The sequence below is a fragment of the Pseudoalteromonas sp. P1-30 genome, assembly GCF_001400005.1.
Lineage (GTDB): Bacteria > Pseudomonadota > Gammaproteobacteria > Enterobacterales > Alteromonadaceae > Pseudoalteromonas > Pseudoalteromonas atlantica.
In genome coordinates this window covers 1-57,671 of sequence record NZ_LKBC01000018.1, presented here as the reverse complement: position 1 = coordinate 57,671, position 57,671 = coordinate 1, and the positions used below count along the sequence as shown (strand labels likewise).

Here is a 57,671-nt window from a genome sequence, read left to right as displayed (position 1 = left end):
CGCATTATAGGGAGAACAGATTTTTACGCAAGCACTTTTTTAAAGAAAAACCAAAAAAAAGCACTGTTCGGTCAATATGTGAACTAAACCCTCTATAACTGGTAGTTTTATAATCAAAACAGGCCTTTTCTGGCCTATATTTAAGTGTTGCTGTTACACTCAAGCGACTATAACTGGTATTTAAAAGGTATATATATGGCTATCCGTTCTTATAAAGATGTGACTCCCTCTTTTAATTCGTCTGTTTATGTTGATGAGTCGTCTGTTTTGGTAGGAGATATTACGATTGGTGACCACTGTAGCGTATGGCCTTTAGTGGCAGCGCGAGGAGATGTTAACTATATACGTATTGGTGAACGTACAAATATACAAGACGGTAGTGTTCTTCATTTATCACGCGCGACTAAAAGTAACCCAGATGGTTACCCACTTATTATTGGTGATGATGTGACAGTAGGACACAAGGTGATGCTGCATGGATGTACGCTTGGAAATCGTATACTTGTCGGTATGGGCGCTATTGTAATGGATAATGTAATAGTAGAGGACGACGTTATTATTGGTGGGGGGTCATTAGTACCGCCAAATAAACGATTGGAGTCTGGTTATTTATATGTTGGTAGTCCAGTAAAGCAAGCCCGCCCATTAACAGAGCAAGAGCTTGCCTTTTTAAAAGTATCGGCAGATAACTATGTGCAATTAAAAGACGAGTATTTAGCAGAGATCAACTAGATTCACTTCTATCTGCCCTGCCGAGTTATAACTTTCATCTTCTATAAGTTGCTCGGCACATTCTTCGTAATCAAATCGGTATTTATCAAAATGCTGCGTTGCATGGCTTTCATCTTGAAGCCCTAGCTTTCGTAAATCTATAATACACTCCACCAGCATCCCTGTTACTTGTGCGAAAAAGACTAGTTGGTGGGAAGGTTCTCTAAACTCGAGTCTATCTATAAACTGTATGGCTTGATTCATTTAAGCATGCCTTGTTTTAGTGCTTTAACAACAGGAAGTATGGCGGGCATTTTATTACGCCATACATAATATGACTGTGCGGCTTGGCCTACTAACATACCACTGCCATCTAACAGCTTAGCGTGGTTATTATGCTCTGCAACCCAGTTCATAAATACGGTATTTTGCTGGGAGTAAAACATATCGTATGCCACTGCGCACTGACTTAGGTGTTTTTCGTCAAGTGCTGGTAACTCGTTGTTCATACTGCTAGAGGTAGAATTTACGATAAGTGAGTAATTGCTTACTGGTAATGTATCAAACCCATAGCCTGTTACCTTGCCATATTCAGCAAATAGTTGCGCTAAGTCTTGCGCTTTTTTTGCCGTGCGATTAACAATCGTTATTTCAGCTGGATTATGCTCAAGTAGCGGTAGTATCACCCCTCTTGCTGCACCACCAGCACCAATAATTAAAATACGCTTATTGGTAATTGTCACTTCATTGGCAAGTAAATCATTAACAAAGCCCACGCCATCGGTGTTATCGCCTAACAAAGTGCCATCATCGCGTTTTTTAAGTGTATTAACTGCACCAACAATTTTAGCAAGTGGGGTGAGCTCATCAGCCATGGCATACGCTTGCTCCTTAAATGGCATAGTAACATTGGCACCTATTCCGCCTTGCTCAAAAAAGGTGGTTACTGTTTTTTCAAAGTGATCGATAGGTGCTAATATTGCGCGGTAGTCGATTTGCTCACCCAAAGATACAGCAAATTGTTTATGTATCGCGGGGGATTTTGAATGTTTGATTGGATTTCCAAAAACCGCATATTTGTCCATTTTAAAGCAACCTCTTTGCAGCTATACACTGCCTATTAACGATGATAAGTAATATGATTAAACGACTTTTTTCAAAATCTAAACCAGCTCCTGAGCAACCAGCGCCCACTCCTGAGAAAACACCCTATGAAATTATTGGTGGAGAAGCGGGTACCCGTGCTATTGCTAATAGATTCTACGACATAATGGCCAGCGATGAATACGCCAAACCATTATATGATATGCATCCTCTGCCATTAGATAGAATTCGCCAAGTGTTTTTTGAATTTTTATCAGGTTGGTTAGGCGGCCCTAACCTATTTACTGAAAAACATGGCCAACCTATGCTGCGCAAACGCCATATGCCTTTTACTATAAATAAAGACCTGCGCGATCAGTGGATGTATTGCATGAATAAAACGCTCGATATAGAAGTAGACAACCCCCTACTGCGCGAAGGGTTAAAGCAGTCTTTTGGACAACTTGCCACCCATATGATTAATGAGCACTAATTGTAACTACTTAGCAAAAAGGCGCTGTTAAGCGCCTTTTGTTAGGGTTTGTTGAGCTTTGCGGATTAAACAGCCCCTATCTTAATTTAATATTTATAACTGCCACTCTCTGGCTATCAAATCAGTAGGTTTAGTGCTTAGCCACTCTTGTGGACGTAAATAGTATTGATACAAATTAGCCTCTGCGCTGTCGGGCGCGGGCTTATAATTGTATTCCCAACGCGCCAGTGGCGGCATCGACATTAATATAGACTCTGTGCGCCCACCGCTTTGTAAGCCAAATAGAGTACCTCTATCCCACACAAGGTTAAATTCTACGTAACGACCGCGGCGATACAATTGAAAGTCGCGCTGCTGTTGCGTGTATTCGTCATTTTTACGACGCTCAATAATAGGTAAGTACGCATCTAAAAAGCCATTACCAACCGATTGCATAAATGCAAAGCTCTGCTCAAACCCTAGCTCGTTTAAGTCATCAAAAAATAAGCCGCCTACACCGCGTGTTTCGTCGCGATGTTTTAGGTAAAAATATTCATCACACCACGTTTTGTATTTTGGATACACTTGTTCACCAAATGGTGCACAAATGTCGTGTGCGACTTGGTGCCAATGCTGTACATCTTCAAAAACGGGGTAAAAAGGCGTTAAGTCAAACCCTCCGCCAAACCACCAAATAGGCTCTTCGCCTTCTTTTTCGGCTATAAAAAAGCGTACATTGGCATGACTTGTAGGAACATGTGGGTTTTTTGGATGAATAACTAATGAAACGCCACATGCATGAAAGCTTCGCCCCGCAAGCTCAGGCCTATGAGCGGTCGCAGAGCCCGGCATAGATGCACCAAACACATGCGAGTAGTTAACGCCGCCTTGCTCTATTACATTACCGTTAGTGGTAACACGTGTACGCCCGCCACCGCCTTCGGCACGTTGCCAGCTATCTTCTACAAATTTCGCACTGCCATCGGCCTGCTCTAAACCTTGGCAAATGGTGTCTTGCAAAGCCATAAAATACGCTTTTACTTGTTCTAATAATTCGCTTTGCATATTAACCTCTAAATACTTTGCCGGTCATGGCATCTTTAATTGTGCTTGGCTGCGTGTTGCCCCCTAAGGGCTCATCAATGTAACAGCCTACCTTATCTGCAAATTGCTGCTTGGCTTGTTCAATACTTGTTACGGTTGGCTGTCCGGTTAAATTAGCACTAGTAGAGACAAGAGGCTTACCTAATTGCTGGCATAAGCGCTTAACACTTGGATGATCAGTAACCCGTACGGCAATCGTATCAAACTGCCCTGTTAACCATTTAGGCGTATTTTTAGCTGCAGGCATTACCCAGGTAATAGCACCGGGCCAACTAGAAAAAATATCAGCGCGTTTGTCCATTGGCAGCTTTACATCGTCAACATACTTTAATAACTGGCCGTAGTTATCGGCGATTAAAATAAGGCCCTTTTCAACAGGACGCTGTTTTATTTTTAGCAACTTCTCAACAGCTTGCTGATTATCTGGATCACACCCTAAACCATAGACAGCTTCAGTAGGATATAAAATAACTTCACCTTGCTCTAAGCAAGATATAGCCGTAGGCAATGTAGAAAGGTCTGACAAAATATGCTCCAGAAATTTATATTAATCAGTAGTGGTAAGTTTATGCAGGCAACTTTTTTGTGGGCACTGTAGCACAGTACCATTGGCCATTTTTTTCTCAATAACAAGCGGCCAATCGCACTTAGGGCATGGCTTGGCTATGGGTTTGTTATTTAGAGTATATTTACAGCTTGGGTAACAATCGCATGAGTAAAACGTTTTACCAAATTTATTGCTGCGTGCAACTAGCTGCCCTTTTTTGCATTTAGGACACCCAGGTAATTCATCATCGTTATTATTAGGTTCGTCATCGTGGGCGATATAATGACACTCAGGGTATCCTGTACAGCCAATAAACATGCCATAACGGCCGTTTTTAACCACCAGCGGTTTTGTGCACTGTGGGCAGGCTGAATCTTCAAGAACCTTTATTTCGTTGCTGTCGTGATGCGCTAATGGACGAATAAAGTCGCACTTAGGGTAACTAGCACAACCCAAAAACGGACCTGTTTTAGAGTTACGGATCACTAATTCAGAACCACATTGCGGGCAGACTTCGTATTCTTTTTCTAAGGCGTGTTTTTCCGCCGAGAAAAGCGAATGGTCGATTTTACTCATGAGGTTCCTAATGGGTTGCTGAATTTTCGCCTAATATACCCAAACCAGTTAAAGATACAAGCTGTGCATATATGTTTAAGTGGTTTGGCCTACAATTTTAATGTAGAAGTTCGGTGGGTTCGTCAAATATAAGGTCTTCCATTTGCTCGTAAGCCTCTTCTGAGCCAGGTACGTTAAATAACACCATAAGCACCACCCACTTTAAGTCATCGAGCGAAATATAAGGTTTATCTAATGCGGCAAGGCGGTCCATAACCATTTCACGGGTTACACTGTTAACCACCCTTATTTGCTCTAAAAACATCAAAAAGCCACGGCATTCAACGTTTAACATTTTGCATTCGCTATCGGTAAAAATGCGCATTGCTTGGTGAGGCTTTGTAATTAAGTAAGGCGACTCGTCGCTGCGTTGTAAATCGGCCAATTGTTCAAGCCAGTTTAATGCTTTAAAAATTTCGGTCTTATTAAAGCCCGCGCGAAGTAATTCATCGGTAAGCTCGTTTTCTTCAATATAAATATCGGCTTCACTGTGAATGTAGTTTTCAAAAAGATACATGAGAATATCAAACATATTACCTTCCTGTGCTTAGCTTTATATACCCGTCTAACACTCGCTCTATTTCGTCGTCTAACTCTAAGTCGAGCAACCTTGCCAGCACTTTATCAATTGGCCACTTGGCGCGACGTACAATTTCATCAACACTGGTTACCTCATACCCTATACTATTTAACACCTCACACTGTGACTGTTTGTTTACAGGCTCCTCTTTATTATATAGACCGCTTTGATAAGAAAAGCTCACCTCATCTAAAATATCTGTTACATTTTCGACTAACTTAGCGCCCTGCTTTATTAAAAAGTGACTCGCTTGCGATAATGGGTTTTTAATAGAGCCTGGTACTGCAAACACTTCTTTATTTTGTTCAATAGCGTAACGTACCGTGATCAATGAACCGCTTTTAATTTCAGCCTCTACAATAACCACGCCTAAAGACAGCCCAGATATAATACGGTTTCTGCGTGGAAAGTTATGCGCATTAGCAGCGGTACCCGGTAAAAACTCGCTTATTAATAAGCCATGCTCTAATACTTGGTCTGTTAATAATTTATGGCGTTTGGGGTAGTAAATATCAACCCCAGTCCCTAATACACCAATTGTTTTGCCATTATTGGCCAATGCGCCTTTGTGCGCGGCACCATCAATACCCCGCGCCATGCCTGAGGTAACAGTAATACCGGCTAAAGTAAGCTGATAAGCAAGCTCTGAGGCTATTTCGAGCCCCGTAGGGGTCGCGTTTCTACTACCAACAATGGCCACTTGCGGGCTAGATAACAGCGATATATCGCCTTTACAAAATAACAGTAAAGGGGCACTGGCTATGTGTTTTAGCTCGTTTGGGTATAACGCATCAAAAATACACACCACTGTAATATTAAGCTGCTGTATTTGTTGCTCGTAATGGTTTACTTGCTGCCAATTGGTATTGAGTAAGTTGCAGGCTTGGTTTTGGGTAAGGCCAAGCTGTTGTAATTCACTTTGGTTTAAATCAAATAATGATTCGAGGGGGTGAGTATGTGATAAGGCTAACAGTGTTTTAATACCTAAGCCTTTACACATATAAAAGGCAAGCCAGTGGGCTAGCTTGCCAGATGACTGATCCATGCTCTCTCCTAGAGCACCGACTCGCTACAACTTAATGAATTACTACACTATCTCCAACGCGAATTGGGTGCTGATTTTTTGTTATTAATGCATAACTCACTTTGTCATACACTTTAAATACAATTAACTCACCCACTTTTTCGTGTGGCATTGTCCATGTTGTGGTGTCTTCATCTGGCTCGCTGCCAAATAATTCACCAGCATCAGATAAAAGCTTTTCAAATTTGCTCGAATCCTCTGGATAACGCGGTCCTCGTGGGCCATCAATAACGGTGGGTGATTGGCGTTCTAAATCGAGGATATGACCAACTTCAATTTGTTGATCAGCACCTAAGTTTAGCACCACTACATCCATTGTGCTGAATTCTCTTACTTGGCGCGGCGAGTCAATAACACTGCCTGATACACTTTGCTTTGGACGATGCATATTAAAGTACGCTGGTAACATTTGCCCTTGCATAGCAGGGAGTAAAAAATCGCCTTGTTGTATTTCTTGTTTAACTGACTCAACCCGTAAAGACGATGGTACGCCATTGCGTTCATCGCCCGTTCTAAATGCACGAGCCATACCGACATAAGTAGCGCGAGTAGCTAGCTCTTCACCGGTTTGTGTATCTATGTAAGGTTCGCCTTTGTGATAAATAGCATACGCTTTATGTACTTTTAAATCGCCCTTAACGTATAAAATATGCCCGAGAGTTTGCGTTTTAGTATTTTCGTTTGCCCCTAAAATATACGGCTTATCATCTATGTCATCGCTGTTAATTGCTTGCTCATAACTTAAATAAGGTTTAATTATTTCAAGTGGCAAAGTGGTGATGGCGTTATTACCTTTTGGTGTAATACGCCCTTGCGGCGATAACTTTCTGTACGCTTTATTAATCACCAAACGCGGGTTACCGTCGGCATCGTACACTAACGCGAGTGCATCGCCTGGGTAAATTAGATGCGGGTTATCTATTTGCGGGTTCATTTGCCACAACTCTGGCCACAGCCATGGTTCTTCTAAATAAATGCCGGAAATATCCCAAAGGGTATCGCCTTTTTTTACAACATATTGTTTTGGAGCATCTTTTTTTATTTGTAAAACATCAGCGACTGCAGGAAAAGCAGTACTTAGTGCAAACATAATTGCAGCCAATTGAGATTTCATTGGGCTTCCTTGTATTGTTTTTTCATTATTATTGACCAAAACCTGTTAAAGGGGAACGCGAATGGCTAAAATAAGAGCATACAATACCCTAAATTAAGCACAAGTGTAAAAAGGTAACTATGGCTAGGTTAGAAGTTTTAAGATTTCCAGATGAGCGTTTACGTACGGTAGCAAAAGAAGTTGCACAGGTTGATGACAACGTTCGCCAAATTGTAAAAGACATGCTAGAGACAATGTACGATGAAAACGGCATTGGGCTAGCTGCTACACAGGTTGATATTCATCAACGTATAGTGGTGATCGACGTATCAGAAGAACGCGACGAACCACTGGTTTTAATTAACCCACAAATTATTAAAAAAGATGGTGCAACAATTAGCGAAGAAGGCTGTTTATCAGTGCCTAACTCTTACGCAAAAGTAGACCGTGCTGAAACCGTAACCGTTGCTGCTCTTAACGAAAATGGTGAAGAATTTGTACTAGATGCAGATGAGCTATTAGCTATTTGTATTCAACACGAACTAGATCACTTACAAGGTAAACTATTTATTGATTACCTATCACCATTAAAGCGTCAACGTATTCGCAAAAAGCTTGAAAAAGAAGCTAAATTTGCCGCGAAGTAATAAGCACCTTAGGAAAACTCAGTGACAAAACCACTACGCATTATATTTGCCGGTACGCCGGACTTTGCCGCTCGTCACCTACAAGCGTTAATTCAAAGCGAACACCAAATTGTTGGAGTTTACAGCCAACCAGATCGCCCTGCTGGGCGTGGTAAAAAGTTAAAAGCCAGTGAAGTAAAAGCGCTTGCGCTTGAACATGAGCTACCTGTTTTTCAGCCACAATCATTAAAAAATGAAGACGCACTCACTGAGCTTAAAAGCTTAAATGCCGATATCATGATAGTGGTGGCTTATGGCTTAATTTTACCAAAAGCCATTTTAGAGGCGCCACGCTTAGGGTGCTTAAATGTGCATGGCTCTATTTTACCGCGCTGGCGCGGTGCTGCGCCTATACAGCGCGCAATTTGGGCTGGCGATGAAGATACCGGCGTAACCATAATGCAAATGGATGAAGGGCTTGATACCGGCGACATGCTGCACATTAGCCGCTGCCCTATTGCTGCGGATGAAACCAGTGCCAGTTTATACACCAAACTGGCTGAACTTGGTCCCGGAGCACTTGTTCAAACCATTCATAAGTTAGCCAATGGCGAGCTTATAGCAGAGCCGCAAAACGACGAGCTGGCAAATTACGCTAAAAAGCTTTCAAAAGAGGAAGCAAATATTGATTGGACGATGGATGCTGTACAAATTGAGCGTAATATTCGTGCATTTAATCCATGGCCAGTGTGTTTTACTCAAATGGGTGAGCACAGCGTAAAAATTTACCAAGCCTCAGTCGTTGAGCAAACAGGCCCTGCGGGCGTTGTTTTATCAAGCGATAAAAACGGCATTGTAGTGGCGTGTGGCAAGCAAGCATTAAGTATTACACAGCTGCAACCCCAAGGTAAAAAACCAATGGCAATTAGCGACTTTTTAAACGGTCGCAGTGACTGGGTAACTCCTGGCACCGTATTAGGCGAAAACAATGAGTAATGTTCAAAACGTACGTGCGCTTGCCGCTGAAACTTTATATAACGTGGTTGATAAAGGCGCTTCGCTAAATCAAGAGCTACCATTTGCCAGCCAAGGGCTGCCCCCTAAAGACAAAGCGCTATTACAGCAAATTTGTTACGGCGTGTTGCGCTACCTACCTAGCCTTGAAAACTACTGCCAACATTTAGTAGAACAGCCACTTAAAGGTAAGCGTCGTATTTTTCAGTTTTTGTTGTATGTCGGTATCTATCAGCTGCAGCATATGCGCGTGCCACCGCATGCCGCCATTTCTGAAACCGTTAATGCCCTTGGCCAAATGCGTGCATTAGGCTTAAAAGGCTTAATTAATGCTATTTTGCGTAGTTTTCAGCGCCAACAAAGCGAGCTTGAAGAAAAAGCCAAGCAAATACCAGTGTGTTTATATAACCATCCAAATTGGTTTATTAAACAAGTGCAAGCTGCCTACCCAGACAACTGGGAAGCGCTTCTTGAAGAAAACCAACAACAAGCCCCTATGTGGTTACGTGTCAATCAAGCCCAATACAGCACGCAACAATACAGCGAAATTTTAACGGCTAACGATATAGAGCACACGTTAAATCCTGAGTTTGTTGATGGTATTAAACTAGCTAAGCCGCGTGATGTATTTTCGTTGCCAGAATTTGATGTGGGCGCCTGCTCAGTTCAAGACGCCGCAGCGCAATTAGCCGCACGCTTTTTAGCACCTCAAGCTGATGAATACATTTTAGATGCCTGTGCAGCACCTGGCGGTAAAACATGTCATATATTAGAGCTTGCTGATGCAGAAGTATTAGCACTTGATAGTGACGCCACTCGCCTAGAACGTGTTAAACAAAATTTAACCCGTATCGGCTTAGGCGCAGACCTACAATGTGCAGACGCTTCGCAGCCACACACCTGGTGGGATGAGCAACAGTTTGACCGCATTTTATTAGATGTCCCTTGTTCGGCAACCGGTGTTATACGCCGCCACCCAGATATAAAATGGCTTCGCCGCGCATCAGACATTGAAGATTTAGCCACACTACAAAGCGATATACTCAATAGCATTTGGCCGCTACTTAAACCAGGCGGCACAATGATATACGCAACCTGTTCGGTACTACCGCAAGAGAACCAACAGCAGGTCGCTAAATTTTTAGCTAATAATAGTGACGTTGAGCATATACCACTGCACGACAACGACACAGTTACCAACCCTGGTTTACAATTACTACCAGGTGAAAGCGACGGATTTTATTACGCTAAGCTAGTTAAAAAAGCCTAATAGCCGTACACTCAATAGCCATTTATTAAACAGTAAATGGCTATTTTTTTAATTAAACAGTAATTCGGGTAAATAATGAAAATAATCATACTCGGTGCCGGACAAGTCGGTGGTACGCTTGCTGAAAACTTAGTTGGCGAACAAAACGAAATAACCGTTGTTGATATAGACGGCAACCGCTTACGAGAGCTACAAGATAAGTACGACTTACAAGGGGTCACGGGGCACAGTGCTCACCCAGATGTGCTCAGACGTGCAGGTGCTGAAGACGCCGACATGATTATTGCGGTAACCAGCTCAGATGAAGTTAATATGGTGGCGTGCCAAGTCGCGTATAGTATTTTTAATACGCCAACTAAAATAGCCCGTATCCGATCAGAGCAATATTTAAAATACCGCGAAAAGCTATTTCATAACGATGACCTCCCGGTTGATCACTATATTGCCCCCGAAGCACTTGTTACCAAATATATTCGCCGTTTAATAGATTACCCAGGCGCGTTGCAAGTGCTGCAATTTGCCGATGGCATGCTCTCTCTTGTGGCTGTAAAAGCTTACTACGGTGGCTTATTAGTGGGATATGCGCTTTCTGCTTTAAAAGAACATATTCCGAATGTAGAAACCCGTGTAGCAGCAATTTATCGTCAAGGTAAAGCTATAAAGCCGCTGGGCACCACGGTAATAGAAGCGGACGATGAAGTATTTTTCATTGCTGCCACTAAGCATATTCGTGCGGTTATGAACGAGCTACAAAAGCTTGAGCGTTCTTATAAAAAAATTATGATAGCCGGTGGTGGTAACATTGGTGCAGGCCTTGCTCGCTCACTGGAAAAAAACCACAGCGTTAAGTTACTAGAGCGCAGTAAAGAGCGTGCTGAGCAACTCTCTGAAATGCTAGATAACACCGTCGTGTTTTGTGGAGACGCCTCAGACCAAGAACTACTATCTGAAGAGCACATAGAACAAGTTGATGTGTTTATTGCTGTAACCAACGACGATGAAGCAAATATAATGTCGGCCATGCTTGCAAAACGCATGGGCGCACAAAAAACCATGGTGCTTATTCAGCGTGGTGCGTATGTAGATTTAGTGCAAGGGGGTGAAATAGATATTGCTATATCACCACAACAAGCAACTATTTCGGCGCTACTTACACACGTACGCCGTGGCGATATTGTTAATGTGTACTCGTTACGTAAAGGAGCGGCAGAGGCCATTGAAGCCGTTGCCCACGGCGATGAAAACACATCAAAAGTAGTTGGCCGTGCGATTGCCGATATCAAGCTACCTGCAGGTACAACGATTGGCGCTATTGTACGTAATGACGACGTACTGATTGCCCACGACGACACCGTTATTATGTCTGGTGATCACGTTATTATGTTTTTAATCGATAAAAAGCATATCAACGTAGTAGAAAAGCTATTCCAAGTTAGCGCTATATTTTTATAGTTAAACACAAAAAAGCCGCTGACTAAGGCGGCTTTAGTGGAGTATGTTTTTTTAATGCTAGGCAACCCTGCTTAGCAGCTTACTAATTACTGTACTTTTGAAAACTCTTGCTCAGAAATTTCACCATTACCATCAGTATCTAGCTGGTCAAAAATCTTCACTAGCTGTGAATTTACCTGCGCTTCTTGCTTTGAAATTGCACCATCACCATCGGCATCAAACGAGGCAAAGTTGACTGCAGCATACGCCGCTGATGAAGAAGCTAATACGATAACGGCAAGTGCTGTATTTAATGTTTTCATAGTTGTGTCCTAATTAAGAGGAAATCCTTTTCTAAGATCCATGGGTTTAAAAATTAACTAAAAAGTGCTTTTGCCAATGTGCATTATTAAGTTTTAATGCACATTGGATTAGAGCAAATGACTCTTTGCTAAGTGAACATGCGCTGCCCTGCGCTCAATTGGCAAAGATCATCACACCCTAGTATTTAGAGAACTCTTGCTTTGAAAGCTCGCCATTTCCATCGGTATCAAGCTCAACAAACTCAGCCATTAAATCCGCATCCACCGATGCTTCCGCTTGGCTAATGGCGCCATTGCCATCTACATCTAGCGTGTCAAAATCAGTCCCTGCAAAGGCAGCAGAAGAAGAGGCAATAGCCATAAATGCGAGTGCTTTATTTAAATGCTTCATAATTTAATCCTTCAATATAAACAAATTAGTTAAGTTCACTACGTGATGTACGCAATCCTTGTAATCCTTTTTCGTAAGCTCCCTTGCCTACTTAGGTTGTCATTGGCAACTCAGGATTGTTACCACACTTTAAGCTTCTGAAAATTCTTCTTTTGATAGCTCACCATCTTGGTCAGTATCTAATTCTGAGAACATGCTCATCAGTTTTGCATCAATTGATGCCTCTGATTTGCTAATCGTGCCGCTGCCATCTACATCTAACGTATCAAAATCGGTTGCTGCAAATGCCGCTGATGATGAAGCAAGGGCGATAAGTGCTAAAGTTTTATTAATGCTTTTCATAATATAATTCCTTCAAGTATATGTGTGCGATTAAGTGTTTTACTTTAAATCACGTTATTGTTCAGTACAGCCAGACTATTACAACTTGAATGCCAAGTTTTAAAAGTTCATTAATTTCAATCAGTTAAATGAGAGCTTGGCTATTTTTGATAAATTTGCGGGGGTTTTATGTTGCAAACTAGCAACAAAGGGTAAAGCTAAGTTTTTAAATGCAATAGAAACAGCTAGTTACATAAGAGAAAAAAGCTACAATTTTCGGTGTAAATTGTAAGAATGAAGTTTTATCGAAAAAAGAGACTAAATTTTAGCCGTGAGGGGAGCTAACGTATTAAAATAACTCACTCGTAAAACTAATCTATACTGCTGATTTTTATAGAAAATAAAAAATATTTTGTGAAGTTTTAAAAAATATGACTGCCACTCAAGTAAAAAATGGCCATTTGTTGCTATTAAGCGAAAGTGCCTATTCTAATGGCAACTCAAGCATCGCGGGATCGATAAAATGCTCTTTCATAAACGCCTTCATTTCATCTTCACTGGCTAGAAGTTTAATACCACAATTAACTCCTGCGGCGTGTTCTTTTACACTGCATATTTCGCCAGTAAATGCTTTATTGTTGGTATCAACCGTCACCGTGCATTGCATATCTTTAATATTTTCATCGTTTTGATCGCCGCGTACATCAAACATCACCCCGGTAAGCGAGATGTCTTTAATCACCCCTTCAAGTACTCTATCGTCACTGAGAGTTAATTTTGCAGGTAATAAGGTAGGTATGCGTGTTTGCGCGCGCAATGCAAATAACTGCACTTGCGTAGGGTAATTAATAAAAATGAGCCTAGCAGGGTGTGAGGCAACCGACATAAGCTGCTGCCTAAATGCTATTACTTGTCCGCCACTGCCTTCTATAACCGCTCTTACCACCACCATTACACCGTCTCGTAGGTAATCACTTGCAGCAGCTAAACGCTTTGAACTTGGGTAATTTAAAATAATAAATTTATTTTCTAGCAAGCCAATAAACTCTGTTTTCACGCGTTTACTACTGGTAGGCGTAACAATTTCCAAGTCGACCAATCGTCCTGTTGTTAACTGGTGTAATTTATCTAAATTAGAATGTGGCATGCCTGTTCCTAAGCATCATTTGTATATTATTACCCACGCCAAAAGGTCGGCGTAAATAGCACGAGTAAGGTGAATATTTCTAAGCGACCAAATACCATGGCAATGGTTAATAGCCATTTGGCACCATCGCTCACCGCCCCATAATGCGAGGCAACATCACCTAAGCCTGGGCCTAAATTATTTAAACACGCCGCCGTAGCAGAGAACGCGGTAATGTTGTCCATGCCAGTTCCCATTAGCGCCAACATTATAATAATAAACACCAATGCGTACGCTGAGAAAAACCCCCAAACCGCTTCAACTACTTTATCGGGCAGGGCTTTACGACCAAGCTTAATAGAGTATATAGCACGTGGGTGCACTAAGCGGTTAAGCTCACGTATGCCTTGTAGGTAAAGTAAAAACACGCGTACAACTTTCATACCGCCACCGGTTGAACCTGCACAGCCACCTATAAAGCTCGAAAAAATAAGCAATATAGGTAAAAACAGCGGCCAAGTAGAAAAGTTATCGGTGGCAAAACCGGCTGTGGTGCTCATAGACACCGCCTGAAATAAGGCCTGATCGAGGGTTTCATCACCATCGGCAAATATTTCGTTAGATGAGAGCACCGTAAAACAAATCACCACCAGCGCTAACTGTATCAGTAAAAAAACTTTAAATTCAGGGTCGCGAATGTATACCTGAATATTACGACTCGCTACCGCCGCGTAATGCAGTGAAAAGTTAACCGCAGCAATAATTAAAAAGAAAACACATATAAAGTTAATGACAGGGCTATCAAAGTGCCCTATTGAGGCATCGTAAGTAGAAAAACCGCCAATCGCCACTGTAGAAAACGCATGGCATATAGCATCAAACCACTCCATACCTGCCGCCCAATACGCCAACATACAGGTTACCGTTAACGACACATAAATGTACCAAAGGTGCTTTGCGGTATCGGCAATACGGGGGGTCATTTTTGAATCTTTTACTGGGCCTGGGATCTCAGCTCGGTATAACTGCATGCCACCGACCCCAAGCATGGGCAGTATAGCAACAGCAAGTACAATGATACCCATACCGCCAAACCACTGTAATTGCTGGCGATAAAACAAAACAGACTTAGGCAGGTATTCAATTCCGGTAAGTACCGTGGCCCCAGTGGTTGTAAGGCCAGAAAAGGCCTCAAACACCGCATCGGCCATAGACAAATTAGGTTCTTGTAAAAAAATCAGCGGTAACGATGCAAACGCCCCTAGTACCAGCCAAAACAGTACAACAATTAAAAAGCCTTCGCGTGCTTTTAAGTCGCCGTTTTCATGCCTGTTTGGGTAATAAGCTGTTAAACCAATAACCACACTAAATATAAACGCTAATACAAAAGGAACACCACCACCATCTTTATAAAATAAAGACACCACCGCAGGCGGCACCATGGTAATACTAAACAGCGCAACAAGTTGGCCAAGGATTTTTATGATGGTACGAAATTGCATGTAGCTTATCGCTTTTATTATTAGTAAATATAAGTGTGTAAGTTATTGTCTTACTCTTTGATAGTTAACTCAACTGCGCCATGGCTTAAATCAAAAATATCTTTAATGGCCTGTTTTGCTTGGCGGCTATCAATAGTAATAACCCATTCAATATTAGCAGTAAATTGTTTTTCTATATTAAGTACTTGATAATTGGTTTTTAACAATTGCTCTATTGCGCCCTGCATGCTGTATTCACTTTGGCCTACAATCTCGATACTCGGTACTTTAGTCACCGTTTTTAGCTGCGAAAGTGCATTATTAAGCGACCCACCATAGGCACGCACTAACCCACCGGTGCCCAGCTTTATACCGCCAAAATAACGGGTGACAACCGCAGTAATTTCGCCAAGTCCAGAACCCACCAGCACATTAAGCATCGGCTTTCCTGCGGTACCATTTGGCTCGCCATCATCAGAAAAACCATAAACATGGCTTCCGCCTGGGTTACCCGCTACGTGCGCCCAACAATTATGACGAGCATCTGGGTACTTTTCTTCAATGCTTTTAATAAATGCTTTAGCAGCCTGTAGGTCTGGCGTATGCGCGATATGAACTATAAAGGTGCTTTTTTTAATTTCTTCTTGATGAAACACATCATCGGCGGGGTATTTATATTCAGACATAATTAAAGCTCAATTAAAAATGGGGCCAAAAGGCCCCTTTGCATTCGCGTATTTTAGCGCGTATTGGCGAGCTCGTCTTTATTAGCTTAGTCGAGCGCTAAATCACGAGTCATATTTTCTAGGCTGTCTTCGTGAACAATAATATTGTCTTCAATACGAATACCGCCGTATGGTTTTAACGACTCGATTTTTTCCCAGTTAATAAACTGCTTACTGTCGGTTTGCGCTAAATCACCTAGTAATGAGTCTATAAAGTAAAGCCCTGGCTCAATAGTAAACACTTGGTTTTTCTCTATTTTACGAGTACAACGCAAGAATGGGTGCCCTTCTGGCGATGGCTGGTGGGTGCCTTTATCATCACGCATAAAGCCGCCCATATCGTGCACTTGTAAACCAAGGTGGTGGCCCAAGCCATGAGGGAAAAATGTTGAGGTAATTTTACGTTCCACAATTTCTGTTGCAGGTAAGTTTACAATATTGAAGTCGCTAAGAATTTGCGCAATACGGTTATGGCAATCAACGTGTAAATCGCCATATAACATGCCAGGCTTTAATGCGTTGCCTAGCTCAATTTGTATTGCCGTCATAGTTTGTACTAGCTCAGCAAACTCGCCCTGCTTTTTAAAATCGTACGTACGGGTTATATCTGCGGCATACCCATTAAAGTTTGCGCCAGCATCGATTAAAAACGAATTATGAGTAAGCGGTGCTTTTGGCTCAAAATGCGTGTAATGCAAAATAGCGCAGTTTTCGTTAAGCGCTACTATGTTGCCATACGGCATTTCGTTTTCGCTTTGGCGTGTAGCCATAAGGTACGCTTGCTGAATATCAAATTCGCTACCACCATTATAAAACGTATCGCGTGCTGCTTTATGTCCATCTACCGCGATGCGGTTGGCTTGGCGTAAACATTCAAGCTCGTACTGCGTTTTATAAGCGCGGTTATAATGAAAATAGTTAAGTACTGGCTCAGGGTTCATAATACTAAAGCCAAGCGCTTGCGCTACCTCTAGGTATTCGCCCATGTAAGCGTATTTAGCTTTATCGTAAGGTAATAGTTTTTCAACTTGATCAGGCTGTAGCAATAATTCTATATCAAAGTACTCAGCCCAAAAATCACGCGGCTCATCTGGCACTTTGTGCCAAAAATCAACTGGGCGGTAAAAAATAAGCTTAGGTTTATCGCTACCATTTACCACAATCCAACAATGTGGATTATCAATAACAGGAAGCCATGCTTTAAAGTGTGGATTAACTTTAAATGGGTAATACATGTCGTCTAAAAACTGGCGCTTAGCTTGGCCTGAGTGAATAACTAAACCCTCGAGCCCTTCACGGTCACAAATTGTACGCGTACGTTGTTGTAATGTGGCAATATGCTCTGCATATAAAACGGCTAATTTATCCATTGTTAATCCATCTGTTAAATTTAACTTGCTTTGAGTCTACCACTTAAACGTAAAGCGCTCAAAAAAGGGGGATATTTAACATGTAAATATCCCCCTAATACTTATACCCATCGTGTTACGTTATTAGCCCTTTATTTAGCACGCTAGAATGGCTAAATATTTTAGGCAATTAGTATTACATAATTTACCCGCCCATTTTCATGTTGAGTAACGGCGCGAGCACGTTTCCTTCTCGGCCCATCCGGGTGTGATAAACCTGGCGATAAGCAAACACATTTTTTACGTAATCTCGCGTTTCTCTATACGGGATCAGCTCAACCCATAGCTCTGCTGGTATGGCTTCGTCAGGTAACCAACGTTTAATACGATGATAGCCTGCGTTATAAGATGCCGTAGCAAGTATTTCATTCCCTTTGTTTTTCTTTTTTAAGTACTGCAAGTAACTAGTACCTAAGCGTATATTGGTTTTAGGTTGGTACAAACGCGTACTCGATACCCTTGCTTTATTAACGTATTCTGCCGTACTAGGGAGCAATTGCATTAAACCACGCGCATTTGCATGCGAACGCGCATCTGGTGCAAACGAGCTTTCGCGCCGTGCAATTGCAATACTCCACGCGGGGTCTATTTTGCTGCGTTTACTGTAGCGCTCAAATATATCTTGAAATGCAAACGGAAAACGCAGTTCAACATAATCCCATGCTTTAATTTTAGCTAACGTGAAAATAACGTTATCGTGCCAATTGTTTTGCGCTGCAACCTTTGAAGCAGCTAGTTTTTCTTCATCTGTAGAGGTGTTCGTTAAGTAATTCCATTCTCGGCGTGCAGAGGTAAAACGCTCGAGTTCGTAAAGTGCTTTTGCACGTTTAAAGCCCGGCGCATTCTTCACCTTCTCTACTAATTTTTGATCAACCTGCAAAGGCTGATTATTTAAATCAACTGGCAGCCCTAATCGTGCCGCCGCTAAAAAACCATAGTAATCGCGGTTAGCGGCCACTTTAGTCCAAATTTCGTCTGCTTTTTGTTGCTCGCCTCGCTTAGCATAGCTATAAGCAAGCCAATATTGCTGACCTAAACTTAAATCGTCTTTACCTGTAAAAAAAGCCGCTATGCCTTCCCAGTCTTGGGTTTTAAGCATATTACCAAGTTGCCACTGAATTAACTTTCTGTCTTGTCGCGCTTTTGGCACCTTATTAAGCCAAAAACTGGCCTGTTTATGCCCACTTGAAGCAAGTGATAAAGCAAACGTGTAATATAAATCTGCTTTTTCTTCATCGCTGTAGGTAAACATTTTTTCTAGCTTTTGCCAGGCTCTTAAAGCCAGCGCTTTATCGCGCCAAATTAAACGCTTAACACCATAAATGGCTATTTGCGCTTCTTTTGCCGACTTAGTTTTATAACGATACAAGCCTGCTGCCGCACTAGGGTCGCGGCGTACTTTTAAATATAAATCGGCTAAGTAACGCTCGTTTTTAGGTAACAACGTTTTTAAATAAGGGAGTAAACTTTGCGTACCGCCCTGCGCTGCAAGGGTTATGCGCTTCCATACAAGCTCATTATTTAAATAGCCTTTTTTGCGCCAAAGCGAAAATAGCGGGTCGCATTCATTCGGTTGCGACTTACCCACCGTCCATAAATCGGTAACCTGATTAAAAATGGCTTTTTCTGGCGCCCCTAAATCAAGCTGAAAATCTAAAAACGTGCATGTTAGCGCTGCGTTAGACGTTTCTCGGTAGTTTTTTATATAAGCTGCTTTTTTATTGTTTTTTTCAAGATACTCTAACCACGCTTTGCGTACCGGCCACTCAAGCGGGGTATGTTCATAAATGGTTAGGTAATCTTCTATTTCGCTTTGGTATTTAAAATTGGGATGGCGTTGCCAATATGTTTTTTCGACATACGGCTTTAGCGGGTGGTCTAACCCGTTTATTGCTTCTTTAAAGTCTTGGTAGCTTCCATAGCGCACTTTTTTTTCAGCATCTAAAAACGCGTCATTATCGATACTCGCTTGGGCAGAACTAAAAGGAAGAATAAAGGCAGCTGCCACAGCGCTTAATAAAATTTTTTTCATAATATCCTTTAGGTTTAACGACCTGTCAGGGTTAATAATTTCCAGTTTGAGACACTAAAACAATAATGAGAGTGCCTTTAATAAAGTATGAACAACATTTAATTTACGCACTCATAATAATTAATGAGTACCTTTAGCATATTCCAGTACACCTTAGCACCAAACCAGCTATATTTTAACCAACCGTTTGTAACCGAGTTAAATTTTTCGTTGCATTTTAATTTTAAAGCAAGCACACTGGTCGAAATGCAAACTCATCGTACCAGTCTTAGTTCGTCAACTAGGGAGAATAATAATGTTATATAAAAGCGATTCCTTTGAAGTTAGCTTCCTAAAGGAAAACATCGCCGAGTTTAAGTTTTGTGTTGCAGGTTCTGTAAACACACTATCTCAGCAAACTCTTTCAGATTGTGCAGCAGCATTAAAAGAATTAGCGTCTAATTCTGATATCAAAGGCATGATTTTTACCAGTGATAAAGATCACTTTATTATTGGTGCAGATATCTTCGAATTTTTACCAACATTTACTAAACCAGAAGAAGAATTAGTAACGTGGATCAAAAACGCAACCGACGTTTTTGACGCAATCGAAGACTTACCATTCCCAACTCTTAGCGCTATAAATGGCTTGGCACTTGGCGGCGGCTGTGAGTGGGCACTTGCTACCGATTATCGCGTTGCAAGCGAAACCGCTAAAATGGGCTTACCAGAAGTTAAACTAGGTATAATGCCTGGTTTTGGTGGCACAGTGCGCTTACCACGCATTATTGGCGCAGATAACGCCATGCTTTGGATCACCTCAGGCAAAGAAAACCGTGCCGCTGACGCCCTAAAAGTAGGTGCGTTTGACGCGGTAGTTAGTGCTGACAAACTTTTAGAGTCAAGCCTAGCAACACTTGAATTAGCAATTGCCGGCAAGCTAGATTGGCAGGCAAAGCGCGATGTTAAACTTCAGCCACTTAAATTAAACCGTGTTGAGCAAGGCATGAGCTTTGCAATGGCAGAAGGTATGGTAATGGGTAAAACCAAAGGCCACTATCCTGCTCCGGTTATGGCAGTTCGCACTATTAAAGCAGCGGCCAACTGTACTCGCGATGAAGCAATGGCAATCGAAAATGCTAACTTTGCAAAACTTGCGCGTACTAATGAAGCTGCAGCGCAAACCGGTATTTTCTTAAATGACCAGTTTATTAAAGGTAAAGCACGTAAGCTTGCTAAGCACAGCGATGTAGAAATTAAACAAGCGGCTGTATTAGGCGCTGGTATTATGGGCGGCGGTATTGCATACCAGTCAGCTTATAAAGGTACCCCAATTGTAATGAAAGACATCCAACAGGACGCGCTTGATTTAGGTATGGGTGAAGCATCTAAACTACTGGGTGCAAAAGTTAAACGCGGCCACATGCCTATGGAAAAAATGCTGGCAACGCTTAGCAAAATTAAGCCAACGCTTAACGATGCAGACCTACAAAACGCCAACATTATTGTTGAAGCGGTTGTAGAAAATCCTAAAGTTAAGCAAGCGGTATTAGCTGACCTTGAAAAGAACATGCCTGAAGGCACGGTACTTACATCAAACACATCGACTATTTGTATCGACTTACTTGCAGAAGCGTTAGAAAAGCCAGAAAACTTCTGTGGTATGCACTTTTTCAACCCAGTGCCAAAAATGCCATTAGTAGAAATTATCCGTGGTGCAAAAACCTCCGATAAAACAATTAATGCAGTTGTTGATTACGCTCTTAAACTTGGCAAGTCTCCAATTGTTGTAAACGATTGCCCAGGCTTTTTTGTAAACCGTGTTTTATTCCCTTACTTTGCAGGCTTTAGCAAATTAGTTGTTGAAGGCGCTAACTTTGCAAAAGTAGATAAAGTAATGGAAAACGTATTTGGCTGGCCAATGGGCCCGGCTTACCTGCTTGATGTTGTAGGTATTGATACGGCGTATCACTGTACTGGCGTAATGGCTGACGGATTCCCTGAGCGTATGGCACGCGCAGAAAAAGATCCGGTGACTGTTTTTGCTAACGAAAAACGTTTTGGTCAAAAGAACAAAGCAGGTTTTTACAAGTACGAAATAGACCGTCGTGGTCGTCTTAAAAAATCAAGCGATGCAACAGCAGTTGAGCTACTAGCGCCAATTACTGATGCACCTAAAGAATTTGATAAACAAGAAATTATCGACCGTTGTATGATCCCAATGATCAACGAAGTACTACTTTGTTTACAAGAAGGCATTGTTGCTTCTCCTCAAGAAGCTGATATGGCCCTTGTATACGGCGTTGGTTTCCCTCCATTTAGAGGCGGCGCGTTCCGTTACTTAGATCAAACAGGTTTAGCTAACTTTGTTGCAGCAGCAGACAAATATGCTCACCTAGGTGCGATTTACCAAGTATCAGAGCAAACTCGCAAATGGGCCGAAGAAGGTCGTGTTTTCTATAAGGTGGAAGGTTAATATCATGAATAATCCAGTAATTGTAGATTGTATCCGCACACCAATGGGTCGCTCAAAAGGCGGCGTATTTAAAAACAAGCGTGCGGAAGATTTAAGTGCTCACCTTATGAAAGGGTTATTAGAGCGCAACCCAGCAGTTGACCCTGCATCAATTGACGATATTTATTGGGGCTGTGTACAGCAAACATTAGAGCAAGGCTTTAACGTTGCACGTAACGCATCACTGCTTGCGGGTATTCCACATTCAGTACCAGCTACAACCGTTAACCGTTTATGTGGCTCGTCAATGCAAGCATTGCATGACGCAGCACGCGCTATTATGACAGGCGCTGGCGACACTTACCTTATTGGTGGTGTTGAGCACATGGGTCACGTACCTATGACTCACGGTAACGACTTTCACCCAGGCTTAGCAACTTCAATTGCGCAAGCATCTGGCTCTATGGGTTTAACTGCAGAATACCTTGCTACTATTCACGGAATTAGCCGCCAGCAGCAAGACGAATTTGCATACCGCTCACATCAACGTGCACATGCTGCAACAGTTGAAGGCCGTTTCCGCCGCGAAATTTTAGCAATGGAAGGTCACGCAGCTGATGGCTCTTTAATTTTAGTTGAAGATGATGAAGTAATTCGCCCTGAAACAACGGTTGAAGGTTTATCTCAGCTTCGCCCAGTATTTAACCCTGCCTCTGGCTCGGTTACTGCAGGTACATCTTCTGCACTTTCTGATGGCGCATCAGCCATGTTAGTAATGAGCGAAGAGAAAGCAAAAGAGCTTGGCTTACCAATTCGTGCACGCGTTAAAGCAATGGCTGTTGCCGGTTGCGATCCATCAATCATGGGTTACGGCCCAGTACCAGCAAGTAAAAAAGCACTTGCACAAGCTGGTATTACTATTGATGACATTGACGTAGCAGAGCTTAACGAAGCATTTGCAGCACAATCACTGCCTGTACTTAAAGACTTAGGTTTAGCAGACGTGGTTGATGAAAAAGTGAATTTAAACGGCGGCGCAATCGCACTTGGCCACCCACTAGGTTGTTCAGGTTCGCGTATTAGCACCTCGCTTATTCACTTAATGGAAGACAAAAATGCAAAATATGGTCTAGCAACTATGTGTATTGGTTTAGGCCAAGGCATTGCGACTGTATTTGAACGTGTTCAAGACTAATCATTAGCTTAAACATGTAAACCATCTTGGTGATTAAAAAGGCGAACTAGCGCAAGTTAGTTCGCCTTTTTTTATGCCACCAGCTTATTGCTGATATGAATAATGTGTTCGGGTGTATTAAATTTAAACCAGATTATTTTTTACTGTATTACGCTTACCCGTTATATGCAAAACAGTTAACCAAACAGATTAATTGCGCTAAACTACCCGACCAAACCAAGCCGCGACTATTTTTACAGGTAACTTTTTATGAGCTTTGATAATCCCGATCACCAATTAGACGCCATGGGCCTACGCTGCCCAGAACCTGTAATGATGTTACGCGCTGCAATTCGTAAGATGAACGACGGTGAAACGTTATTAATTACCGCTGATGACCCATCAACCACTCGCGATATTCCAAGTTTTTGTACATTTATGGATCACACGCTGGTGGCTACAGACGCCGATGAAGCACCTTATAGGTATGTGGTGAAGAAAGGGTTATAGGTTTGAAAGTTGGTTTAGTAAGTTGGGTTATTTTTGAATATTTAACGCATCGTTAAGAACTTAAACCAGATGTAGGTTGGGTTGAGTTTTACGAAACCCAACGTATTTGATAACCAGCAGCACAGTTTTATTCGCAGCATATGTTGGGTTTCGTTTCACTCTACCCAACCTACTTAAAATCTACTTACCTATTATCGCGCTTTTGGTTTACGACTGTAATTAATACTAACTAAGCTCATTAATTTGATTGTATATTTATAGCAATCAATAAAAATTATTATTGATGTAGGTTGGGTTGAGTTTTACGAAACCCAACGTATTTGATAACCACCAGCACAGTTCTATTCGCAGCGTATGTTGGGTTTCGTTTCACTCTACCTACAACATCCTTGTCATAAATCTATAAGCCCACTCGGGCAGCTAAAAGCTGACAGCTCCCAACTAACAGCTATCTCTTAGTAATCGTCACTTTCGGCTCATCATAATCACTGTAATCAATACTTACTATGTATGTGCCTTTTATTGCAGGTGAGTAACTGAAGTAATTATAAATAGTATTACAGTCTGCAAGTACGGGTTGGCCGAGCGTTAGTTTTTGCCCTGCTGGTTGGGCATCGCTGTAGCCGCAGTTGTAGCCTTCACTAAAATCGGCATCGGCTATTTTAAATTCGTACACTTTACCTGGCGTACTAAATTTAACTTCTGCTTGGTAAAGCGCGCCGCCTACTGGCATAAACTGGTACTGAGGCTCTGCATCCCAAAGCGTAAAATCGCCTCTTAGGTAAATTGTTTTATCCAGCTCTTGCTGCGGCAGTACGTCGTTAATAGACACTTGGCTAGTACACGCTGTGAGTAAGCCGGCAATGGCAAGCGTTAAAATTCGTTTCATTGGCATCATTAATGGGTTTCCTTCGTTCTGTTAAAACTAAAAAGCCAGCAATACGCTGGCTTTTTATTGGCTTAAGCGGTGTTATTTTTGTAGTACAGATATATCTGCAATATCTAAAAATAAGCGGCTTAACTGGCTTAATAGTGCGAGGCGATTTTGCTTTACAGCTTCATCGTCGGCCATAACCATGACGTTGTCAAAAAAGTTATCAACACTTTGGCGAATACCTGCCAATTGGCTTAATGCCTCTTGGTAGTTTCCATCAGCGTAAAGTGGTGCAAGCTCAGTCGCAAATTTTGCTACTTGTGATGCTAATACTTTTTCAGCGTCGTCGCTTAATAGGCTCTCATCAACATCACCTTCGGTGGTAATGTTATTTTTAGCTAGTATGTTACCTACACGCTTATTCGCTGCTGCAAGCGCTTCTGCGGCGTCTAACGTACGGAAGTGGCTTACTGCTTTAACACGGCGGTCAAAGTCAGTAGGTTTAGTAGGACGACGTGCCAGTACTGCCTGAATAACATCTACTTCAATGCCTTCGTCTTGATACCATGCGCGGAAGCGCCCTAGCATAAAGTCAAATACGTCGGTTGATACATTTAGGTTAGTAAGCTTTTCGCCAAACAGTGTTTGTGCTTTTGCTACTAGGTCTAAAATATCAAGCGGTAGCTCTTTTTCTACCATGATACGCAGTGCACCAATGGCAGCACGACGAAGTGCAAATGGGTCTTTGTCACCTTTTGGTGCTTGGCCTATACCAAAAATACCCACCAGCGTATCAAACTTATCTGCAATTGCTACTGCACAGCTGATTAGGTTTGTAGGTAAATTGTCGCCCGCAAAACGCGGCATGTATTGCTCGTTTTGTGCAATAGCTACATCTTCTGCTTCGCCATCAAAGCGTGCATAGTGCATACCCATTACACCTTGCACGTCGGTAAATTCCATTACCATTTCGGTCATTAAGTCTGTTTTACTTAATAGGCCAGCACGTTTTGCAAGGTCTTTGTCGGCACCTAGTTGCTCTGCAATGTAGCCGGCAAGTTCGCTAATACGTACAGATTTATCTTTAAGCGTACCTAACTGCTTTTGGAATAAAACAGTATCAAGTGATTCTAGGCGGCTTTCTAGGGTTTTCTTTTTATCTGTTTCAAAGAAGAACTGCGCATCGGCTAAACGTGGGCGCACTACTTTTTCGTTACCAGATATAACCACACTTGGATCTTTACTTTCGATGTTAGATACAAACAAAAACTTATTTAAAAGCTTGCCGTTTTGATCTAATAGCGGGAAGTATTTTTGATCGTCCTTCATGGTGTAAATTAGTGCTTCGGCAGGTACATCTAAAAATGCTTCTTCAAATGTTGCCGTTAACGTTACTGGCCACTCTACTAATGAAGTAACTTCTTCTAATAAGTCTTCATCCATTGCAACAACCGCATTCACTGCGCTTGCCGCTTCTTCTATTTGTGCACGGATTTGCGCTTTACGTTGTTCGTAATCAGCAATAACGTAGGCTGATTTTAATACGTCGAACACGTCATCTGCATGGTTAATGGTGATTTTTTCTGGATGATGAAAACGGTGGCCTTGTAACTGATTAGTTACTTGCTTACCTAAAATTTCGCCTTCAATAAGTTCATCACCAAATAAAATAGTTACGGTATGAACTGGGCGAATAAATTGTGTTTTATTCGCGCCCCAACGCATTGGCTTAGGTATTGGCAGCTTTGCTAACGCCTTTGCAATGGCATCGCTCATCAGCGTTTTGGTTTCTTGTCCTGCTACTTTAGCAATATGTAAAAGCCAAGCGCCTTTATCGGTCTCAAGAGTTTGTGCTTCACTTACGTCAATACCACAACCACGTGCCCAACCCATTGCTGCTTTAGTTGGGTTACCTTCGCTATCGAACGCTGCTTTAGTTGCAGGGCCACGCTTTTCTACTTCTTTATCTTGCTGCTTTGCTTCAAGCGCTTTTACTTGTAAACCTAAACGACGAGGCGATGCATACCAGCTTACGCCTTCATGCCCAAGCTCTAGTGTTTCAAGCTCTGCAGTTAAGTTTGCGGCAAAGGCTTCTGCTAATTTGCGCAGTGCTTTTGGTGGCAGCTCTTCGGTGCCAATTTCTACTAATAAATTTTGTGCTGACATGCTTACTTATCCTTACACAGCGGGAAACCAAGCGCTTCACGTGCATCGTAATAACTTTGTGCACACGCTTTTGATAACGCTCGAACGCGTAAAATATAACGCTGACGTTCGGTTACTGAGATTGCATGGCGCGCATCGAGTAAGTTAAACGCGTGCGATGCTTTCATTACTTGCTCGTAAGCAGGCAGTGGTAAATTTGCTTCAATTAGCTTTTGGCTCTCAGCTTCACACTTATCAAACTGTGCGAATAAGTCATCTACGTTTGCGTGTTCAAAGTTGTAAGTAGATTGTTCTACTTCATTTTGATGGAATACATCGCCGTAAGTTACACGCCCTAATGGACCGTCTGCCCATACTAGATCGTAAATACTGTCTACGCCTTGAATGTACATTGCTAAACGCTCTAGGCCGTAAGTAATTTCACCGGTTACAGGAGAGCACTCTAAGCCCCCTACTTGCTGAAAGTAAGTAAACTGCGTTACTTCCATACCGTTTAGCCAAATCTCCCAACCTAAGCCCCATGCGCCTAGTGTTGGTGATTCCCAGTTATCTTCTACAAAGCGTACTTCGTGCGTTAGGGTATCAATTCCCATCGCTTCTAGTGAGCCTAGGTAAAGCTCTTGAATGTTATCTGGTGATGGCTTTAAAACTACCTGAAATTGGTAGTAATGCTGTAAGCGGTTTGGGTTTTCGCCGTAGCGGCCATCGGTAGGACGGCGACACGGTTGTACGTATGCGCTCGACATTGGCTCAGGGCCAATAGATTTTAAGAATGTTTGCGGGTGAAATGTCCCTGCGCCCACTTCCATATCAAGTGGTTGAATAATGACACAGCCTTGCTGCGCCCAATAATCCTGTAAAGCCAGGATCAAACCTTGAAAGGTTTTAACGTCATATTTTTGCATATTTGGCTTTTTACTATCTGAAAGTAGCGTGAAAATTACCCTCAGTATACCTTGTGCACACGCAGGTTTTAAGCAGTTTGTGCGGTTGTTAAAATAAAAAAGGAGCCATTAGGCTCCTTTTAAGATGTAAGTATAATTTTTTACACGTCTAAGTTAACTACGCGAAGTGCGTTGGTTTCTATAAACTCACGACGAGGCTCAACTTGATCGCCCATTAATGTTGCAAACAATTGATCTGCCGCTACAGCATCTTCAATTGTTACTTGTAACATACGACGAGCTGAAGGATCCATTGTGGTTTCCCACAGTTGGCTAGGGTTCATTTCGCCTAATCCTTTATAGCGCTGAATGTAGATCCCGCGCTTAGATTCTGCGATCAACCATTCCAAAGCATCCACAAAGTTATCAACAGGTTTTGTTTTCTCACCACGTTGAACATATGCGCCTTCTTTTAAGATGTTTGCGATCTTCGTGCCAGTAACAGCAATGCGTTGGTAGTCACGTGAGGCAATAAAGTCGTAATGTAATACGTGTGCTTTATCCACACCATGCTGACGAATATTCACAACCGGGAAGTACAAGTTGCGCTCCGCATCATGCTCTGTTCCAGCGTGGAAAATTGTCGCATCTTCATCACGTTCAACTAAGTCGTCAACTAGCTCTTTCGTCCACTCAATTACTTTAGCTTCGTTAGATAAGTCTTCTACTTTTAACTCGCTTTGGTAAATCAAACGTTCCATTACCGTGTTAGGGTATTTACGTTTTAAGCGCTCAATGACTTTAACTGTGTTTTGGTAATCTTGTACTATTTGCTCAAGCGCTTCACCTTCAATTGCACTTGCATCTTCGCTTGTGTAAAGCGCTGCATTATTTAGTGCAAGTGATGTTAGGTAATCTACTAGTGCAGGATCGTCTTTAATATAACGCTCTTGCTTACCTTTTTTCACTTTATAAAGTGGCGGTTGTGCAATGTAAATATAACCACGCTCAACAATTTCTGGCATTTGGCGATAGAAGAATGTTAGTAGCAATGTACGAATGTGAGAACCATCCACGTCCGCATCGGTCATGATAATGATGCTGTGGTAACGTAGTTTTTCTGGGTCATATTCATCACGGCCAATACCACAACCTAGGGCTGTTATTAGCGTCGCTACTTCTTGTGAAGAAAGCATCTTATCAAAGCGTGCTTTCTCTACGTTCAAGATTTTACCTTTAAGTGGTAAAATTGCTTGGTTTTTACGATTACGACCCTGCTTGGCTGAACCGCCAGCTGAGTCACCCTCCACTATGTATAGTTCAGATAATGATGGGTCTTTTTCTTGGCAGTCAGCTAATTTACCAGGTAAACCTGCTAAATCCATAGCGCCTTTACGACGAGTCATTTCACGGGCTTTACGCGCCGCTTCACGTGCTCGTGCTGCATCAATAATTTTACCAACAACAATTTTGGCATCCATTGGGTTTTCTAATAAGAAATCAGAAAACTTTTCAGCCATTGCTTGCTCAACCGCAGATTTAACTTCGCTTGATACTAGCTTGTCTTTAGTTTGTGATGAGAACTTAGGATCAGGTACTTTAACACTTACAACCGCTGTTAAGCCTTCACGCGCATCATCGCCCGTTGCATTACTGGTTGTTTTAGCTTTTTTGTTAAAGCCTTCTTTTTCCATGTAGTTATTAAGTGTACGTGTTAGCGCAGATCTAAAGCCGGCTAAGTGAGTACCACCATCACGTTGTGGAATGTTATTAGTAAAACAGTAAATGTTTTCTTGGAAGCCATCGTTCCACTGCATTGAAACTTCAACGCTAATCCCATCTTCTTCACGCTCGTGAGTAAAATGGAATACACCTTTATGTACAGGTGTTTTATTGCGGTTTAAGTATTCAACAAACGCTTGAATACCGCCATCATATTTAAAGTGGTCGGTTTTATTTTCTTCGCGTTCATCAGATAAGATGATGCTTACACCAGAGTTCAAAAACGATAGCTCGCGTAAACGCTTAGCTAAAATATCATAATGAAAATCAAGGTTTGTAAATGTTTCGCCACTTGGCCAAAAACGCAGTTCAGTACCCGTAGTGTCAGCATCGCCAATAACAGTTAATGGAGCGTTAGGTACGCCCATGCTGTAAGTTTGCTCGTGCAATTTGCCTTCACGACGAATAGTAAGAGTTAGTTTTTCTGATAATGCATTTACTACCGATACACCAACACCGTGTAAGCCACCTGATACTTTATAAGAGTTATCATCAAACTTACCACCGGCATGAAGTACCGTCATGATAACCTCGGCAGCAGACACACCTTCTTCTTCATGGATAGAAGTTGGGATACCACGACCGTTATCTCTTACAGAGACTGAACCGTCTAAGTGAATCGTTACATAAATATCATCACAATGACCTGCTAAGGCTTCATCGATAGAGTTATCAACGACCTCAAACACCATGTGGTGTAAGCCTGTGCCATCATCGGTGTCCCCTATATACATTCCAGGACGCTTTCTTACTGCGTCTAATCCTTTAAGTACTTTAATACTCGACGAATCATAATTCTCAGACATGGTTAATCCCACTTATCTTGTTATTAGGTTGCCATGTTTCACGTGGAACATTTGTAGTTCTCGTTGCATGGGTTCCACCACAGCAGAAATACTTTCAGACAAAATTGAAGAAATAAAAATTTGAGAACTGCAATGAGCCAATAATTGTCCCACTTTCTCTTTTGTATCTTCGCCTAACTCTGAAGGTAGATCATCTATTAGCAATATAGATTGCTTATCTGTCTCTGACTCAATTAAACTATTTTGCGTTACTTTTAACGCATAAAGCAATAACTTCAATTGACCGCGTGAAAACGTATTCTCTACGCTGTTGCCAGCGACACTAAAACTAAAATCGGCCTTATGAGGGCCTTTACTTGTAAAACCTTGGCGAGCGTCTCGCTCAAAGTTTTGCTCTAATGCATCACTTAAAGACTCACTGCCTTTCCAGCCTGCATTAAAGTTGATTTCTAAATCGCGTATAAGCGTTAATTCTGCACACATTTTATCAAAAAACTGCTGCTTAAACCTACTTATATACGCCATTCTTAATTTATTTATTTGTTCTGCCAGTCTAACAAATTCTTTGTCCCAAAACCTAATTTGGTCAAAATAATTCTTTGGCTTACTTTTTAATAATGCATTGCGTTGTTTAAGCACTTTATTAAACGATTGCCATAAATAAAAAAACTCATGTTCCACGTGGAACAAACCCAAATCTAAAAACTTACGTCGCTCTTTTGGGCCACCAAAAAACAATGAATAGCTTTCGGGTGTAATAATTTGCACAGGCATTAACTGTGCAAGTTCAGAGATTTTTCTACTGGCTTTGCCTTGTATTTTTAAATTAGTTTCACCACTTTGGGTTTTACTAATCCCAATAGGAATAGACAAGTCGTGTAGCGCTTTGCGGCCGTGTATTACAAACTGATCTTGCTGATGTTGAATAATACTTTTATGTTTAGGTGTTCGAAAAGATTTGCCGTGAGAAAGGTAATAAATAGCCTCTAAAAGGCTGGTTTTTCCGCTGCCGTTTTCACCATAAATTATATTAACGCCGTTGACTGGTTCTAGCGTCAGTGCCTCAATATTACGAAAATACTTGAGGCTCAAGTGACTTAAACTCATTTATAATGGGTATCTTATAATCGCATAGGCATAACCACGTACGTTGCTTCTTCATCGCCCGCACCTTCAATAAGTGCGCTGCTGTTTGAATCTGCTAATGTAAATAGTACATCTTCTGTTTTTAATGTATTTAGTACATCTAATACATACGATACATTAAAACCAATTTCTAGCTCATCACCCTCATACATTACTTCTACTATTTCCTCAGCCTCTTCTTGCTCAGGGTTATTAGCCGTAATTTTAAGTAAGCCATTGGCAAGGTTTAAACGCACACCTCTAAATTTTTCGTTAGATAAAATAGACACACGTTGAAACGCATTACGTAACCATTCACGGTTAGCGGTAATTACTTTATCTCCACCACGTGGTAATACGCGGCGGTAATCAGGGAAGCGGCCATCCACTAACTTACTAGTAAAAGTAAATTCCACATCGATAATACGAATATGGTTAGCGCCAAATTGAATAGTAACTAATTCTTCATCGGCAACCATAAGGCGCATAATTTCTTGCACACCTTTGCGCGGTATTATTAATTGGCGCTGCGTATTTAACGATTGGCCTAATTCTTTTTGCGCTATTGCCAAACGGTGGCCATCGGTGGCCACTGTTTTTATGTCGGTATTATCTACTTCAAACGACATGCCATTTAAGTAATAACGAACGTCTTGGTTAGCCATTGAAAAATGCGTGCTTTCAAGTAATTTACGTAACTCTAAACGCGTTAGCTGAAACTCAACCTCGCCATCCCACTGCTCTAAATTAGGAAAGTCTTCCGCGGCAAGCGTTGTAAGTGAAAAGCGGCTTTTACCACTGGTTAAAAGCAGTTGGTGCTCTTGTAAGCTCAATGTAAGCTCAGAACCATCAGGCAGGCTTTTACAAATATCGAGTAATTTTTTAGCAGGTAGCGTTAACTTTGTATCGGCAATATCATCACCAACAAAAACACCTGCAACTAGTTCAATTTCAAGGTCTGTGCCTGTCATTGAAAGTTGCCCGTTTTCTACCACTAACAATACATTAGATAATATAGGTAACGTATGTTTACGTTCAATCGCACCCGATACTTGCACTAATGGCTTTAAAAATTGTTCTCTTGAAATGGTTATTTGCATAATAAAGTCAGCCCTAAGATGACAACGTTCTTATTAAATTTTGATAATCTTCTTTTATTTCGTGGCTTTCATCACGAAGTGATTTAACCTTTCTACACGCATGTAATACCGTGGTGTGGTCACGTCCACCAAATGCGTCACCAATCTCAGGTAAGCTGTGATTAGTTAATTCTTTAGATAATGCCATAGCTACCTGACGCGGCCTCGCGATAGAGCGGCTGCGGCGCTTAGATAACAAATCTGACACACGTATTCTGTAATACTCAGCCACGGTGCGCTGTATGTTGTCTATAGTGACAAGCTTATCTTGTAGTGCCAATAAATCGCGCAGTGCTTCTTTTACAAAGTCGATAGAAATTGGGCGTCCGGTAAAATTAGCATTAGCTATTACACGGTTAAGCGCGCCTTCTAATTCACGTACGTTTGAGCGTAATTTTTTAGCGATAAAAAAAGCGACTTCGTGCGGTAAATTAATTTTACTCTGCTGCGCTTTTTTCATTAAAATGGCAACGCGCGTTTCAAGCTCTGGCGGCTCTATAGCAATCGTTAAACCCCAACCAAATCGTGATTTAAGCCTGTCTTCTACGCCCTCAATTTCTTTTGGGTAGCGGTCAGAGGTTAAAATAATTTGCTGATTACCTTCTAATAATGCATTAAAGGTATGAAAAAATTCTTCTTGTGAGCGCTCTTTATTAGCAAAAAATTGAATATCATCAATCATTAGCGCATCAACACTACGGTAATAACGTTTAAATTCTTCAATGGCGTTATTTTGTAGTGCTTTTACCATGTCTTGCACAAAACGCTCAGAATGCATGTAAACAATTTTAGCATCGGGCTTGTTAGCCATAATGCCATTACCTACTGCATGTAATAAGTGAGTTTTACCTAAGCCAGTGCCACCGTAAATAAATACCGGGTTAAAGGCAGAGCCAGGGTTATCTGCAACTTGTGTTGCAGCCGCTTTTGCTAGCTGGTTAGATTTACCTTCAACAAAGCTGTCAAAGGTATAGTTATCTTTTATATTAGATTTATAGCCTGATTTAGGCGCAGGCTCTACTGCTGCTTTTTGTTCTACAGGTTGCTGTTTAGCAGGTGCCTGTGAACTAGGTGATGCAGGGGCTTCAACACTTGGCGCCGCCGCTTGAGTATTTAGTAGTGGTTTACTACCTACATCAAAACGTAATTCGGGCGCTTCATCACCACAAATTTCTACAAGTAACTCATTAATACGGTTTAAATACTTTTCTCTTACCCAATCAAGAACAAAGCGATTAGGTGCGTAAATCGTTAAGGTATCTTCGGTACTTTCTGCTTGTAGTGGTCTTACCCACATACTGAATTGTTGCGAAGGCAACTCATCTTGCAATACATATAAACAACTTTGCCAAACCGACAGATACACAGTTAAACTCCCAGAGGTATAATTTTTATTCCCGCACATCAATAATGATTAAAAATCATGCATTTATTGCGTTCAATTGGCCAGCTACCCGACCCAAGACCGGGTATTATGAAGGCACTTTATCCACAAGTAAAAGATTGATTTTTATAAAATTGTTGATATCAGTGTATAAATATCTTAACAGACTGATTTATAGCGACTTTTATTTTAAAGCCTGATAACAGATCATAACAAAAACACACTGAGATCGCGAACCAATTTTACGATCTAAATGAGTTTTCCCATGCTTTTATTCACTTTTTAAACACCAGCTGTGGAAAACTTCTTAATTATGATGATCCTAGTTGATCACCCTACTTTATTACGATCCACATTCTTTTAGTCAGTCTCGGCCATTAATTCGCCTTTTTGCGCAAAAGTAGACCATTTTGCTTTAAAATTAATCCATAAATATCAAGCTAGCGTACAAAAAATGTAATAAACACGGTGTTTACAGCGCAATTATGATTGACTTTAAAGTGCTTAATCTATAATATCTCGCGCTCGCAATGGCACCTGTGCCAGGATCGCGACCTGCATAGGATGTTTTAACTTTAACCGATCGGATGAGATTGTTATGAAAAGAACTTTTCAACCTAGCGTTTTAAAACGCAAACGTGCACACGGCTTCCGTGCTCGCATGGCAACTGTAAATGGCCGTAAAGTATTAGCACGTCGCCGCGCTAAAGGCCGCAAAGTTCTTTCTGCTTAATATATAAGTGGAAGACTTTAGCTTTGGCAGGGAGTTACGTCTGTTAACTCCCTCGCATTACTCTCGCATATTTAATGAACCCGCTCGGGCTGCAACTCCTTTATTTACTCTTTTAGCTAAACCTAATGACCAAGATAAACCTAGGTTAGGACTCACTGTTGCTAAAAAACGTGTAAAAAAGGCATGCCAACGTAACCGTATTAAACGACTCGCTCGCGAAAGTTTTCGTTTAAATCAACACACCATCGATAATATCGATATTGTGCTTATGGTAAAAAGTGGTATTGATGAGCAGTCTAACGAAGAAATAACTAAACAACTTACAAAGCTGTGGCGTAAAATAAATGAACGCTGCAAACCTGGTGCACCTAAACCACCACCTTTTAAAAAACGCCCAAACAAATCAGCTAAATCTAATAAACAAACCCGATAGCAATAGAATTGCAGGGTTAATTAGGGTATCTTTAGCTCACCTTTTAATCATGCGTTTAAAATCTCTAATTGAGCCTTTAAATACATGGTATCTATTCACTAAATATACGCAGGGGTATAAACACCATGAGGTTACTTAAACCACTTGTTGCTATTCCAAAGCGTTGTTTAGTGTTATTTATCCGCGGTTATCAAATGTGGATAAGCCCACTACTAGGCCCGCATTGTCGTTTTAATCCAAGCTGCTCTCATTACGCTATTCAAGCAATTAATTTGCATGGATTTGTAAAAGGGAGTTGGTTAGCACTTAAACGCATATTAAAATGCCATCCTTTACATTCAGGCGGAGAAGACCCCGTTCCTGAAAAATTAACCCGTATTAACCACCAACACGAGAAATAAGAGCTGTTATGGAATCGCAACGCACGTTTTTATTAATCGGTTTAATGTTAGTGTCGTTTTTATTATTTCAAGAATGGAATAATGACTACAACACACCTAAAGCCGATCCTAGTGCCACTACACAAACACTAAACACAACGTCACCAGAGTCAGATGATTATATACCGTCATCGTCAGATTCAGGTTTACCTGCTTCGGCTACCGCTGCTAAGCGTTCAGTTATTGACATTACGACTGACGTTTTCAAAGTAAAAATAGACACCAAAGGCGGTGACATTGTTGAAGCAGACTTACTCCAATACGAAGAAGTAAAAGGTGAAGAAACACCATTTATGCTTCTAGGCGAGTTTGATGGCAATCAATACTTCTCACAAAGTGGTTTAATTGGTTTAAATGGCCCAGACGCATCAGCGAATGGTCGCCCTACTTACCAAGCAACGCAAAAAGCCTACACGCTAAGCGGTGATGAGCTACGTGTACCACTTACCTATGTTGATAGTAATGGCGTTAGCTTCACTAAAACATACGTATTTAAAAAAGGTCAATACGATGTAGGCCTAGAGTACACAGTAAATAATGCTACAAGTGCGCCAGTGCAAGTACAGCTATACACGCAAATTAAGCGTACCGTACAAGAAAAAGGCAGCTTAGTAGATCAAAACTATCTAGGTGCAGCTTACGGTACTGATGAAGAGTCGTACGAAAAATACAGCTTTTCAGATATGGCTGACAAAAACCTAAATAAAAACACCCAAGGCGGTTACGTTGCATTTATTCAGCATTACTTTGTAAGTGCATGGGTACCTAAGCAAGACGAAACACACACGCTTTACAGCTTAATTACTAAAAGTAATGCCGCTATTATTGGTACAAAAGCAGCGCCTATAAATGTACAAGCCGGCAGCGAGCAAACTCTTAATGCGACTTACTACATGGGTCCTAAAGAGTCAGATATTCTTGAAGCGATTCACCCAGATTTAGACTTAACTGTAGATTACGGTTGGTTATGGTTTATTTCGCAGCCTTTATTTGTACTTCTTAAATGGTTACACAGCATTTTAGGTAACTGGGGTGTCGCTATTATTGCCATCACTATTATCGTTAAATCGTTAATGTACCCACTGACTAAAGCGCAATACACGTCAATGGCTAAAATGCGTGCCCTTCAGCCAAAAATGGCTGCCCTAAAAGAAAAATATGGTGATGACCGTCAAAAGTTCGGCCAAGCTACTATGGAAATGTACAAAAAAGAAAAAGTTAACCCTATGGGTGGCTGTTTCCCTATTTTGCTACAAATGCCAATTTTCTTAGCGCTATTTTACGTATTCTTAGAATCAACAGAGCTGCGCCATGCAGAGTTCATTCTTTGGCTAACTGACCTTTCTACAAAAGACCCATACTACGTATTACCAATATTATTTGGTGCAAGTATGTTTGTGACGCAAAAACTACAACCAATGACGGTTACCGATCCAATGCAGCAAAAAATGATGACCTTTATGCCGGTTATCTTCTCTGTATTCTTCTTATGGTTCCCATCTGGTTTAGTACTTTACTGGTTAGTGTCTAACCTTATTTCTATTGTCCAGATGCTTATCATCTACCGTGGCATGGAAAAGCAAGGTATAAAAGTAAGAGGCTAGCTCAACGGCTACTCATATAAAGGCGACTTAGGTCGCCTTTTTTATTGCCTATTTTTTACCACAGCTATTCGCTACCAATAAATGCATAGGTTACAATAGCGCCATTAAAGTTACTCTCGTTGGCAAATAAATAGCATGATCAATCAAGACACAATTGCAGCACAAGCGACCGCTCCTGGGCGTGGTGGCGTAGGTATAATTCGGGTTTCTGGCAGCCTTGCTAAAAGCGTGGCCGAAAAAATAATAGGTAAAGTACCTAAGCTTCGCTATGCCGACTACGTTCCTTTTAAAAGTTTAAGCGGCGAGCAACTCGACCAAGGCATCGCTATTTATTTTGCAGGGCCAAATTCATTTACCGGCGAAGACGTACTTGAACTGCAAGGTCACGGCGGCCCTGTTGTACTCGACATGCTATTAAAAGAAATTAGCCAAATAGAAGGCGTTCGCTTAGCTAAGCCTGGTGAGTTTTCTGAGCGCGCCTTTATGAACGACAAGCTTGATTTAACCCAAGCAGAGGCTATTAGCGATTTAATTAATGCAACCTCAGAGCAAGCAGCTAAAAGCGCCCTACAGTCGCTACAAGGTGAGTTTTCTAAACACATTGAAACCCTAGTAGAAAAAGTTATTCATTTACGTATGTATGTAGAGGCAGCCATTGACTTCCCTGATGAGGAAATTGATTTTTTATCCGATGGTAAAGTATCGGGCGATTTAGATGCCATCATCAGTCAATTACACACAGTAACGAGCCAAGCTAAGCAAGGCAGTATTATGCGAGAAGGTATGCGCGTTGTTATTGCTGGGCGCCCTAATGCGGGTAAATCAAGCCTACTTAATGCCCTAGCAGGCCGCGAAGCTGCCATAGTAACCGAAATAGCCGGTACTACTCGCGACGTACTACGTGAGCACATTCATATTGATGGTATGCCACTGCATATTATCGATACCGCAGGTCTACGTGAAAGCCCAGACCGCGTTGAACAAATAGGTATAGAGCGCGCGTGGGATGAAATAAATCAAGCTGATCGCGTGTTGTTTATGCTTGATGGCACCGACACCACCGACACCGACCCACACGCAATTTGGCCTGAGTTTATGGCAAAATTACCGCAAGGTATGGGTGTTACCGTTATCAGAAATAAAGCCGATTTATCGGGCGATGCAGTAGGTATGGATGAAAACCAACAATACCCAGTAATTAGTTTAAGCGCTAAAAATGCGCAAGGTATTGAGCTTGTACGCGACCACTTAAAAGCTTGTATTGGCTTTCAGGGCGCAACAGAAGGTGGATTTATGGCGCGCCGCCGCCATTTAGATGCACTTGAACATGCCGCCTATCACTTAGATACTGGTAAAACGCAGTTAGAAATGCACGTCGCCGGCGAAATATTAGCCGAAGAGCTACGCCTAACGCAGCAGTACTTAAACGAAATAACCGGTGAATTTACCTCAGACGACCTACTAGGCAAAATATTTAGCTCATTCTGTATTGGTAAATAACTCGCTAAAGCAGCATAAAATAACACTTACTTTAGGGCACATTAGTGCCCTTTTTTATGCCCGGTATAAAAATTAAAAAGCTAAAATGGGGCTAAAATTAAATAAAAACGCGCCTGATTTTAGCGTATTCAACTCACCTGTTTAATCTCTTACAGTATGAAAATACACCACGTTAAGCGCGTAATTGGCGCTCGATATAGCTTAAAAAAGTACCAATATACCGCTAAAAAGTATCCTTAAGTAGATCGTTTTAACTACGGTTTGTGAATTTATAAGCAAAAGTAACCGGTACTATTAAGGCCAGCGGGCTCGTTTTTAATTGCTCCACCAGCAAAACTCCTCGCTGAACTTGAAAAATAATAAGACTAATTAAAAAAGGTTATCCACAATCGCCTACTTTATGGCTAATAAATCAAAAATAGCGGCACATTTATAAGCTTAAACCGTCACGATCTATAAAAAGCGTGGTTTATTACACTTATTTTCACTTTTTTAGGGCAGATCTGCTTAATCGGATCGTTTTTAAAAATTATTTTTGATCGCCTTTTTAAGTTATCAACAAGATTACTATCCACATTATGATCAACAACAGCTTAGCTATATAAAAACGTGGGCTGGTGGCCTCACTTATAATAAAAAATCAATGACTTAGCTTTATTTAGATCTACAAAGCATACTAGTTAAGCAGAGCTTTCCCCAACCTTATCAACAACTTGATCAGAAGATTACATTTAAATAGTTTTTGTTAATTCATTTATATTCAATAACTTATATAAGCAATTACACCAAAGAGTAAAAACAACTCAAAAATAGTTATACAAAATTACAAAGGTTTTCTTTACTGCAAGGCTAACTCAGTTATCATAGCGGGCAAATAAGTAATGTGTGATCAGTTTAAATATGAGTTCTGTAAATATAATCGTTGGTAGTCAAATGGGATCTGCAGAATATGTAGCAGAACAACTATGTGATGAGTTAAATAACCAAGGTATAAGTGCTGAACTACATGATCAACCTAATTTATCTGATATTGATCAACACAATACAATCTGGCTTATATGCACATCGACCTATGGCGCGGGCGATTACCCCGACAACCTTTTACCATTTGTTGAGCAGCTAAATCAGCAAAGTGACTTATCTGCAATTAAATATTCAGTCATTGGCTTAGGCGATACCAGCTACGACACCTATAACCTTGCTGGGCGTAATATAAATAGTTTAATGGCAAGCCTTGGCGCAACATGCATAGCGCCAAGGCTTGAATTAAATATTCTTGATGAGGCATTACCCGAAGATACCGCCCTAGAGTGGTTAGATTCGTGGATAGAGAAAACACAATTAAAGTAATGTGATCGATCAAAATGCATAAACAAAGTTACCCACAATTTACTAATAATTTAATAGCTTTTGTGGATAACCGCTGATCAAACTGCGTTTTTAAGCATGCTTATCCATGGGATAAGATCCAATCGATATTGGGCTGTGCATAAACCCCCTTTTTGATCAGAGCTTATTTGCCTGATGATCCGATCATATTAACACCTTTAGATCTGATCTAATTTTATGTTTTAAATGAATAAATAGAGCTTATCAACAGAAAACCCGATCACTAGTAGTAATAGTATTAAAAGATCTCTTTAAAAGATCCTTTATATTATAAGTGATCAGTGACTTAGATCTTGCCCACTGTTTAATCATTTATCTTCTGCTAATTTCTAGGTAGAATACGCTCCCTTTTGAAGTTTACTGGTTTGATTAAGTAGGATCCCATTAATGATTTTTCACGAAAAGTTTGACGTTATCGTAGTAGGTGGTGGACATGCAGGCACTGAAGCCTCATTGGCTGCTGCACGTATGGGGATGAATACCCTGCTGCTAACTCATAATATGGATACACTTGGTCAAATGTCTTGCAACCCTGCAATTGGTGGCATAGGCAAAGGCCATTTGGTTAAAGAAATTGATGCGCTAGGCGGTGCCATGGCACAAGCTATTGATAAAGGTGGTATCCAATTTCGTACCTTAAATTCTTCAAAGGGACCTGCTGTTCGTGCAACTCGAGCACAAGCTGATCGCGCTTTGTACAAAGCTGCAATTCAAAACACATTACAAAACCAAGAAAACCTAAAAATATTTCAACAATCGTGTGATGATCTTATCGTTGAAAACGACAAAGTTGTTGGCGTAGTAACCCAAATGGGATTACGTTTTAGCGCACCTAGTGTTGTATTAACCGTAGGTACTTTCTTAGGTGGCCAAATACATATTGGTTTAGAGAATTTTAAAGGTGGTCGTGCAGGCGATCCCCCTTCAATTGCACTTGCTGATCGTTTACGTGAGTTACCTTTTAGAGTAGACCGTTTAAAAACAGGTACTCCACCACGTATTGATGCCCGTACAGTTGATTTTAGCAAGATGCAAGAACAACCAGGTGATGCGCCTACACCGGTATTTTCGTTTATTGGTAAACAAAGCGATCACCCACAGCAAATACCGTGCTATATCACCTACACAAACGAAAAAACCCATGAGGTCATTCGTAACAATTTACATCGCTCGCCTATGTACTCTGGCGTAATTGAAGGTATAGGACCACGTTACTGCCCTTCAATAGAAGATAAAATTGTGCGCTTTGCTGATAAAGACAAGCACCAAATATTTGTAGAGCCTGAAGGTTTAACATCGTACGAGCTTTACCCAAACGGTATTTCAACCAGCTTACCTTTTGATGTGCAGTTACAAATTGTGCAATCGATAGATGGTTTTGAAAACGCACATATTTGTCGCCCTGGTTATGCTATTGAATATGATTTCTTTGACCCACGTGATTTAAAACAGTCATTAGAAACCAAATTTATAGACGGATTATTTTTTGCGGGCCAAATAAATGGTACTACTGGTTATGAAGAAGCCGGTGCACAAGGTTTAATAGCCGGTATGAACGCCGCTTTACAAGTACAAGGCAAAGATGCATGGACTCCACGTCGTGATGAAGCATATGTGGGCGTACTGATAGACGACTTAGCAACGCTTGGTACAAAAGAACCGTACCGTATGTTTACTAGCCGTGCGGAATACCGTTTATTATTGCGTGAAGATAACGCTGATATTCGCTTAACAGAAAAAGGCCGTGAACTTGGTTTAGTTAACGATGAGCGCTGGCAGGCATTTAACGAAAAAATGGAAGTGATCGAAAAAGAGAAACAGCGTATTAAAGAAACCTGGATCCATAAAGATCATGCTGTGGTTGATCAAGTAAACGCCTTATTAAAAACACCGCTTACTCGTGAAGCAAGTTTAGAGGATCTACTTCGTCGTCCAGAAATTCGTTACGACGATTTAATGGCTATTGATGGGCTAGGATCTGAGTTTACAAACCAAGCTGCACTTGAACAAGTTGAGATCCATACTAAATACGCAGGCTACATTGCGCGCCAGCAAGATGAGATCAATAAACAACTTCGTCATGAAGAAACCATTTTGCCTAAAGAGTTCGATTACTCAACGGTATCGGGTTTATCAAACGAGGTAGTTGCTAAGTTAACAGATGCGCGTCCAGACACTATTGGCCAAGCTTCTCGTATTTCTGGTATCACCCCAGCGGCGATTTCGCTATTATTAGTGTATCTGAAGAAGCAAGGCTTATTACGCAAAACTGCGTAACGGTAAAGGTAAACTGTGTTACAGCAACAATTAACAACATTGTTAGCGCAAACTGATATTGCGCTAACCGAAAAACAACAACAGCAATTAGTTAAATACGTTGAGTTACTAAACAAATGGAACAAAGCGTATAATTTAACGTCTGTACGCTTACCAGAAGAAATGATGATTAAGCACATTATGGATAGCTTAGTTGTTGCACCTCATTTACCCGGTCATCATTATATTGATGTAGGCACAGGTCCTGGCTTACCAGGTATTGTATTAGCTATTGCACTACCTGATACGCAATTTGTATTGCTTGATAGCTTAGGTAAACGTGTTCGCTTTTTAATGCAAGTTAAACACGAGCTCGGGCTAAATAATGTCACCCCTGTGCAGTCAAGAGTTGAAGAATATCAACCAAGTGTTAAATTAGATGGCGTACTAAGTCGTGCGTTTGCTTCACTGCAAGATATGGTTGATTGGTGTTCACACTTAATTGATCACTCAGGCAAATTTATAGCGCTTAAAGGTGTGTTTCCTAGTGAAGAGCTAGAGTCGCTACCTGAGGGGGTAAAATTTGAAGATAAAATCTCGCTAGTAGTGCCTGAGCTTGATGCACAACGACATTTAATTATTCTTTCTAAAGACTAGGGATCAGAGACATAGTGGCAAAAGTCATCGCATTAGCAAATCAAAAAGGCGGCGTTGGTAAAACAACAACAGCTGTTAATCTCGCTGCATCTATGGCTGCAACGAAGCGTAAAGTGCTGTTAATAGATCTCGACCCCCAAGGCAACGCTACGATGGGTAGCGGTGTAGACAAATATGGCGATGTCGCCACCATTTATGATTTACTCATTGAAGAAAAACCAATGGATGAGGTGATAATCACTGAAACCTCGGGTGAGTATCATATGATAGCGGCCAACGGCGATGTAACCGCAGCCGAAGTAAAATTAATGGAATTGTTTGCACGCGAAGTACGCCTTCGTAATGCGCTTGAAAAAATACAAGATAAATACGAATTTATTTTTATCGACTGCCCGCCTTCACTAAATATGTTAACAGTAAACGCCATGGCTGCTGCTGATTCTATTTTAGTACCTATGCAATGTGAATATTATGCGCTTGAAGGGTTAACCGCATTAATGGACACTATTACGCAACTTGCAAAGTTAGTTAACCCTAACTTACAAATTGAAGGCATTCTTCGTACTATGTACGATCCGCGCAATCGATTAGCAAATGATGTATCAGAACAATTAAAACAACATTTTGGCGATAAAGTATACCGCACCGTGATCCCACGTAATGTGCGTCTTGCCGAGGCACCTAGTTTTGGTGCACCAGCAATGTACTACGACCGCGCATCAAGTGGCGCAAAAGCCTACTTAGCACTTGCGGGCGAAATGCTACGCAGAAAAGAAAAAACAGCGCCGGTAGTCGCCTAACTTTAAGGTAAAAAAATAACATGTCTGCTAAAAAACGAGGTTTAGGCCGAGGACTCGATGCCCTTTTAAGTTCATCAAAACCAGCGCCGAGCTCAAGCAAGGAACAAGACACAGTAAATGTGACTGAAGCTGTACAAACTGCAGCACAGCCCGTTGCGAATGAATTGCAAAAGCTGCCTATTGAGTTTTTACACTCAGGAAAATACCAGCCTCGTAAAGATATGTCTGAAGAAGCGCTTGAGGAGTTAGCAAGCTCTATCCGCTCTCAAGGCATTATTCAGCCAATTGTGGTGCGCCCAGTTGCAGAAAATAGCTTTGAAATAATAGCCGGTGAGCGCCGTTGGCGTGCTGCACAAATAGCAAAGCTTGAAAGCGTACCTTGTATTGTAAAAGATGTGCCAGATGAAGCCGCCGTTGCTATTGCGCTGATAGAAAATATTCAACGTGAAGATTTAAACGCAATGGAAGAAGCTATCGCTTTAAACAGATTATTGAATGAATTTGAATTAACGCACCAGCAAGTTGCCGATGCGGTGGGTAAATCGCGCACTACCGTGACCAATTTACTACGATTAAACAATTTAAATAGTGATGTTAAAATTCTGTTAGAGCATGGCGACATAGAAATGGGCCACGCACGCTGTTTATTAGCACTTGAAGGTGAAGCACAATCTGACGCTGCAAGATTAGCCGTAGCTAAAGCGCTAACTGTTCGCGAAACCGAAAAGTTAGTACGCTCAATTTTAGAGCCGGTTGCTGCTAAAGAAGCACCAGAAAAAGACCCAGATGTTAAGCGTTTAGAGCAAAAATTAGCCGACAACTTAGGGGCTAAAGTAGAAATAAATTATAACGCGAAAGGCAAAGGTAAGTTGGTTATTTCTTACACCAATTTAGATGAGCTTGATGGCATTTTAAATCGTATAAATCACAGCAATACCGACCATTAAAATTTTACATGTCCGATAAGAGACATTTGTAGCTATTTTGTGTTACAAAGCGTCTACTCAAGTTGCAAAACTGGTAGGATTAAGTATAATTTCGCCAGTTTTCACACCCTAACAATTAGAACGCCATAAAGGTTAACTAAACGTGACTAATAAGTTAGCAAGACCTTATAGGCTTGCCGCATTTAAATTAATTTGTCTTCAGGGTATCGTAGCACTTGTAGCTGCAGTAATTATTTTTGTTGGTTGGGGAGTAAACGCCAGCGTATCAGCACTTGCCGGTAGCAGCGTAGCAATACTTCCCCACCTAGTATTTGCGCTTTATGCATTCAGATATATGGGTGCAAGCAAAGCAAATCAAGCGTATACCTCGTTAAAACGCGGTAACGGATTAAAATTTATGCTAACAATCGTATTGTTTGCACTGATACTCAAGTCAACCACGGTCGTTTTAGTGCCGTTTTTTTGTGTTTACGTATTTGTGCTCTTTACTGGATTGTTTGCACCCGTTTTTTTTAAACATTAACTTTTGGGATATAACATGGCTGCAGAAGAAGTTACTATATCAAGCCATATCCAGCATCACTTAACAAACGCTAAGATGTGTATGACCGACTCAGGTCTTGCCTTCAACAAAGCGTGTGCAGACAGTGGTTTCTGGACATGGAATATAGATACCCTCGCATGGTCAATCGGACTTGGTCTATTATTTTTATGGACCTTCCGAAGCGCCGCAAAGAAAGCACACACCGGAGTACCGGGTAAATTTCAATGTTTTATTGAAATGATTGTTGAGTTCGTTGGTGACAACGTACGTGACACTTACCACGGTAAAAGCAAATTAATTGCTCCATTAGCCTTAACAATTTTTGTTTGGGTGTTCTTAATGAACTTAATGGATTTAATCCCAGTTGATTTCTTACCTGCACTTGCTGGTTTTGTTGGTGAACAAGCCTTTGGCATGGACTCACACGACGTTTACATGAAAATTGTACCTACCACAGACATAAACTTAACCGCTGCATTAGCATTGGGTGTGTTTATTCTGATGATTGGTTACTCTATTAAAATTAAAGGGGTTGGTGGCTTCATTAAAGAGCTTACACTTCACCCGTTTAGCTCTAATAGCAAAGTGGCTATGATTTTCTTAATTCCTTGTAATTTATTACTAGAAACAATCGCTCTAGTGTCTAAGCCTTTCTCGTTAGCACTGCGTTTATTCGGTAACTTATACGCTGGTGAATTGATATTCATACTTATCGGCGCAGTTGGTTTAATGCAACTTCCGTTGCACTTTGTTTGGGCTGTATTCCATATCTTAGTAATCGTGTTACAAGCATTCGTATTTATGATGCTAACCATTGTTTACCTAAGCATGGCAAGTTCAGACAATCACTAATTTATACACTTTTTATATTTAACTTTAACAATTGAAACTTTGGAGAAAAAAATGGAACTAGTATTAGGTCTTAAGTACATCGCAGTTGCTTTACTTATCGGCTTCGGTGCAATCGGTACTGCTATCGGCTTCGGTAACATGGGTGGTAAATTCCTAGAAGCATGTGCGCGTCAGCCTGAACTTGCACCTTCATTACAAGTTAAGATGTTCATCCTAGCTGGTCTAATCGATGCGGTAGCAATGATCGGTGTTGGTATCGCAATGGTAATCCTGTTCGTACTTTAATTTTATTTTTTGAACAGCTTACTATTTTAAGGAGGAGCGGTCGTGAACATAACAGCCACTCTTATCGGTGAATTAATTGCGTTTACGGTGTTTGTACTATTTTGTATGAAATATGTATGGCCACCACTTAATGATGCAATTGAGTCTCGCCAGAAGAAAATTGAAGATGGTTTAGCTGCCTCTGATAGAGCCGAAAAAGACTTAGAACTTGCGCAACAAAAAGCTGCAGAACAGCTTAAAGATGCAAAAGCTCAAGCGGCTGATATCATTGAACAAGCTAAAAAGCGTGCCGTGCTTATTGTTGACGAAGAAACTGTTCGTGGACAAGAAGAGCGTGAAAAAATTATTGCTCAAGGGCACTCTGAAATTGAATCAGAGCGTAACCGTGTAACAGAAGAGCTACGTAAGCAAGTAGCAACTCTGGCAGTGGTTGGCGCTGAAAGAATTTTAGAGCGTGAAATCAATCAAGCCGCACATAGTGACATCGTTGAAAAACTTGTCGCTGAGCTGTAATTAGGAGGGTATGAGCATGTCTGAATTGACTACTATCGCTCGCCCATACGCTAAAGCGGCTTTTGAACTTGCCGTTGAAAAAGGCACGATTGAAAGCTGGAATGACATGTTGTTTTTTGCAGGCGAAGTTGCCAGCAATGAACAAGCATCAGCCATTCTAGCTGGATTGCCTACTGCTACTGCACAAGCTGAGTTATTTATTAACTTATGTGCTGAGCAGCTCAACGAACAAGGTCAGAACCTAGTTAAGGTGATGGCTGAAAATGGACGTTTGATTGCACTGCCTGAGGTTGCTCAGTTATTCGCTGCGTTTAAAGCAGAGTATGACAAAGAAATCGACGTAGATGTGATTTCGGCAACCCCTCTTGCTGCAGCGCAGCAAGAGTCATTGGTAGCGACACTTGAAAAACGTTTCGCACGCAAAGTTAAGCTGAATTGTAGTGAAGACGCTGCAGTTGTTGGCGGCCTTATTATTAAGGCGGGTGACACTGTAATCGACGGCTCAGTACGCGGTAAATTAAACCGCTTAGCCACAACACTACAATCGTAATTGGGAAAAAGAGCATGCAACTTAATTCCACTGAAATTTCAGATCTGATCAAACAACGTATTGAGCAGTTCGAAGTTGTAAGTGAAGCTCGTAACGAAGGTACTATCGTATCTGTTACTGACGGTATCATCCGCATCCACGGTCTAGCTGACTGTATGCAAGGTGAGATGATTGAGCTTCCAGGCAACCGTTATGCTATCGCACTAAACCTTGAGCGTGACTCAATTGGTGCAGTAGTTATGGGTCCTTACGCTGACCTTACTGAAGGCGTAAAAGTATACACAACTGGTCGTATCTTAGAAGTTCCTGTTGGTGCTGGCTTACTTGGTCGTGTTGTAAACACACTAGGTGCTCCTATCGACGGTAAAGGCGCTTTAGATAACGACGGTTTTGAACCTGTAGAAAAAATTGCTCCAGGTGTAATCGAGCGTCAATCTGTAGATGAGCCAGTTCAAACTGGTTACAAATCTATTGATGCGATGATTCCAGTTGGTCGTGGTCAGCGTGAGCTTGTAATCGGTGACCGCCAAACAGGTAAAACTGCACTAGCAATCGATGCAATCATCAACCAAAAGAACACAGGCGTTAAGTGTGTGTACGTAGCGGTTGGCCAAAAAGCATCTACTATTGCTAACGTAGTACGTAAATTAGAAGAGCACGGTGCACTTGCAAATACTATCGTAGTTGTAGCATCTGCTTCTGAGTCTGCGGCACTTCAGTACTTAGCACCGTTCTCGGGCTGTACTATGGGTGAATACTTCCGTGACCGTGGTGAAAACGCATTAATCGTATATGATGATTTATCTAAGCAAGCTGTTGCTTACCGTCAAATCTCATTACTACTTAAGCGTCCACCAGGTCGTGAAGCATACCCAGGTGACGTATTCTACCTTCACTCGCGTCTTTTAGAGCGTGCATCGCGTGTAAACGCTGATTACGTTGAAAAGTTCACTAACGGTGAAGTGAAAGGACAAACTGGTTCATTGACGGCATTGCCAATCATTGAAACTCAAGGCGGCGACGTTTCTGCGTTCGTACCGACAAACGTTATCTCTATCACCGATGGTCAGATCTTCTTAGAAACTGACTTATTCAACTCAGGTATCCGTCCGGCAGTAAATGCTGGTATCTCGGTATCGCGTGTTGGTGGTGCTGCACAAACTAAAATCGTTAAGAAACTAGGTGGCGGTATCCGTCTAGCCCTAGCTCAGTACCGTGAATTAGCTGCGTTCTCGCAGTTCGCGTCTGACCTTGATGATGCAACTCGTGCTCAACTTGAGCATGGTGAGCGTGTAACAGAGCTAATGAAGCAGAAACAGTACGCACCAATGTCTGTTGCTGAAATGTCTTTGTCGTTATTTGCAGCTGAGAAAGGTTATCTTAAAGATATCGAAATCTCTAAAATTATGGATTTCGAAGCAGCTTTACTTTCTTATGCAAGTAGCACATACGCAGAGCTTGTGGCTCAAATCAATGAAACTGGTAACTACAACGCCGAGATCGAAGCGCAGCTTAAAGAACTTCTTGAGAAGTTCAAGTCTACGCAAACTTGGTAATTTAGTTATTAATGGTGCGCTTTAGTTTACTAAAGCACACCTTGATTCGGAGAGAGAGTCATGGCCAGCGGAAAAGAGATTAAAAGCAAGATCGGGAGTATTAAAAATACTCAAAAGATCACTAGCGCAATGGAAATGGTTGCTGCGTCTAAAATGAAAAAGGCGCAAGAACGAGTGGCTTCAAGCCGTCCATACGCTGACAAATTACGCAAAGTAATTGGTCGTGTTGCTCAAGCAAATCTTGATTTTACTCACCCGTTCTTAGAAGAACGAGAAGTAAAACGAGTTGGTTATATTGTTATCTCTACAGACCGTGGTCTATGTGGCGGCTTAAACTCAAATGAGTTTAAAAAAGTTGCATTAGACATTAAAGCGTGGAAAGAAAAAGGTGTGGACGCTGAGTTTGCAACTTTAGGTAGCAAAGCTGCTAGCTTCTTTCAACGTTTTGGCGGTCAAGTGCTTGCTAAAAAAGCAGGCCTTGGAGATAAGCCTTCAGTACAAGACGTAATTGGTCCTGTAAAAATTATGCTAGATGCATTCTCTGAAGGTAAAATTGACCGTTTATTCCTGGTATATAACAACTTTGTTAATACCATGAAGCAAGAACCAACAATTGACCAGTTACTCCCTTTGCCAAAAGCTGAAGAAGAAGTATCTGCCCACACATGGGACTACTTATACGAGCCAGGCCCAGACGCTATATTAGAGTCTTTGCTTGTACGCTTTGTTGAGTCTCAGGTATACCAAGGTGTGGTTGAGAACGCTGCCTCTGAACAGGCTGCCCGTATGGTTGCAATGAAAGCTGCAACAGATAATGCCGGCGACCTTATGGATGAGTTACAGCTTGTTTATAACAAGGCCCGCCAAGCGGCAATCACACAAGAAATTAGTGAGATTGTTTCTGGTTCAGCCGCAGTTTAATGCTTCAGGCAAAGATTAACGAGAGGAATAGACATGAGTTTAGGTAAGGTCGTCCAAATTATCGGTGCCGTTGTGGATATTGAGTTTTCTCAAGACAACGTGCCAGCCGTATATGACGCGCTAAAAGTAACAGATGGCGATTTAGCTGGTTTGACTTTAGAAGTTCAACAACAGCTAGGTGGCGGTGTTGTTCGTACTATCGCACTAGGTACTACTGACGGTTTACGTCGTGGCGCAGCGGTAGAAAATACAGGTGAAGCGATTCAAGTTCCAGTTGGTAAAGCAACGCTTGGTCGTATCATGAACGTACTTGGTGAGCCAATCGATGAAGCTGGCCCAATCGGCGAAGAAGACCGTATGTCTATTCACCGTGCAGCGCCTTCTTACGAAGAGCAATCAAGTTCAGTAGAACTTTTAGAAACTGGTATCAAGGTAATCGACCTTGTATGTCCATTTGCTAAAGGTGGTAAAGTTGGTTTATTCGGTGGTGCCGGTGTAGGTAAAACCGTAAACATGATGGAACTTATCCGTAACATCGCAATCGAGCATAGCGGCTACTCAGTATTCGCAGGTGTTGGTGAGCGTACTCGTGAGGGTAACGATTTCTACCATGAGATGAACGATTCAAACGTACTTGATAAAGTATCGCTTGTATACGGTCAGATGAACGAGCCTCCTGGTAACCGTTTACGCGTAGCGTTAACTGGTCTTACTATGGCTGAGAAGTTCCGTGACGAAGGTCGCGATGTACTTTTCTTCGTAGATAACATCTACCGTTACACGCTTGCTGGTACAGAAGTATCTGCACTTCTTGGTCGTATGCCATCAGCGGTAGGTTACCAGCCTACACTTGCTGAAGAAATGGGTGTACTTCAAGAGCGTATCGCTTCAACGAAGACAGGTTCAATTACATCAATCCAAGCGGTATACGTACCTGCGGATGATTTAACGGATCCATCTCCAGCAACTACCTTTGCTCACTTAGATGCAACAGTAGTACTTTCACGTGATATCGCATCACTTGGTATCTACCCAGCGGTAGACCCACTTGATTCATCTTCACGTCAACTTGACCCATTAGTAATTGGTCAAGAGCACTACGATACAGCACGTGGCGTTCAAACAGTTCTTCAGCGTTACAAAGAACTTAAAGACATCATTGCTATCCTAGGTATGGACGAGCTTTCTGACGAAGATAAGCAACTTGTATCTCGTGCACGTAAAATCCAGCGTTTCCTATCTCAGCCATTCTTCGTGGCAGAGGTATTTACAGGTGCGCCAGGTAAATACGTTTCACTAAAAGACACAATTGCTGGCTTTAAAGGCATTCTAAGCGGTGAATTTGATGACCTTCCAGAGCAAGCGTTCTACATGGTTGGCTCTATCGAAGAAGCTCAAGAAAAAGCTAAAAGCATGTAATTAGGAGGGTAGTATGGCAGCTATGACTGTACATCTTGACGTAGTAAGCGCAGAGCAGAGCTTGTTCTCTGGTCTAGTTGAATCGATTCAAGTATCTGGTAGTGAAGGTGAGCTTGGTGTTAATGCCGGTCACGCCCCACTACTAACTGCCCTTAAACCTGGTATGGTACGTTTAGTTAAGCAACATGGTGAAGAAGAACTGATCTATATTGCTGGCGGTACACTAGAAGTTCAACCGAACATAGTAACCGTACTTGCTGATACAGCTGTTCGTGGTGAAGACCTAGACGAGCAAGCCGCAGAGCAAGCTAAGCGTGACGCAGAAAGCCAAATGGCTAATGCGTCAGCAGCTGAATTTGATTATCAAAAAGCAGCTATGCAACTAGCAGAAGCTATTGCACAACTTCGCGTAATTCAGCAATTACGTAAAAAGTAAGCCTATCCGGTTTTTAAAAGCCCACGTTATGTGGGCTTTTTTGTGCCTGTAATTTGGCTTTACACTTATATCGGTTAGCAAAGCTGGTTACAATAAGTGTAATTATTATGAATAGTTTGTTTATCATAGATTCAGTCATTATTTTTTATAATACGGCTGAGTATGTATACATGGAGTGACATGCGTAATCTAGTTAAGCTACTTTCATTAACTTCTCACTAAAACAACGGAAAAAGGAAATTGTTTTAATGGCTCTAACAACAGTAATTCTTGCTGCGGGTAAAGGTACTCGTATGCGCTCTGCTCTACCAAAAGTACTGCATAAAGTGGCAGGTAAACCTATGGTGCAGCATGTTATAGATAACGCAAAGGCACTTGGTGCAACCACCACTAACTTAGTTTACGGGCATGGCGGCGAACTATTACAACAACAACTTGCCGATAACGACGTGAACTGGGTATTGCAAGCAGAACAACTTGGTACTGGCCACGCAGTAGCACAAGCAAGCCCTCATATTAATGATGACGATACTGTACTTGTTTTATACGGTGATGTACCTCTTACAAAGCAATCAACACTTGAGCGCTTACTAGCTGCAACACCTAAAAATGGTTTGGCGGTATTAACAGTTAATTTGGTTAACCCAAATGGCTATGGCCGTATGCTACGAGAAGATGGCAAGCTTGTAGGTATTATTGAGCAAAAAGATGCAAGCGCTGAGCAGCTACTTATCAGCGAAGTAAACACCGGCATTATGGCGGTTAACGGCAAGCTTTTAAAAACATGGTTAGGCAATCTATCTAACAATAATGCGCAGGGTGAATACTACCTTACAGATATCGTTGCTATGGCGCACAGTGAAGGTGTAGAAATCACGTCAGCACAGCCCGATCATGCAATGGAAGTTGAAGGCGCAAACAACCGCGTACAACTTGCAGGCCTAGAGCGTGCTTATCAAGCATGGCAAGCAGAAGAGTTAATGTTAAATGGTGCCACCCTAGCCGACCCTGCTCGTATTGATGTACGTGGCAATGTTAAAACAGGCGAAGACGTATTAATTGATATAAACGTTATTTTTGAAGGTAATGTAACCCTAGGCAATAACGTACAAATTGGCCCTAACTGCGTACTTAAAAACTGTACCATAGGCGATAACGTTGTAATAAAAGCGAATACCCTAATTGAAGATGCAAGCGTAGCGGCTAAATGTACGCTAGGCCCATATGCTCGCCTGCGCCCTGGTGCGGTTATGGAAGAAGACTCGCACATTGGTAATTTTGTAGAGATGAAAAAAACCCGCTTAGGTAAAGGCTCTAAAGCTAATCACTTAAGTTACTTAGGCGATGCTGAAATTGGCGAAAAAGTGAATATAGGCGCAGGTACTATTACCTGTAACTACGATGGAGTTAATAAAGCAAAAACCATTATTGGTGATAACGCCTTTATTGGTTCTAACTCATCGCTTGTTGCCCCAGTAAACATTGGTGCAACAGCAACTGTAGGTGCAGGCTCTGTGATCACCAGTACCGTTGAAGATGAGCAGCTTGCAATAGCACGTTCTAAACAGCGTAATTTAACCGGCTGGAAACGCCCGGTTAAAAAATAATTATAAAAGGCTACTTAGGTAGCCTTTTTTATTTCAGTTGAAGTTTAAACTGTTCTTTATAGCGTCTAGATAAGTTAAGCATCTTACCTGTAGTTAGTTTTATTTCACTATCGCCACTAGGTAGCGGTGTAATAGACTCTATTCTATCAAGGTTTACGCCATGGCTGCGATGGACTCTGCAAAAGCCTTTATCTTCTAGTTGCTCACTTAGTGCTGTAAGGGTCGTTCTTAAAGGGTAAATAGACGTGCCAATATACAAGTTTACATAGTTGCCCGATGATTCAAGCCAATCAACATCATCTATTTTTACAATAAACTCTTTACCATGCTTTTTTACAAGCAACCGGTTTAGACTAGGTGTGGCTTGTTGCTCGCTTTCTTCTATAGAAGATGCCTCCCCAATTAATTGCTGAACGACATATTGATATACTTTTATGAGCGCAATAAAAAATATAAAGCTTATAGCATCCTTTTGATATTCGTATATTAATTCAAACCAACTCAAACCAAAATCATAAGAGCGACCCCAAGCTAAATATACAAGCTTGCGACTGCCTACCATAATAGCAATATGTAACATGCTAAATACAATTGAAGCGCCAAAATACATACCCAATGAAGCAGGTATTTTATGCCATTTAAAAGGTGTGTTATTCAAAAACCAAATTAAAGCCGGAAACATAAGCAAAGATCCTAACGCGCTTGAATACTCCCATACAAATGGCTCCCAAATTAAAAATGGTAAATCTCCTGATCTTTTTACCTCCATGATTTGGGTTGTTGCATTTACGGTATTATTAATTAATACGTAAGCACACAGTAATACTGATGCGTATAAGGTTTGAAAACGCTGAAAGTGTTGTAGGTTCATAGTATGTGCTTATATTTATGTGGTGGGTTTATCCCTAAATACCACCGTTTATCACTATTGCCTGTAATATAAGCACTTATGAATAGTTTTTGCGAGTCGTTTAAGTCTTACTAGTACCAATAGGTATACATTGGTTTTAGCATGAATAAACAATTACACGTAACAAACCGCCATTACTTTCTTGATTGGCTGAGAGTCATTGCGTTTGCTGTACTTATTTTTTATCACATTGGCATGTTGTACAGCGAAAACTGGGGCTTTCACTTTAAAAGCACTTATATATCTCACTACGTAGAGTATTTTTTGTTGGTGTTTGCTCCTTGGAGAATGCTACTGATTTGGTTTATATCTGGAGTAGCACTTCGCTTTATGCTCGATAAAGTGAGAGGTGTTAAATCAAATGCGTTATTTGTTTTAAATCGCTCTATTTTTATATTACTACCATTGCTGGTGGGGTTATGGTTAATAGTTCCCTTTCAGTTGTATGCAGAAATGTCGCAAAAAAGCGTAATAGACATAACGTATTGGCAGTTCTACTTAGCGTTTTTAGATATTAATAATGAGATGTTTGCTAATTACCAGTCTGGGGTATGGCCGCACGTAGATGTAAATCATTTATGGTATTTACGCTCTCTTTGGCAGTTTATGCTTATCATTATTTTATTTTCACTATTCATGAAACTCCCTTTTTTTATGCCTTTACTCAAGTTAGGTAAAGTGAGCCTGCCATTACTGGTAAGCTTATTAGTCATAGCCATGTTGCTTACACATAACTACTTAGAAGGAGATGCTGTAAGGGAGGCTAACGGCTTTATATTTCTATTTATAGGGTATCTGTCAGCCAAACACGATTATTTTTGGGCGAGCCTAAAACACTATTATTGGGTGTTATGTGTAAGCTTTACCCTGCTGTGTATATACATATTAATGGCTTACCAAAACGTATTTGATTTACCTAGTTATATTTTTACTACTATATACAATATTCAAAGAGTACTGGGAGTGCTTACCATGCTTGCACTCGCACAGCATTTTTTAAACTTTAAAACTAATTACTTAAAAACATTTAATAGCTGGGTGTTCCCTTTTTATTTATTGCACCAAAGTGTACTCATAATCCTATGTTTTGTTTTGCAGCCTTTAGAGGTAGGTTCTTTTATTGAACCACTCTTGGTTGTTATTGGTACATGGTGTATTTGCGCGGTTATTACGTTAATAGTGACACGTATTGATATTTTAAGGCCCTTAATAGGTGTTAAAACTCAAAATAGCTATATCAAGCCTTATAAATTATTAGGTTATACAGTAAGCCTTATTCTTGTGTGCCCCTTAGCATTTAAACTCGTTTTTTAAGTTAAAAAAGCTTTATTAAAAGTGCCATAGCTTTGTCATACCTGTGTGTTGTTATTTTGTTCAACACCACACTAAGGAAAATAACAATGTTAAAAAGGTCACTTATAGCACTTTCACTCATATCAATATTAACGGGTTGCTCACTAGATGGAGATGACGGCCAAGACGGCACGCAAGGTATCCAAGGGGAGCAAGGCACAGCGGGTCAAAATGGTACTAACGGCACTAATGCAAACTCTGCGTTAAATATAAGTTTAGTAGGCCGCGCTGTACTTAATGCCTAAAGCCCCGAAGGTGCAGCCGAAATAGTTGCTTATCAAGCATCTAAAAAGTGGATATACGCCATTAATAGCTCTGGTGATGAAGCCGTTGTTAATATTATACCCACCGACACCTTTGATACGGCGGCCCTTGTTCAAGATAACGAAGGGATAGTGAGTGCAACTAACCTAACATCAGCCATTACCCTTACCTTAAACGACAACACCCCAGGCGATGCCAACAGCATAGCAATAGATGAAAACAACCAAATGCTAGCTGTGGCTATGGCTGCTAAAAATGTGGGCGAAGCGGGTCAAATTGCATTTTACGACATAAGCGGCGATACACCCGCCTTCATAAAAAATGTACCAGCGGGCTTTTTACCAGACATGGTGACTTTTAACCACGACGGTACAAAAGTAGTTGTAGCCAATGAAGGTGAACCTAATGGCGATTACAGTATCGACCCAGAAGGCTCTGTAAGCATAATTAATATAGTAGAAGGTGTAGTAGCTGATACGGCAACTAATATTGACTTTACTACTTACAATAGTCAGCAAGCTGAACTTGAGTCTGATGGATTTGTGTTTGCTAACCCTACAGGGCGCACTATTAACGGAAATGTAATAAATACGACAGTAGCTATGGATTTAGAGCCTGAGTACGTCAGCATTTCTAAAGATAACAAATATGCCTACGTATCAATTCAAGAAAATAACGGTCTCGCTATTATTAACCTAGAAGATAATAGCGTAGAGCTAAAAGCGCTAGGTTTTAAAGACTGGTCAGATTTACAAATAGATGCATCAGATAAAGACGGCGGTGTTAATTTTAAATCGTACCCAGGGCTTTATGGTATGTATCAGCCAGATACAATTTCAAGCTTTAGCTGGAAAGGTGCAAATTTTATAGTATCGGCAAATGAAGGTGATGCACGCGAGTACTTCTTTGATGTAACAGATGAAGCAGACTGCACAGCAAAGGGCGGCCTAGATTACGATGAAGATGATGGCTGTCTTGCCTATATAGATGAAAGCCGCGTTGAAGATTTAACGCTTGCAGCTAATTTTGACTACTTAAATAACGACGATGACGATATAGGCCGCTTGAAGGTAAGCACTGTAAAAGGTGATACGAATGACGACGGTCAATACGAATCGCTTTATGCCTATGGTGCACGCTCATTTACTATTTGGGACAGCAATGGGCTGGTGGTATTTGACTCAGGCGATGACATAGGTCGTATTACCGCATCGGTTCATGGTGAAGCCTTTAATAACAATGAAGATGAAAACGAAGGTGACACACGCTCAGATGATAAAGGCGCAGAACCCGAAGCGCTAACAATAGGTACGATAGACGAACGCACTTTTGCCTTTATAGGTCTTGAGCGCATGGGCGGGATTATGGTTTACGATATTACCAACCCTTACGATGTGCAATTTGAAGATTACTTTTATAACCGTGGTGTAATAGAAGGGGCAGATATAACCGGCGACCTTGCACCCGAAGGCATGGTGTTTGTAACTGCCGAACAAAGTGCGACAGGCGAGCCACTGCTTATAATCGGTAATGAGATCTCAGGTTCTATAGCTGTATGGCAAATTGCAGCAAATTAAAACCAACAAAGCAGTACAGCGATTACTAAATGTACTGCTTTTTCTAACGCGCAAATATTAGCTGTAAAATAGCGACTTAACATGCGCGTTTTTTAATCTAAAATCAGCCCGCAGGCCTTTATTTGTATGCGTTTCATACTAAATTCATTTATTTGTCAAAAAGCTGAAATAAAACATTGACCCCCGCTCGAATCTCCCTATAATGCGACCCCACTGAGACGGGAAACGCTGAAGCATAGCAAGGCACAACGGCTTAGAGAGTTAAGTGAAACTTCGGTTTTAAATCTTCTAAAAAGAAAGTTTAAAATTAAGTGTTGACTCGAAAAATAAAGGATGTATTATACGCATCCCTAGCGACAACGTCGCAACGTTCTTTAACAATATAAAGCAATCATCTGTGTGGGCACTC

Annotated in this window: 54 protein-coding genes and 1 pseudogene; 31 read left to right on the top strand and 24 right to left on the bottom strand. The window is 41.3% G+C overall.

Annotated features, from left to right (window positions below):
• Positions 1-195 precede the first annotated feature (195 nt).
• On the top strand, positions 196-732 hold the full coding sequence (locus AN395_RS18005) for a gamma carbonic anhydrase family protein (RefSeq protein ID WP_054983832.1): 537 nt from the start codon (positions 196-198) through the stop codon (positions 730-732).
• On the opposite strand, the gene AN395_RS18000 is transcribed toward AN395_RS18005, so the two are convergent.
• Both AN395_RS18000 and aroE read right to left on the bottom strand, forming a co-directional pair.
• Positions 715-975 (bottom strand): DUF1488 domain-containing protein, encoded by a 261-nt coding sequence (locus AN395_RS18000; protein WP_024031321.1) that lies wholly within the window; start codon positions 973-975, stop codon positions 715-717. The two genes, AN395_RS18005 and AN395_RS18000, sit on opposite strands and share 18 nt — an antisense overlap.
• The gene (gene aroE, locus AN395_RS17995; protein WP_054983831.1) at positions 972-1,796 is read right to left on the bottom strand and encodes a shikimate dehydrogenase; all 825 of its coding nucleotides are present in this window, start codon (positions 1,794-1,796) and stop codon (positions 972-974) included. Before aroE ends, AN395_RS18000 begins: the two co-directional genes overlap by 4 nt.
• Before the next feature lie 53 nt (positions 1,797-1,849).
• Between aroE and AN395_RS17990 the strand changes: the two genes are divergently transcribed.
• Positions 1,850-2,287 carry a group II truncated hemoglobin gene (locus AN395_RS17990; RefSeq protein ID WP_029773006.1) on the top strand — a complete coding sequence of 146 codons (438 nt, stop codon included), beginning with the start codon at positions 1,850-1,852 and terminating at the stop codon, positions 2,285-2,287.
• 93 nt (positions 2,288-2,380) lie between these two features.
• Here AN395_RS17990 and hemF read toward each other — a convergent pair whose 3' ends face one another.
• The 6 genes from hemF to AN395_RS17960 all read right to left on the bottom strand — a co-directional run bounded on the left by hemF (position 2,381) and on the right by AN395_RS17960 (position 7,310).
• Positions 2,381-3,331 (bottom strand): oxygen-dependent coproporphyrinogen oxidase, encoded by a 951-nt coding sequence (hemF, locus tag AN395_RS17985; protein ID WP_054983830.1) that lies wholly within the window; start codon positions 3,329-3,331, stop codon positions 2,381-2,383.
• Position 3,332: 1 nt separating this feature from the next.
• Positions 3,333-3,896, bottom strand: a complete 564-nt coding sequence (locus AN395_RS17980) for an L-threonylcarbamoyladenylate synthase (protein WP_054983829.1) — start codon at positions 3,894-3,896, stop codon at positions 3,333-3,335.
• A gap of 21 nt (positions 3,897-3,917) precedes the next feature.
• Complete coding sequence (locus AN395_RS17975) at positions 3,918-4,493, bottom strand: type I DNA topoisomerase (RefSeq protein ID WP_054983828.1); 576 nt, start codon at positions 4,491-4,493, stop codon at positions 3,918-3,920.
• A 97-nt stretch (positions 4,494-4,590) separates the two neighbouring features.
• Positions 4,591-5,064 (bottom strand): DUF494 family protein, encoded by a 474-nt coding sequence (locus AN395_RS17970; RefSeq protein ID WP_004588034.1) that lies wholly within the window; start codon positions 5,062-5,064, stop codon positions 4,591-4,593.
• A gap of 1 nt (position 5,065) precedes the next feature.
• Positions 5,066-6,157, bottom strand: coding sequence for a DNA-processing protein DprA (gene dprA, locus AN395_RS17965; RefSeq protein ID WP_004588035.1), 1,092 nt, complete (start codon positions 6,155-6,157; stop codon positions 5,066-5,068).
• A gap of 31 nt (positions 6,158-6,188) precedes the next feature.
• Positions 6,189-7,310 (bottom strand): LysM peptidoglycan-binding domain-containing protein, encoded by a 1,122-nt coding sequence (locus AN395_RS17960; protein ID WP_054983827.1) that lies wholly within the window; start codon positions 7,308-7,310, stop codon positions 6,189-6,191.
• A 119-nt stretch (positions 7,311-7,429) separates the two neighbouring features.
• Between AN395_RS17960 and def the strand changes: the two genes are divergently transcribed.
• From def to trkA, 4 genes are all read left to right on the top strand, one after another.
• Entirely contained in the window at positions 7,430-7,936 is a 507-nt protein-coding gene (def, locus tag AN395_RS17955) for a peptide deformylase (RefSeq protein WP_004588037.1), read from the top strand.
• Positions 7,937-7,957: 21 nt separating this feature from the next.
• Entirely contained in the window at positions 7,958-8,911 is a 954-nt protein-coding gene (gene fmt, locus AN395_RS17950; RefSeq protein WP_054983826.1) for a methionyl-tRNA formyltransferase, read from the top strand.
• A complete protein-coding gene (gene rsmB, locus AN395_RS17945; protein ID WP_054983825.1) occupies positions 8,904-10,199 on the top strand; it encodes a 16S rRNA (cytosine(967)-C(5))-methyltransferase RsmB in 1,296 nt (431 codons plus the stop codon). The genes fmt and rsmB overlap by 8 nt, the downstream gene beginning before the upstream one ends.
• A 75-nt stretch (positions 10,200-10,274) precedes the next feature.
• A complete protein-coding gene (trkA, locus tag AN395_RS17940) occupies positions 10,275-11,651 on the top strand; it encodes a Trk system potassium transporter TrkA (RefSeq protein ID WP_004588040.1) in 1,377 nt (458 codons plus the stop codon).
• 86 nt (positions 11,652-11,737) lie between these two features.
• Here trkA and AN395_RS17935 read toward each other — a convergent pair whose 3' ends face one another.
• The 8 genes from AN395_RS17935 to AN395_RS17900 all read right to left on the bottom strand — a co-directional run bounded on the left by AN395_RS17935 (position 11,738) and on the right by AN395_RS17900 (position 19,438).
• On the bottom strand, positions 11,738-11,953 hold the full coding sequence (locus tag AN395_RS17935; protein WP_054983824.1) for an EF-hand domain-containing protein: 216 nt from the start codon (positions 11,951-11,953) through the stop codon (positions 11,738-11,740).
• Positions 11,954-12,131: 178 nt separating this feature from the next.
• Positions 12,132-12,344 carry a calmodulin-like protein gene (locus tag AN395_RS17930; protein WP_004588042.1) on the bottom strand — a complete coding sequence of 71 codons (213 nt, stop codon included), beginning with the start codon at positions 12,342-12,344 and terminating at the stop codon, positions 12,132-12,134.
• Positions 12,345-12,473: 129 nt separating this feature from the next.
• Positions 12,474-12,686, bottom strand: a complete 213-nt coding sequence (locus tag AN395_RS17925) for an EF-hand domain-containing protein (protein ID WP_004588043.1) — start codon at positions 12,684-12,686, stop codon at positions 12,474-12,476.
• Positions 12,687-13,149: 463 nt separating this feature from the next.
• On the bottom strand, positions 13,150-13,812 hold the full coding sequence (locus AN395_RS17920; protein WP_054983823.1) for a flagellar brake protein: 663 nt from the start codon (positions 13,810-13,812) through the stop codon (positions 13,150-13,152).
• A gap of 29 nt (positions 13,813-13,841) precedes the next feature.
• Complete coding sequence (locus AN395_RS17915) at positions 13,842-15,293, bottom strand: TrkH family potassium uptake protein (protein WP_004588045.1); 1,452 nt, start codon at positions 15,291-15,293, stop codon at positions 13,842-13,844.
• A gap of 50 nt (positions 15,294-15,343) precedes the next feature.
• Positions 15,344-15,958, bottom strand: a complete 615-nt coding sequence (locus AN395_RS17910) for a YigZ family protein (protein ID WP_024032141.1) — start codon at positions 15,956-15,958, stop codon at positions 15,344-15,346.
• 86 nt (positions 15,959-16,044) lie between these two features.
• Complete coding sequence (gene pepQ, locus AN395_RS17905) at positions 16,045-17,367, bottom strand: Xaa-Pro dipeptidase (RefSeq protein WP_004588047.1); 1,323 nt, start codon at positions 17,365-17,367, stop codon at positions 16,045-16,047.
• A gap of 184 nt (positions 17,368-17,551) precedes the next feature.
• Entirely contained in the window at positions 17,552-19,438 is a 1,887-nt protein-coding gene (locus tag AN395_RS17900; RefSeq protein WP_054983822.1) for a transglycosylase SLT domain-containing protein, read from the bottom strand.
• A gap of 295 nt (positions 19,439-19,733) precedes the next feature.
• Between AN395_RS17900 and fadB the strand changes: the two genes are divergently transcribed.
• The 3 genes from fadB (at position 19,734) to tusA (ending at position 23,556) form a co-directional block, all read left to right on the top strand.
• The gene (gene fadB / locus AN395_RS17895) at positions 19,734-21,893 is read left to right on the top strand and encodes a fatty acid oxidation complex subunit alpha FadB (RefSeq protein ID WP_054983821.1); all 2,160 of its coding nucleotides are present in this window, start codon (positions 19,734-19,736) and stop codon (positions 21,891-21,893) included.
• Positions 21,894-21,897: 4 nt separating this feature from the next.
• Positions 21,898-23,067 (top strand): acetyl-CoA C-acyltransferase FadA, encoded by a 1,170-nt coding sequence (gene fadA, locus AN395_RS17890; RefSeq protein WP_004588050.1) that lies wholly within the window; start codon positions 21,898-21,900, stop codon positions 23,065-23,067.
• A gap of 249 nt (positions 23,068-23,316) precedes the next feature.
• A complete protein-coding gene (tusA, locus tag AN395_RS17885) occupies positions 23,317-23,556 on the top strand; it encodes a sulfurtransferase TusA (RefSeq protein WP_004588051.1) in 240 nt (79 codons plus the stop codon).
• Between the two features lie 448 nt (positions 23,557-24,004).
• Here the strand turns inward: tusA and AN395_RS17880 are convergent, their stop codons facing one another.
• The 7 genes from AN395_RS17880 to dnaA form a co-directional block, all read right to left on the bottom strand.
• On the bottom strand, positions 24,005-24,454 hold the full coding sequence (locus tag AN395_RS17880) for a hypothetical protein (protein WP_054983820.1): 450 nt from the start codon (positions 24,452-24,454) through the stop codon (positions 24,005-24,007).
• Between the two features lie 72 nt (positions 24,455-24,526).
• A complete protein-coding gene (glyS, locus tag AN395_RS17875) occupies positions 24,527-26,596 on the bottom strand; it encodes a glycine--tRNA ligase subunit beta (protein WP_054983819.1) in 2,070 nt (689 codons plus the stop codon).
• A 2-nt stretch (positions 26,597-26,598) separates the two neighbouring features.
• Positions 26,599-27,501, bottom strand: a complete 903-nt coding sequence (gene glyQ / locus AN395_RS17870; protein WP_004588055.1) for a glycine--tRNA ligase subunit alpha — start codon at positions 27,499-27,501, stop codon at positions 26,599-26,601.
• Between the two features lie 140 nt (positions 27,502-27,641).
• Positions 27,642-30,068, bottom strand: a complete 2,427-nt coding sequence (gyrB, locus tag AN395_RS17865; RefSeq protein WP_029772815.1) for a DNA topoisomerase (ATP-hydrolyzing) subunit B — start codon at positions 30,066-30,068, stop codon at positions 27,642-27,644.
• A gap of 12 nt (positions 30,069-30,080) precedes the next feature.
• Entirely contained in the window at positions 30,081-31,175 is a 1,095-nt protein-coding gene (gene recF, locus AN395_RS17860; protein WP_054983818.1) for a DNA replication/repair protein RecF, read from the bottom strand.
• A gap of 14 nt (positions 31,176-31,189) precedes the next feature.
• Positions 31,190-32,293: a DNA polymerase III subunit beta gene (dnaN, locus tag AN395_RS17855; RefSeq protein ID WP_054983817.1), complete on the bottom strand. Its 1,104-nt coding sequence runs from the start codon at positions 32,291-32,293 to the stop codon at positions 31,190-31,192.
• A 13-nt stretch (positions 32,294-32,306) separates the two neighbouring features.
• A complete protein-coding gene (gene dnaA, locus AN395_RS17850) occupies positions 32,307-33,698 on the bottom strand; it encodes a chromosomal replication initiator protein DnaA (RefSeq protein WP_004588059.1) in 1,392 nt (463 codons plus the stop codon).
• Between the two features lie 616 nt (positions 33,699-34,314).
• On the opposite strand from dnaA, the gene rpmH reads away from it, so the two are divergent.
• The 20 genes from rpmH to glmU all read left to right on the top strand — a co-directional run bounded on the left by rpmH (position 34,315) and on the right by glmU (position 53,158).
• Positions 34,315-34,449 carry a 50S ribosomal protein L34 gene (gene rpmH, locus AN395_RS17845; protein WP_004335215.1) on the top strand — a complete coding sequence of 45 codons (135 nt, stop codon included), beginning with the start codon at positions 34,315-34,317 and terminating at the stop codon, positions 34,447-34,449.
• Positions 34,450-34,456: 7 nt separating this feature from the next.
• Positions 34,457-34,882, top strand: coding sequence for a ribonuclease P protein component (rnpA, locus tag AN395_RS17840; protein ID WP_029772813.1), 426 nt, complete (start codon positions 34,457-34,459; stop codon positions 34,880-34,882).
• Between the two features lie 125 nt (positions 34,883-35,007).
• Positions 35,008-35,283 carry a membrane protein insertion efficiency factor YidD gene (yidD, locus tag AN395_RS17835; protein WP_004588061.1) on the top strand — a complete coding sequence of 92 codons (276 nt, stop codon included), beginning with the start codon at positions 35,008-35,010 and terminating at the stop codon, positions 35,281-35,283.
• An 8-nt stretch (positions 35,284-35,291) separates the two neighbouring features.
• On the top strand, positions 35,292-36,926 hold the full coding sequence (yidC, locus tag AN395_RS17830) for a membrane protein insertase YidC (protein ID WP_024032130.1): 1,635 nt from the start codon (positions 35,292-35,294) through the stop codon (positions 36,924-36,926).
• A 135-nt stretch (positions 36,927-37,061) separates the two neighbouring features.
• On the top strand, positions 37,062-38,426 hold the full coding sequence (mnmE, locus tag AN395_RS17825) for a tRNA uridine-5-carboxymethylaminomethyl(34) synthesis GTPase MnmE (RefSeq protein WP_004588063.1): 1,365 nt from the start codon (positions 37,062-37,064) through the stop codon (positions 38,424-38,426).
• Positions 38,427-39,326: 900 nt separating this feature from the next.
• Complete coding sequence (gene mioC / locus AN395_RS17820) at positions 39,327-39,776, top strand: FMN-binding protein MioC (protein WP_054983816.1); 450 nt, start codon at positions 39,327-39,329, stop codon at positions 39,774-39,776.
• Positions 39,777-40,202: 426 nt separating this feature from the next.
• Positions 40,203-42,092 (top strand): tRNA uridine-5-carboxymethylaminomethyl(34) synthesis enzyme MnmG, encoded by a 1,890-nt coding sequence (gene mnmG / locus AN395_RS17815; RefSeq protein WP_054983815.1) that lies wholly within the window; start codon positions 40,203-40,205, stop codon positions 42,090-42,092.
• 15 nt (positions 42,093-42,107) lie between these two features.
• The gene (rsmG, locus tag AN395_RS17810; protein WP_004588066.1) at positions 42,108-42,728 is read left to right on the top strand and encodes a 16S rRNA (guanine(527)-N(7))-methyltransferase RsmG; all 621 of its coding nucleotides are present in this window, start codon (positions 42,108-42,110) and stop codon (positions 42,726-42,728) included.
• A gap of 14 nt (positions 42,729-42,742) precedes the next feature.
• Positions 42,743-43,528, top strand: a complete 786-nt coding sequence (locus tag AN395_RS17805; protein WP_004588067.1) for a ParA family protein — start codon at positions 42,743-42,745, stop codon at positions 43,526-43,528.
• Positions 43,529-43,548: 20 nt separating this feature from the next.
• Entirely contained in the window at positions 43,549-44,475 is a 927-nt protein-coding gene (locus AN395_RS17800) for a ParB/RepB/Spo0J family partition protein (protein ID WP_004588068.1), read from the top strand.
• A gap of 142 nt (positions 44,476-44,617) precedes the next feature.
• Entirely contained in the window at positions 44,618-44,998 is a 381-nt protein-coding gene (locus tag AN395_RS17795; RefSeq protein ID WP_024032126.1) for an ATP synthase subunit I, read from the top strand.
• 15 nt (positions 44,999-45,013) lie between these two features.
• The gene (atpB, locus tag AN395_RS17790; protein WP_004588070.1) at positions 45,014-45,871 is read left to right on the top strand and encodes a F0F1 ATP synthase subunit A; all 858 of its coding nucleotides are present in this window, start codon (positions 45,014-45,016) and stop codon (positions 45,869-45,871) included.
• Positions 45,872-45,922: 51 nt separating this feature from the next.
• A complete protein-coding gene (gene atpE / locus AN395_RS17785; RefSeq protein ID WP_004588071.1) occupies positions 45,923-46,156 on the top strand; it encodes a F0F1 ATP synthase subunit C in 234 nt (77 codons plus the stop codon).
• A gap of 42 nt (positions 46,157-46,198) precedes the next feature.
• Complete coding sequence (atpF, locus tag AN395_RS17780) at positions 46,199-46,669, top strand: F0F1 ATP synthase subunit B (protein WP_004588072.1); 471 nt, start codon at positions 46,199-46,201, stop codon at positions 46,667-46,669.
• Positions 46,670-46,685: 16 nt separating this feature from the next.
• Positions 46,686-47,219, top strand: coding sequence for a F0F1 ATP synthase subunit delta (gene atpH / locus AN395_RS17775; RefSeq protein WP_004588073.1), 534 nt, complete (start codon positions 46,686-46,688; stop codon positions 47,217-47,219).
• A gap of 14 nt (positions 47,220-47,233) precedes the next feature.
• On the top strand, positions 47,234-48,775 hold the full coding sequence (atpA, locus tag AN395_RS17770) for a F0F1 ATP synthase subunit alpha (RefSeq protein ID WP_004588074.1): 1,542 nt from the start codon (positions 47,234-47,236) through the stop codon (positions 48,773-48,775).
• Between the two features lie 60 nt (positions 48,776-48,835).
• Positions 48,836-49,696: a F0F1 ATP synthase subunit gamma gene (gene atpG, locus AN395_RS17765; RefSeq protein WP_004588075.1), complete on the top strand. Its 861-nt coding sequence runs from the start codon at positions 48,836-48,838 to the stop codon at positions 49,694-49,696.
• Positions 49,697-49,729: 33 nt separating this feature from the next.
• Positions 49,730-51,115, top strand: a complete 1,386-nt coding sequence (gene atpD / locus AN395_RS17760) for a F0F1 ATP synthase subunit beta (RefSeq protein WP_004588076.1) — start codon at positions 49,730-49,732, stop codon at positions 51,113-51,115.
• A 13-nt stretch (positions 51,116-51,128) separates the two neighbouring features.
• Positions 51,129-51,551, top strand: a complete 423-nt coding sequence (locus tag AN395_RS17755; protein ID WP_004588077.1) for a F0F1 ATP synthase subunit epsilon — start codon at positions 51,129-51,131, stop codon at positions 51,549-51,551.
• A gap of 248 nt (positions 51,552-51,799) precedes the next feature.
• The gene (gene glmU / locus AN395_RS17750; RefSeq protein ID WP_054983814.1) at positions 51,800-53,158 is read left to right on the top strand and encodes a bifunctional UDP-N-acetylglucosamine diphosphorylase/glucosamine-1-phosphate N-acetyltransferase GlmU; all 1,359 of its coding nucleotides are present in this window, start codon (positions 51,800-51,802) and stop codon (positions 53,156-53,158) included.
• A gap of 28 nt (positions 53,159-53,186) precedes the next feature.
• Here glmU and AN395_RS17745 read toward each other — a convergent pair whose 3' ends face one another.
• The gene (locus AN395_RS17745) at positions 53,187-54,029 is read right to left on the bottom strand and encodes a LytTR family DNA-binding domain-containing protein (RefSeq protein ID WP_054983813.1); all 843 of its coding nucleotides are present in this window, start codon (positions 54,027-54,029) and stop codon (positions 53,187-53,189) included.
• 141 nt (positions 54,030-54,170) lie between these two features.
• Here AN395_RS17745 and AN395_RS17740 point away from each other — a divergent pair, with 141 nt between their 5' ends.
• Entirely contained in the window at positions 54,171-55,382 is a 1,212-nt protein-coding gene (locus tag AN395_RS17740) for an acyltransferase family protein (protein ID WP_095206687.1), read from the top strand.
• Positions 55,383-55,468: 86 nt separating this feature from the next.
• A pseudogene (locus tag AN395_RS17735) lies at positions 55,469-57,262 on the top strand (choice-of-anchor I family protein).
• The last annotated feature ends 409 nt before the right edge of the window (positions 57,263-57,671 follow it).

Coding starts and splice junctions, on each gene's coding strand:
- AN395_RS17970 (WP_004588034.1), bottom strand. CDS start 5,064: ATGTTTGATATTCTCATGTATCTTTTTGAAAACTACATTCACAGTGAA.
- recF (WP_054983818.1), bottom strand. CDS start 31,175: ATGAGTTTAAGTCACTTGAGCCTCAAGTATTTTCGTAATATTGAGGCA.
- atpH (WP_004588073.1), top strand. CDS start 46,686: ATGTCTGAATTGACTACTATCGCTCGCCCATACGCTAAAGCGGCTTTT.
- rpmH (WP_004335215.1), top strand. CDS start 34,315: ATGAAAAGAACTTTTCAACCTAGCGTTTTAAAACGCAAACGTGCACAC.
- tusA (WP_004588051.1), top strand. CDS start 23,317: ATGAGCTTTGATAATCCCGATCACCAATTAGACGCCATGGGCCTACGC.
- AN395_RS17745 (WP_054983813.1), bottom strand. CDS start 54,029: ATGAACCTACAACACTTTCAGCGTTTTCAAACCTTATACGCATCAGTA.
- yidD (WP_004588061.1), top strand. CDS start 35,008: ATGAGGTTACTTAAACCACTTGTTGCTATTCCAAAGCGTTGTTTAGTG.
- AN395_RS17990 (WP_029773006.1), top strand. CDS start 1,850: ATGATTAAACGACTTTTTTCAAAATCTAAACCAGCTCCTGAGCAACCA.
- pepQ (WP_004588047.1), bottom strand. CDS start 17,367: ATGGATAAATTAGCCGTTTTATATGCAGAGCATATTGCCACATTACAA.
- atpB (WP_004588070.1), top strand. CDS start 45,014: ATGGCTGCAGAAGAAGTTACTATATCAAGCCATATCCAGCATCACTTA.
- glyQ (WP_004588055.1), bottom strand. CDS start 27,501: ATGCAAAAATATGACGTTAAAACCTTTCAAGGTTTGATCCTGGCTTTA.
- aroE (WP_054983831.1), bottom strand. CDS start 1,796: ATGGACAAATATGCGGTTTTTGGAAATCCAATCAAACATTCAAAATCC.
- AN395_RS17920 (WP_054983823.1), bottom strand. CDS start 13,812: ATGCCACATTCTAATTTAGATAAATTACACCAGTTAACAACAGGACGA.
- AN395_RS18000 (WP_024031321.1), bottom strand. CDS start 975: ATGAATCAAGCCATACAGTTTATAGATAGACTCGAGTTTAGAGAACCT.
- fadA (WP_004588050.1), top strand. CDS start 21,898: ATGAATAATCCAGTAATTGTAGATTGTATCCGCACACCAATGGGTCGC.
- AN395_RS17910 (WP_024032141.1), bottom strand. CDS start 15,958: ATGTCTGAATATAAATACCCCGCCGATGATGTGTTTCATCAAGAAGAA.
- atpG (WP_004588075.1), top strand. CDS start 48,836: ATGGCCAGCGGAAAAGAGATTAAAAGCAAGATCGGGAGTATTAAAAAT.
- mnmE (WP_004588063.1), top strand. CDS start 37,062: ATGATCAATCAAGACACAATTGCAGCACAAGCGACCGCTCCTGGGCGT.
- AN395_RS17960 (WP_054983827.1), bottom strand. CDS start 7,310: ATGAAATCTCAATTGGCTGCAATTATGTTTGCACTAAGTACTGCTTTT.
- rsmB (WP_054983825.1), top strand. CDS start 8,904: ATGAGTAATGTTCAAAACGTACGTGCGCTTGCCGCTGAAACTTTATAT.
- atpA (WP_004588074.1), top strand. CDS start 47,234: ATGCAACTTAATTCCACTGAAATTTCAGATCTGATCAAACAACGTATT.
- mioC (WP_054983816.1), top strand. CDS start 39,327: ATGAGTTCTGTAAATATAATCGTTGGTAGTCAAATGGGATCTGCAGAA.
- yidC (WP_024032130.1), top strand. CDS start 35,292: ATGGAATCGCAACGCACGTTTTTATTAATCGGTTTAATGTTAGTGTCG.
- AN395_RS17740 (WP_095206687.1), top strand. CDS start 54,171: ATGAATAAACAATTACACGTAACAAACCGCCATTACTTTCTTGATTGG.
- AN395_RS17755 (WP_004588077.1), top strand. CDS start 51,129: ATGGCAGCTATGACTGTACATCTTGACGTAGTAAGCGCAGAGCAGAGC.
- AN395_RS17800 (WP_004588068.1), top strand. CDS start 43,549: ATGTCTGCTAAAAAACGAGGTTTAGGCCGAGGACTCGATGCCCTTTTA.
- AN395_RS17915 (WP_004588045.1), bottom strand. CDS start 15,293: ATGCAATTTCGTACCATCATAAAAATCCTTGGCCAACTTGTTGCGCTG.
- dnaN (WP_054983817.1), bottom strand. CDS start 32,293: ATGCAAATAACCATTTCAAGAGAACAATTTTTAAAGCCATTAGTGCAA.
- AN395_RS17930 (WP_004588042.1), bottom strand. CDS start 12,344: ATGAAGCATTTAAATAAAGCACTCGCATTTATGGCTATTGCCTCTTCT.
- dprA (WP_004588035.1), bottom strand. CDS start 6,157: ATGGATCAGTCATCTGGCAAGCTAGCCCACTGGCTTGCCTTTTATATG.
- fadB (WP_054983821.1), top strand. CDS start 19,734: ATGTTATATAAAAGCGATTCCTTTGAAGTTAGCTTCCTAAAGGAAAAC.
- trkA (WP_004588040.1), top strand. CDS start 10,275: ATGAAAATAATCATACTCGGTGCCGGACAAGTCGGTGGTACGCTTGCT.
- gyrB (WP_029772815.1), bottom strand. CDS start 30,068: ATGTCTGAGAATTATGATTCGTCGAGTATTAAAGTACTTAAAGGATTA.
- atpD (WP_004588076.1), top strand. CDS start 49,730: ATGAGTTTAGGTAAGGTCGTCCAAATTATCGGTGCCGTTGTGGATATT.
- def (WP_004588037.1), top strand. CDS start 7,430: ATGGCTAGGTTAGAAGTTTTAAGATTTCCAGATGAGCGTTTACGTACG.
- AN395_RS17925 (WP_004588043.1), bottom strand. CDS start 12,686: ATGAAAAGCATTAATAAAACTTTAGCACTTATCGCCCTTGCTTCATCA.
- atpE (WP_004588071.1), top strand. CDS start 45,923: ATGGAACTAGTATTAGGTCTTAAGTACATCGCAGTTGCTTTACTTATC.
- hemF (WP_054983830.1), bottom strand. CDS start 3,331: ATGCAAAGCGAATTATTAGAACAAGTAAAAGCGTATTTTATGGCTTTG.
- AN395_RS18005 (WP_054983832.1), top strand. CDS start 196: ATGGCTATCCGTTCTTATAAAGATGTGACTCCCTCTTTTAATTCGTCT.
- glyS (WP_054983819.1), bottom strand. CDS start 26,596: ATGTCAGCACAAAATTTATTAGTAGAAATTGGCACCGAAGAGCTGCCA.
- AN395_RS17880 (WP_054983820.1), bottom strand. CDS start 24,454: ATGATGCCAATGAAACGAATTTTAACGCTTGCCATTGCCGGCTTACTC.
- glmU (WP_054983814.1), top strand. CDS start 51,800: ATGGCTCTAACAACAGTAATTCTTGCTGCGGGTAAAGGTACTCGTATG.
- mnmG (WP_054983815.1), top strand. CDS start 40,203: ATGATTTTTCACGAAAAGTTTGACGTTATCGTAGTAGGTGGTGGACAT.
- AN395_RS17900 (WP_054983822.1), bottom strand. CDS start 19,438: ATGAAAAAAATTTTATTAAGCGCTGTGGCAGCTGCCTTTATTCTTCCT.
- AN395_RS17935 (WP_054983824.1), bottom strand. CDS start 11,953: ATGAAAACATTAAATACAGCACTTGCCGTTATCGTATTAGCTTCTTCA.
- AN395_RS17975 (WP_054983828.1), bottom strand. CDS start 4,493: ATGAGTAAAATCGACCATTCGCTTTTCTCGGCGGAAAAACACGCCTTA.